Genomic DNA, 55,117 nt, shown 5'->3' on the forward strand with positions numbered 1-55,117 from the left:
GGTATGCGTCACCGAAGGTGGCCCAGATCAGTCAATCGCGCGCTTGCCGGCGCGGCCCACCGATTTGATATCCTCGCCCACGCCCTCGACAGTGTTGCAGGCAGTTGTGCCGGTCAGCGTCAGCGCGGCAAGGGCAGCGGCGATCAGGGTCTTGCGAAACATGGTCGGGTTTCCTTTCGAAGGCTTCGATACATCAACGCACAAGCATGAAAAATTATTCCTGACTCGCCGCTGAAGCGACACGGTTGGCCTTGGCCAGCTGCCGCTCGCGCCAGGCAATCAGCAGCCCTGCGCCAATGATCAGCGGCGCGCCGAGCCACAGGCTGGCAGGCGCAGCGCGGTCGAAGACGGTGTAGCCGTAGAAACTCGCCCACAGCAGCGCGGTGTAATCCATCAGCAGGATCACCGCTGCCGAGCCGAACCGCAGCGAGGTGGTCAGCAGCATCTGTGCCGCCGCTCCGACAAGGCCCATGCCGAGGATCAGCGACCATGTCAGCGGATCGTGCGCCGCTGCAACAAAGGGCAGGGCAAGCGCGGCCACCGGCGTGGTGAGTGCGGCGAACCAGAAGACGATGCTCCACGGGTTTTCGGTGGTGTTGAGATCCTGGATCTGGAAGCTGATCAGTGCGACCATGAAGGGCGCGACGAGGCCCACGAAAACGCCTGCGGGCGTCACGCCGTCGTGAAATCCGCCAAAGGGCTGCATCACGACGATCACGCCTGCAAATCCCATCGCCACTGCGCCCCAGCGATAGGGCCCGATACGCTCGCGCAGCAGCACCATGGCGATCAGCACGGCAAAGACCGGTGCGGTAAAACCCAGCGTGGTTGCTTCGGCCAGCGGCAGCAGCAGCACCGCGCCATAGGTGAACAGCATCCCCAAAAGGCCGGTTGCAGCGCGGCGGGCATGGGCGGGCAGGCGCTGCGTTTTCAGCATCGCCAGCCTGCCGGTCAGCATCAGCCCCGCGCCGAGCAGGGCCATGGTGATGAGTTGTCGCCAGAAAATCAGTTCGACGAGGTGCGCGCCGCGTTCTCCCGCCAGTTTGACCAGCATGCCCATGGTGGCGAGCGCAAAAGCGGCCAGCAGCCGGACAAACAGCGCGAGCAACGGGCGGGGGCGGGCGATCGAGCCATCCATCGCTGCCGGACTTGGCCCAGCGCCGGGGATTGCGCAAGCGCGCCAGAGCCCCATATGCGCGCGGTATGGACGCTATCACCCAATTCGAACTGCTGAGCGATGCGGCGCGGCTTGCGCTGGTGGGCGGGTTGTTCTGGGTGTTTGCCGGCTTTGCGGGACTGATGGAACGGCGCCGGACAAGGCAGCGCGATATCGGGCGGCTGGAACAGGTCGGCTGGGTGCCGTGGATGGGCCTGTTCATGCTCGCCGCAATCATCGGCGGCGGGTGCCTCGCGATGGGATTGCCCGCTGTTATCGGGAAAATGTAGCGGGCACTTCGATCTTGCCCAAACGGCGCCTTTGGCGCCGCAAGGCCGACCGGCCGCCGGCCGGTTAGGCCGAACCGCCTGCCACAAAGGCAGGCCACAAAAACGAACCCGTAGGGTTCGCAAGCGCGACCGCGCGCCGGCCGGTTAGGCCGAAGCTATCGGCCCGGAGGGGTCGATAGCGCCTGCCTCGTCAGAGGCAGGCCTCAAGATACGCCTGATCGAACCCGAATTGCCGCGCCTTCTCCAGCGTGTAGGGGCGCAGGCCCGACGAGCGGAATTCGCCGAGGATTTTCCCGTCCTCGCTCTCGTCGAGATATTCGAACTTGAACAGCTCCTGCGTCACGATCACGTCGCCTTCCATCCCGATCACCTCGGTGATGTTGGTGGTGCGGCGCGAACCGTCGCGCAGACGTTTGACCTGCACGATCAGGTCGACCGATTCGGCGATCTGGCGGCTGATGGCTTCCTTCGGGATCTTGATGTCGCCCATCAGGATCATGTTTTCCATACGGCCAAGGCATTCGCGCGGGCTGTTGGCGTGGAGCGTACACATCGAACCATCGTGACCGGTGTTCATCGCCGCGAGGAGATCGAAACACTCCGCGCCGCGAATTTCGCCCAGGATGATGCGGTCCGGGCGCATACGCAGGGCGTTCTTCACAAGGTCGCCGATGGTGATTGCGCCTTGCCCTTCAAGGTTCGGCGGGCGGGTTTCGAGCGGCAGCCAGTGTGGCTGCTGCAGGCGAAGTTCCGCCGCGTCTTCGATGGTCAGCACGCGCTCGCCCGGGTCGATCATCTTCGACAGGGCATTGAGCATCGTCGTCTTACCGGAGCCGGTACCGCCCGAGATGACGATGTTCATCCGGCACGCGCCCGCAATCTTCAGCGCGGTTGCCATCTTGTCCGACATCGACCCGAAGTCGCGCAGCATGTCGATGGTGATCGGCTTTTCGGAAAACTTACGAATCGAGATCGCAGTGCCGCGCAGCGAAAGCGGCGGCACGATCACGTTCACACGGCTGCCGTCTTTCAGGCGGGCGTCGGCCAGCGGCGTGGTCTGGTCGACGCGGCGGCCGACCTGGTTGACGATGCGCTGGGCGATCTGGAACAGGTGCTGTTCATCGCGGAAGCGGATCGGGGCGAGTTGCAGCTTGCCCTTCTTTTCGATGTAGGTCTGGTCCGGCCCGTTGACCATGATGTCGGACACGTCCGGATCGTTGAGCAGTTCTTCCAGCGGACCGAAGCCGAGCAGTTCGTCGATCAGCACCTTTTCCAGCGCGAATTGCTCGCGCCGGTTGAGCGTGACCTTCAGCTCGGCCAGCACTTCCATGATGATCGGGCGGAATTCTTCGGAGAGCTCTTCCTTGGAAAGCGTCGCCGCCGCTTCGGGATCGACACGTTCGAGCAGGCGCGGGAGCACCTGTTCCTTGATCTTGTGGACGCTGGCTTCAAACCCGCCGACTTCGGAATTGGCTTCGCTGATTGCCGCCATGCGTTCGTTGAGGCGGTCCATCGCCTCTGCGGTCGAGGTTGGGCGGCTGGGTGCGGGCGAGGGGACAGCTGCTGCCGGGCGGGCAGAACCGCCTTCGCCGGGGAGCGGCGGAAACTGTTCGCCCCCGCGCATTGCCGGTGCGCCCGCGCCCTTCATCGGACGGGCCACACCAAAGGCAGGACGTGCACCGGGCTTCACCCCGCCAACGTTACCTTTTTTGCCAAATGCGCTCATTCCCGGCCCCCGAGCCTCTCATCAACTGTGCGTCACTCGCCCCGATCATGCGAACGTGGCGTCTCGAAAAATGGTGAATAGGCAGGAAAGGTTGTTTTTTCCTAAATCTCTCGCCGCGCCCGGATCGCGATGCAGAGCGGTGCTTGCAATGCAGCCTGCGGGGTCGCAAAGGGCCGCGCCATGAACGATCACCACCGCAGCGGGCTGGGCTTGGCGCTGGCCGGTTTTGCCTGCCTTTCGGTGGGGGATGCTGTCGTCAAATCGATGGCGGGCGCGTGGCCGGCCATCGCGGTGGCGGCGCTGCGCTTCAGCATCGGTGCGGCGGCATTGTCGTTGCTGTTGCTGCGCAGCGAAGGGCCGCGGGCGTTCGTCCCCTCGCACCCGTGGTTGCAGCTGGCGCGGGGCATCTGCCTGGCGGTGGCATCGGTCAGCTTCTTTTCGGCGATCTATCTGATGCCGCTGGCCGAAGCGATGGCGATCGGCTTCCTGTCGCCGGTGCTCACCCAGCTGCTTGCCGGGCCGCTGCTGGGGGAGACGGTGCACCGCCGCGTGTGGCTGGCATCGCTGGCGGCATTTGCGGGCGTGCTGATCGTGCTGCGCCCCAATCTGGCGGAACTGGGGCTGGCAGCGCTGCTACCGCTCAATTCGGCGCTGTTCATGGCCTTGCTGATGATCACCAACCGCGCGAGCGCAGGGCAGGGCAGCGCGCTGTCGATGCAGGTGTTCGTGGCAGTGGTTTGCGCCCCGGTCCTGATCGCGGGCGCGGTTGCGGCAAAGCTGTCGGGGGTGGCCGCGCTCGATTTCGGCTGGCCGGAATGGCACGTGGCGGCCCGCTGCGCGATCGTTGCAGTCACCGCCAGCACGGCGCACTGGCTGGTCTATGTCGGCGCGGCGCGTGCCGGTGCTGCGGCGGTGGCGCCCGCGTCCTATGTCCAGATGCTGACAGCGATTGCGCTCGGCTGGTGGTGGTTCGGTGACCGGCCGGATGCGATGACGCTGACCGGTGCGGCCCTGATCGTCGGGGCGGGGCTATATCTGTGGCAGGCGGGGAAATCTCGCGCCCAGGCCTGAGGCAGGGTTTGTTGTTAAGGCGCTTGCGGTTAGAGCTTCAGGCAAATTCCACGAAGGACAAGCAGTCATGTGCGGCATTATCGGGATCGTAGGCCACAACAGCGTTGCCGAACGGCTGGTCGATGGCCTCAGGCGGATGGAGTATCGCGGCTATGACAGCGCCGGGATCTGCACCCTGCACGAAGGCGCTCTGGTGCGCCGCCGGGCCGAAGGGCGGCTCGCCAATCTGGTGACCGTGCTGGCGGGCGATCCTGCCCCCGGCAACGTCGGCATCGCGCATACCCGCTGGGCGACCCACGGCGCGCCGACTGCGGCCAATGCCCACCCCCATGCCACGGGTGAAGTGGCGATCGTGCACAATGGCATCATCGAAAACTTCAAGGAACTGCGCGCCGAACTCGCCGCCAGGGGCCGGGTGTTCGAAAGCGAGACCGATAGCGAGGTGGTCGCCCACCTGGTCTCCGCAGAAGTCGAAGCCGGTGCCGATCCGGTCGAGGCGGTGCGCGAGGTGCTGCCGCGCCTGCGCGGGGCCTTTGCGCTCGCCATCGCGTTTCGCCAGCATCCCGATCTCCTGATCGGCGCAAGGCTCGGCTCGCCGCTGGTGCTGGGTTATGGCCCCGAAGGGGCCGAGGCCGAAATGTATCTCGGTTCGGACGCGCTGGCGCTCGCTCCGCTGACGCAGCGCATCACCTATCTCGAAGAAGGCGACTGGGTGGTGATCCGGCGCGATTCGGCACAGATCTATGATGCCGCAAACACCCCCGTCACCCGCGAAATCCGCGCATCGGGCGCTTCGGCGGCGGCGGTGGAGAAGGGCAATTACCGCCACTTCATGCAGAAGGAAATCTACGAACAGCCCACCGTGGTGGCGCAGACGCTCGGTTCCTATCTGCGCCGGTCGGACAATTCGGTGGCGCTGCCGCAGATTGACTTCGACCTGTCGAGCGTGCGCCGCCTGACCATCGTCGCCTGCGGCACCAGCTTCTATGCCGGGATGGTGGCGAAATACTGGTTCGAGCAATTCGCCCGCGTGCCGGTCGACATCGATGTCGCCTCGGAATTCCGCTATCGTCAGCCGGTGCTGGAGGAAGGCGGCCTTGCGCTGTTCATCTCCCAGAGCGGGGAGACCGCCGATACTCTGGCCGCGCTGCGCCATTGCAAGGCCAATGGCCAGACCATCGCAGTGGTGGTCAACGTGCCGACCAGCACCATGGCGCGCGAGGCCGATCTGCTGTTGCCAACCCATGCAGGGCCGGAAATCGGCGTCGCCTCGACCAAGGCCTTCACCTGCCAGCTGGCCGTTCTGGCGGCGCTGGCGGCGCATATGGCGGTGAAGAAGGGCCGCCTGTCCCGTGCCGAGGAGGCCGAGATTGTCCGCCATCTGCTGGAAACGCCCGCAGCGCTCAACGCTGCGCTCGCCCATGACGACAGCATCGCCGCCATGGCCCACCTGATCGCACCGGCCCGTGACGTGCTGTATCTGGGGCGCGGGCAGGATTATCCGCTGGCGCTGGAAGGGGCGCTGAAACTGAAGGAAATCAGCTATATCCACGCCGAAGGCTATGCTGCTGGCGAGATGAAGCACGGCCCCATCGCGCTGATCGACGACAAGGTGCCGGTGGTGGTGATCGCACCTTCCGGGCCGCTGTTCGAAAAGACCGTCTCGAATATGGAAGAAGTGCGCGCCCGCGGCGGGCAGGTGGTGCTGATTTCCGATGCCAAAGGCCTTGCTGAAGCGGGCGAGGGCTGCATCGCCACCATCGAAATGCCGGTTGTCCACCCGCTGATCGCGCCGCTGGTCTATGCCATCCCTGTGCAATTGCTGGCTTATCACGTCGCAGTGGTGAAGGGCACGGATGTCGACCAGCCGCGCAATCTCGCCAAGTCGGTGACGGTGGAATAGCAGCGCAAAAGCCTGCGCGCCGGTTAACCAGTAACCGTCGCACTTTTCTGCCGCGCTTTACCGGGCCCTAACTATTGGACGTTAACAGCGTCGGGGTGAGTTACCAGCCAGCATCCCTCTCCGCAGAAGTTCCGGTCGATCTGCCGATCTCGGACGTGCTCGGCCTGTCGCGCAATCCTGCCTTCGATCCGCTGCGTCTGCGCGGAGAGGAATATTCGGAGCTTGTACGGGCGAGCCGTAACCGGCTGTTTGCCAACGCCATCGTCATGGCCTTCGTTGCGGTGGTGTTCGCGCCGCTGATCGGCCTGGCACCGGTTGGTCTGTGGGCGGTCGTGCTCGCCTTCGTGCTCTACAAATCGCGGGACATTGATCTGAAAGTGGCCGATCCGGCGACTCGCGGCGAACGGGCGACGCTGGAGCGCTGGCAGAACATCAATGCGGTTGCCTCGTCGTCGTGCTGGGTCGCTGCACTGATGGCTTTCCCCTATCTCGGCGGAGGAGCCGAGCAGTTCACCTTGCTGCTCGTGCTGCTTGTGCTGATGATGTCGTCCACATTCGTCTTTTCCACCTCGCCGCTGGGGGTGCTGATTTACAATGCGATCCTCGGCCTGGGAGCGATGGCATGCCTCGCGCTGGAGGGGAAATGGCTGGCTGCGGGTGGAGTGTCGCTCTTCACCATCGCTAGCATCGCCGGCACGATCCAGGTGCGCTCCACTTACCTGAAGGTGCGGATTGCCGAAGCTGCCGTGCTGGAAAAGGAAGAGGTCGTCTCGCTGCTGCTGCGCGAGTTCGAGGAGAACGAGGCGGACTGGCTGTGGGAAGTCGATCCCGGCCGCCGCCTGCGTGCGGTATCGCCGCGTTTCGCCTTTGCATTGGGACGGGCACAGGCGGCGATCGAAGGGCGTCCGCTGCTGGAAATGATTGCCGGGGCCAACTGGGAAAGCGGGCAGTTTCCGCCGAGCCTGCATGACCTTGCCGAGCGGCTCAAGAACCGCGAGAATTTCTCCAACCTGCTGGTGCAGGTCTCGATTCTGGGAGAGGAGCGCTGGTGGGAGCTTTCGGGCACCCCGATGCGTGATGAACAGGGCCGTTTTTCCGGTTTCCGCGGTGTCGGTTCGGACGTGACCGAACAGCGCAAATCGTCCGAGAAGATCGCCTATCTCGCCCGCTACGATACGCTCACCCAGCTGCCCAACCGCCTGCAACTGACCGAGGCTTTGGGTGAATCGCTGCGCTATGCCCAGCAATGGCGCACGCGCTGCGCGTTGCTGATGGTCGATCTCGACCGCTTCAAGTCGGTCAACGATTCGCTCGGCCACCTCACCGGCGACAAGCTGCTGGCGCAGGTTTCGGCGCGGTTGCAGTCGCTGATGGGCGAAAACCAGATGGTCGGGCGTCTCGGGGGCGACGAATTCGCCATCGTGATGCGCGATATCAGCTCGGCCGCGATGATCCGCGATCTGGCGCGGCGCGTGATCGATCGCCTGTCGGAACCTTATCAGGTCGATCACCACACCCTTTATGTCGGCGCCAGCGTCGGATCGGCCGAAGGGCCACGTGACGGGCACAGCGTCGAAGAACTGATGCGCAACGCCGACCTTGCGCTCTACCGCGCCAAGGATCTGGGCGGCGGCGAACATTGCCGGTTCGAGCCCGTGCTGCACGCCTCGGCAGAGGAGCGTCGCAAGCTCGAAGTGGCGCTGCGCAAGGCGCTGGGCCGTGACGAGATGCTTCTGCACTACCAGCCCGTGGTCGATGCCCGCAGCGAAAGCGTGGTCAGCTTCGAGGCGCTGGTGCGCTGGAACAGCACGGAGCACGGCTTTGTCAGCCCCGGCAAGTTCATCCCGCTGGCAGAAGATACCCGCCTGATCGTGCCGATTGGCAAGTGGGTGATGCGCAAGGCCTGCGAAGAAGCGCGCAACTGGCCCGATCACGTCAAGATCAACGTCAATGTCTCGCCCGAACAGCTGCTGGAGCCCGGCTTCCATGACGATGTGGTCGAAGCGCTGGCGAGCAGCGGCCTCAGGCCCGAACGGCTCGAGGTGGAAGTGACCGAGAGCATCTTCCTGCGCGATGCGACCGTGGCCCGCAACGCGCTGGAAAAGGTGATGGCGCTGGGCTGTTCGGTGGCTCTCGACGACTTCGGCACGGGTTATTCGTCACTCGGCTACCTGCGCAAGCTGCGGTTCTCGACGATCAAGGTCGATCGCTCCTTCGTGCAGGGGGCAGCGCAGGGGAGCGCCGAAAGCCTCGCGATCATCAATGCGGTGGTGGCGATGGCCACAAGCCTCGACATGACGACGACGGCAGAAGGCGTCGAGACCGCCGAGGAAGCCGAACTGATCCGCAACCTCGGTTGTGACAAGATTCAGGGTTATTACTTCGGTCGGCCCATGGGTGCAGACGAAGCCCGCAAGCTGTTTGCGATAGCGCGCCAGCTGCGCGCCTGATCAGGCCCGCTGTCAGGCAGTGGCAAAAGCGGCGAGGATGCTTTCGAACAGGCGGCGACCGTCAGAACCGCCCAGAGCGGCAACCGCAGCCGGTTCGATCGCCCGTTCGGGGTGCGGCATCATGCCGAGCACGCGGCCATTGTCGCTAAGCACGCCCGCGATGTCGCGCGCCGATCCGTTGACGGCTTCGGTGTAACGGAACGCCACGCGGCCTTCGCCTTCCAGTCGGTCAAGCGTGTCGGCATCGGCGTAGTAATTGCCATCGTGATGCGCGACCGGAATGCGGATCGCCTCGCCCGCCGAATAGCCAGTGGTGAACAGCGAAGCCGTGTTTTCAACCGTCAGGCCGACAGTGCGGCAGATGAAGCGTTGGCCGGCATTGCGCAGCAGTGCGCCGGGCAGCAGGCGCGCTTCGGTCAGCACCTGAAAGCCGTTGCACACGCCCAGCACCGGCACGCCGCGTGCCGCAGCTGCCACGACGGCGCGCATGATCGGGCTGGTCGCTGCCATCGCCCCGGAACGCAGGTAATCGCCATAGGAAAAGCCGCCCGGCAGCGCGATCAGATCAAGCCGTTCGGGCAGATCGGCATCGCCGTGCCAAACGCGCAAGGCAGGGGTGCCCGAAACCGCCTCGAGCGCCACCGCCATGTCACGGTCGCAGTTGGAGCCGGGGAAGGTGACAACAGCGGCGCGGAAGCCCATCACTTGGCTCCTTCGGGCTCGCCCGGGCCCTCGATGGTGAAGCTTTCGATCACGGTGTTGGCCAGCAGCTTTTCGCACATCGCGGTCAGAGTGGCATGATCGGTGCCGTCTGCCACATCGAGTTCGATCAGGCGGCCCACCCGCACATCTTCGACCCCGGAAAAGCCCATGCCCTCCAGAGCATGATGCACCGCACGACCCTGCGGATCGAGCACGCCGGGCTTCAGTCGGACGAGAACACGAACTTGCATGGGTCATGGCTCCAGTTTGGCCGCGAGCGGGGCGGGGCGGGGGTCGTGGCGCCGCTATAGCGCGCCAGCGCCAGCGCGCAATCGCGCTGATGCGGCTTCTGCACCGGCGGTGCGCATGGCCGGATTGTCATGTGCCGGTCAAAGACGGGCCATATTGTAACCTTCGTGCAACAATGGTCCCAAGATTGCCTCCGGAGAAGCACCTTCGCGCCATATTTCGGTCCCTGCGACCTCGCGCGAATCGCGCAAAACTGCCAGCGGCGCGATCACCCCCTCTCCATCCTTCCCATCAAGGAGGTCGTTCGATGTCTCACCGCTTTACTGCCATTCGCGCCGCATGGGCCGCTTCGACCGTGCTGGCCGCTGCCATCGGCTTTGCCGCACCTGCCGCCGCGCAGGAGGCGGGCGCCTCGGAAACCGAGGGCCAGCTTGCCACCATCATCGTGACCGCCAACCGCCGCGAGGAAAACCTTCAGGACGTTGCGGTTTCGGCTGACATCCTCGACTCCGAGCGCGTGGGCGCGATTTTCAGCGCGGCGGGCGATATCACCGCGCTGGCCGGCACCGCGCCCGGCCTCAACGTCGAAAGCTCGAACGGCCGCGTCGCGCCGCGTTTCTACATTCGCGGGCTGGGCAATACCGATTTCGATCTCGCCGCCTCGCAGCCGGTCTCGGTCATCCTCGATGACGTCGTGATGGAGAGCGTCACGCTCAAGAGCTTCCCGATCTTCGATGTCGAGCGCGTCGAAGTGCTGCGCGGGCCGCAGGGGACGCTGTTCGGCCGCAACACGCCGGCCGGGATCGTCAAGATCGATTCGATCAAGCCGAGCCACGACACCAGCGTTGCCGCCGCGCTTTCGTTCGGCAGCCTCGACACCATGTCGCTGAACGGCGCGGTGGGCGGATCGATCGTGCAGGATGTGCTGGCCTTCCGCGTTTCGGCGCAGATGCAATCGCGCGGCGACTGGATCGACAACGGCTTCACCAACCGCGACAACGTTCTGGGCAGCTTCACCGATTTCGCTGCCCGCGGGCAGTTGCTGTTCACGCCGGGTGACCGCGCGAGCGTGCTGGCGGCGGTCAATTTCCGCGACCTCGATGGTTCGTCGACCTTCTTCCGTGCCAACATCCTTGGCCCGGGCAACAACAACCTCAACGCCAATTATGACCGCAATACCGTGTTCTACGATGCGGGCGGCGGCAACCGGGCCAACTACCGGCAGTTCGGCGCGACCCTGACTGCGGCCTATGAATTCGACGGCGCAACGCTGACGTCGATCACCAGCCACTGGACCAGCGAAGGTTCCAGCCGCGGCGATATCGATGGCGGCTTCGGCGCGGTGTTCCTGCCGGGTGGCGGCGGGCCGGGCCTGATCCCGTTCCCGTCGGACACGCAGGACTCGATCGATCTCGAACAGACCACGCAGGAAATCCGCCTTGCCTCGAACGGCGACGGACCGCTCGGCTGGCAGGTTGGCGGGTTCTACTTCGAAAGCGATTTCGATGTCACGACCGTCGGCTTCACCTTCCCGCCGCCGGTGACTGTCAACCACACCAACGAGGCGTGGGCGCTGTTCGGCCAGTTGTCCTACCAGCTGACCGAAAGCCTGCGGGTGACCGGCGGCCTGCGTTATACCGATGACCAGAAGGCGTTCTTCGTCCGCTCGGGCGCGGCGCCCCAGCCGGTGAGCGTCGGCGATGACCAGTTCGACTGGGACATCAGCCTGTTTGCCGATGTGTCGGACGATGCCAGCGTCTATGCCAAGGTGGCCAATTCGTTCCGCGCGCCGACCATCCAGGGCCGCGATGTTGCCTTCTTCAACCCGCCTTCGGTGGCCCAGTCGGAAAACATCACCTCCTACGAAGTCGGCTTCAAGAGCGAGCTGGCCGATCGCCGCGTCCGTCTGAACGGTGCGGTCTATTACTACACCGTCGAAGACCCGCAGTTCACCGCTGTGGGCGGCGCGGGCAACCTCGTGCAGCTGATCAACGCCAACAAGGGCGAGGCATGGGGCGTCGAATTCGACGGTGCGTTCCAGATTTCGCCGGAGTTTCTGGTGACGCTGGGCGTGGCCTACAACAACACCGAAATCCAGGATTCCAACCTGGCGGTGGGCATCTGCGCGCAGTGCACCGTGACCGATCCGACCCGCGTGATCGGCGGCAGCACCCGTGCGCTGATCGACGGCAATCCCTTCCCCAACGCGCCCGAATGGAGCGGCGATTTCACCGCCCGTTACGCCATCCCGGTGGGCAACAGCGGCGAATTCTTCATCTTCACCGACTGGACCTATCTGGGTGAAACCAACTTCCTGCTGTATGAAAGCCGCGAATTCAACGCGGGCAGCCGGATCGAGGGTGGCCTGAAGATCGGCTATTCGGGCGACAACGGCCAGTGGGAAGTGGCGGCCTTTGCCCGCAACATCACCGATGAGGACAACGTGCTCGGCGTGGTGGACTTCAACAACAACACCGCTTTCGTGAACGATCCGCGCGTCATCGGCGCGATGCTGAGCGTCAAGTACTGAGCCGGTTGCAAGGCTAAGGGAGGGCCTTCCTTGCGGGGAAGGAACACCAGACGGGGAAAGCCGGCAGGGGGCGACCTGCCGGCTTTTTCTTTGTCCGATCTTACTTGGCGGCAGGCTCGACCAGTAATTCGACCGCGCCATCGGGGGTGAGCCACTTCAGCGCGGTCTGGTGCAGGTCTTCGGGCGAGATGGCCCGCAGCAGGCCGGGCGCTGCGTGCCAGCGCTCCAGCCGGTCAGGCTCGCTCTGGGCGCGGGCCGCAAGGTTGATCCAGCCGCCCAGATCCTTGAGCGCGTTGTCATATTCCTCCAGCAGCGGGCGCCGCGCACGCTCGACCATGTCGGCAGACAGCGGCGCGGCGCGCAGTTCGGCGAGCAGTTCGGCCACAGCGGCCCGGGTCGCGGCGACTTCGGCCAGATCGACCGAGGCAGTGAGGCTGAAGGTGCCATAACCGCGATAGGTGCGGCTGTTGCCCGCGCCTGCCGACGGCGAATAGGCCTGCCCCAGCTCCTCGCGCAGCTTGTCGGTCAGGGCGATCCGCATGACCCGCGCCAGCAGGCCGAGCCGCAGGGTTTCGGCATGATCGCTGTCGTCGGTGGTGGGCCAGATCCACTGCACCAGTGCCTGATCGGCCTCGCCCTTGTGGGTCAGGGTGCGCGGGCCGCGAGCGGCGGTAAAGTTCCGGTTGCGGGCGTCCTCGCGCAGGTTGAATTCGGGCTCGCGCGCGGGCAGCGCGCCCAGCGTGGCGGCGACCGCGGCAATCGCCTCGGCCTCGTCGAAATCGCCAGCCAGCGCCAGTTCGATCGCACCCTTCGCCAGCCGGTCGCCGATTGCGGTTTTCAGTCCGGCATAGTCGAGCGCGAGAAAGGCTTCCTTCGGTTGCAGGCTGAAGCGCGGGTCATTGTCCGACAGGATGCCGCCCAGCGCCGTGCTGAGCGCGCGGCCCGGTGTCGCATCGAGCGTGGCGAAGTAATCCTCGATCCCCTTGCGGAACCGCTCCTCGCCCTCGCGCCGGTATCCCGGATCGGTCAGCAGCGCGGTCATGGCCTGCAATTGCAGCAGCAGATCGCGCGGGGTGGTGGTGCCTGACGAGGCAAAGGTTTCCGCCCCGCTCCCCAGCGCAATTCCCACGCTGCGCCCGGCCAGCACGCTGGCGAGTTCATCCTGACTGTGCTTGCCCAGCCCGCCCAGCGCGAGCGAATCCGTCAGCGCGACCCGCAGCGGTGCCTCGGCGGTGTTCATCAGATTGCCCCCGTCAATCGCGAGGCTGAAGGCAATGCGGTCTTCGCGCACCGGGGTCTTCTTGAGAGTCAGCCGCACCCCGTTGGCAAAGCGGATCATCCGCAGGCCGAGCCGGGGTTCGATGCTGTCGGACACCACGCTGCCGGGCGTGCCGAAGTCGGTATAGCCGAAAGCCAGCGGGCCGTTATCGGCAGGGGCTGCGATGGGCAGGGCCATGCCTTCCAGAAAGGCAGTGCGCAGCGCGGTCTCGGCGCCTTCGGGTGCGGTGCGCCCGGTAAAGCGGATCAGGGGATCTTCCAGCGGCGCGGCATCGCTGCGGACTGCCTGCCAGATCGCTTCGGGCGTCATGTCGGCGAGCTGCCGCTCGAACTCGGCCAGTTGCCATTCGGGTGTCACCGGCACCCGTTCATCGCTGACCAGTGCCAGCGCCGCGCCCACGAAGGCCGAATGGCTTGCCGTATCCTTGGCTTTCACCGCGTTTTCCAGTGCGGTGCGGCGGTTGGCGAGCTGTTCATCGACCTCGGCCCGGGTGAAGCCGAAGGCGAGCGCCTGATTGACTTCGCGCGTGGCGGCAAGCACGCCTTTCTTCCATTCGCCATCGGCGGTGTTGACCGTGAGACTGGTGATCTGCGCGTCTTCGAACAGATCGCCCGAACCGAAGCTGGCACCGCGAAATGGTGCGCCTTCGCCGCGGGCCAGGCGGGCCAGGCGGCGGTTGATGATCGCGTAGCCGAGGCTGCGCTGGGCGGCGGCCTTGCGATTGGCGATCGTGTCAGGCTCGTCCCGCCAGGGGGCAAGGCGGCTGATGGTGACGCTTTCGGACAGGGCAGGGTCGATGTGGATATCGGTCAACCCCTTGGCGGCAAGGTCGATCGGGCCGGTGACCGGTTTTGCCGGAGCGGGGGCGGCCTGCCAGCTGGCAAAGCGTTCGCGGATTGCGGCTTCCACCACCTCGACCGAATAGTCCCCGATCACCACCAGCACTGTGTTCGATGGCGTATAGGTGCGGCTGTAAAGCGCCCTGATCTGCTCGGCGCTCGCGCTTCCGAGCACTTCGGGGGTGCCGATTGGCAAGCGCTTGCCATAACGCGCCTGCGGGGCGAGAAATGCGACGTTGTCCTCGAAATTGCGCTGCTGGAAGCCGGCCCGGTCGCGCCGTTCGGCAAGGATCACGCCGCGTTCGCGCTCGACCGCGTCCTGCGCGATGGTGAGCTCGCTCGCGGTTTCGCGCATCAGCATCAGCGCGGTGCCCAGCAGCGCTTCATCGTTGCGCGGCAGGTTGAGCATGTAGGTGATCGCATCGAAGCCTGTCGAAGCATTGGTATCGGCACCGAAAGCCAGCCCTTCGCGTTCGAGCAGCTTGATCATTTCGCCTTCGGGGATGCCCTTGGACCCGTTGAAGGCCATGTGTTCAAGGAAGTGCGAAAGCCCGCGTTCGCTGTCGGTCTCCTCCAGCGACCCCGAATCGATCCGCATCCGCACTAGGGCGGTGCCTTCGGGCGTGGCGTTGCGGCGGATGATGTAGCGCATCCCGTTGTCGAGTTGCCCGAAAGTGTAGCCGGGATCGACGGGCACATCGCTTTGCTCGAACGCCCAGACCGGCGCTGGCGCTTCGGTGGCCGCGACCGCAACAGGTGCATCCTGCACGGCCAGCGCGGTGGTAAAGGCAAGCGGCGAAAGCGCCAGCATCAGGCTGGCGGTCAGCAGGGAGGTGCGCATCAGATTGAAAGGTCTTTCGGCAAAAGGGGCATTGCCGGAAAGACTAGAGCCTGGAACGCGGCTGTCAGCCTGTTTTTCGTGGCTTACTTTTTCAGCGGGGGCGTGCTGCGCAGGCGCGAGCGGGCGTGGGAGAGGTCGAATACCTCGCCCGGGCCATTATCCTCGCCGTTCAGCAGGCCGAGACGGCGCGCGACTTCGCGGTAAGCCTCTTCCTCGCCACCCAGATCGCGGCGGAAGCGGTCCTTGTCGAGCTTTTCGCCGGTGGCCATGTCCCACAAGCGGCAGCCATCGGGGCTGATTTCGTCGGCCAGGATCACGCGGCTGTAATCGCCATCGTACAGCCGCCCGAATTCCAGCTTGAAGTCCACCAGGCGGATGTCGATTGCCGCGAACATCCCGCACATGAAATCATTGATGCGGATCGCCATCGAGGAAATGTCGTGCATCTCCTCGTTCGAGGCCCAGTTGAAGCAGGCGATGTGTTCTTCGGCCACCAGCGGATCGCCGAGCGCATCGTCCTTGTAGTAGTATTCGATTAGCGTGTGCGGCAGCGGCTCGCCTTCCTCGATGCCGAGGCGCTTGCTGATTGACCCTGCGGCGACATTGCGCACCACCACTTCGAGCGGGATGATATCGACCTGCCGGATCAGCTGCTCGCGCATGTTGAGGCGGCGGATGAAGTGCGTCGGGATGCCGATATGGGCGAGGCGGGTGAACACATGCTCGCTGATGCGATTGTTGATCACGCCCTTGCCGTTGATCGTGCCCTTCTTTTCCGCGTTGAAGGCGGTCGCATCATCCTTGAAATACTGGATCAGCGTGCCGGGTTCGGGACCCTCGTAAAGGATCTTGGCCTTGCCTTCGTAGAGTTTGGTGCGGCGGGACATTGGCAGTTTCCCTCTGGGCGTTTGGCCCTTTTCAGCGAATGGTGCCCGAGGGCGGATTTGAACCACCGACACGCGGATTTTCAATCCGCTGCTCTACCCCTGAGCTACTCGGGCATTCGCTGCGAGCGACGGGATTGAGCCATTCGGCTGCCCCGGCGAGCAAATGAGAGCGGCCCTATGGCGAAGGCTTGCAGGGTTGGCAAGGGGGTTTCGTGTCACGATCGCAGGATTATTGCGCAATCCTCAATCCTGATTGCGCCAGTCCTCTTGCGCCAGTTCTTCCGGATCGGCGGGCGGGCCGGGGACGGCGTAGGAATCGGAAAACCACCGCGCCAGATCGCGGTCCCGGCAACGCTCGGAACAGAACGGTGCATGATCGGGCTGGCGCGGCTTGCGGCAGATCGGACAGGGTTTGGAAGCAGGCTGGGTCATGCTGCCATCAACTGGGCATGGGCGGCCTCGATGGCAAGCCCGGGATCGGTGTCCACCCGCACTTCGCGGCCCGTGCGGCGCGCGAGTTCAGCGAGCCAGGGCTCCTTCAGCCTGGCTTTGAGCGCCGGATGGACTGTCAGCAGCAGCACCCGTCCTGTGCCATCGGCCAGCTCCCCGCGCCGCAGCGCCATGCGCGCCGCCATGCCGAGGCGGTGGTGCGCGAATCGGTGCAGCAGCGACGGGCCTTCAAGGCGCGCCACCAGCTGCACGAATCCGAAGCCGTTCATCGCGGTGCGTTCGTGCCGCCAATCGGCCAGTGCCGCACCCAGCGCTTCGTCCACTGCGCGGCGATCGGCCTTTTCGGACAGGGTCGGGAAATCGATGCCGATATTGCCGCCCAGATCGAACCACGCCAGCGCCTGCGCAATCGCGGGAACCGCAGCCAGCGCCACCTCGCGCGGGCTGCCCGCACCGTCGATATCGATCACGGTCATGGCCGGAGTGACGCTGACGAGAATTTCTCCGCCTGCAAAATCGATGCTGGCGGAAGAGGCTGCGTGCCACACCTCCTCCCACAAGCCCGCAGGAAAGCGGCGGACGATCCTGCCACCGTCAATCGGCGAGGGCGGCGCGCTTCCCTCTGCCACCCGCGCCTGCGCCCGTTTCAGCCGCCCGCGTTCGGCCAGCGGTGCACGGGTAATGACGATTTCGAGCATTTGCCCCTCGGTCACGCCCGCAGGCAGATGATCGACCAGAGCCTCGGTGCCATTGTCGAGCAAGGCAACCCCGCGCCGCTTGCCTGCCAGCTTGGTGGCGAGTCTGGCCGCACAGCGCGTACCGGCACGCAATTCGCCCGGCCATTCGATCCTCGCCGCACGGACCTGATCGCCTTCGACCAGCAGGGCGCGGGTTTCCCCGATGCCCTGTTCGATCAGCCATTCAGGCAAGGCTGAACCCCGCCGCCTTCAGTAGCGCCCGCGTTTCATAGAGCGGAAGGCCCATGACGCCCGAATGGCTGCCTCTGATCCACGCGACCAGGCCCTCGGCAGCGCCCTGAATCGCATAACCGCCCGCCTTGCCCTGCCACTCGCCCCCCGCAAGGTAATCGGCAATTTCCTGCGCGGACAGGCGCTTGAAGCACACCACGGTCTCTGACAGCCGCTCGCGCAGCGTGCCGTCGGCTGCGCGCAGCACGACGCTGGAGAGCACCTGATGCCGCCGTCCGCTCATCAGTTCGAGACAGGCGCGGGCCTCGCTTTCGGTTTCGGTCTTGGGCAGGATGCGCCGGCCGACCGCCACCACCGTATCGCCCGCCAGCACGAAGCCGGGCGCATCAACCGCCAGCGCCTTTTCGCGACCCATGCGCAGGGCATAGGCGCGGGGCAGTTCGCCCTTCAGCGGGCGTTCGTCGATATCGGCCGGCGTAACTGCATCAGGCACAAGACCAAGCCGCCCCAGCAGCTCGCGCCGCCGGGGGGATGCCGAAGCAAGGGTTAGGTGATGCGCGCCCATCAGGGCAGCGGATTATTGCGGGCCGGGGCCGCCGCGACCCGGCATGAAGCGGTAGGTGATGCGCGCCTTGGTCAGATCATAGGGCGTGAGTTCGCACAGCACCTCGTCGCCAACCAGCACGCGGATGCGGTTCTTGCGCATCTTGCCCGCGGTGTGGCCCAGCACTTCATGGCCGTTTTCAAGCTCCACCCGGAACATCGCATTGGGCAGCAACTCAACCACGCGCCCGCGCATTTCGAGGAGTTCTTCCTTGGCCATGAAATTCCTTTGTTTCTTTTGCGGCGCACAATACGCCCGTCGATACGGGGCTGCGCTTTAGCGATACGGGAACCAAAAGGGAAGGCTCGTGCTTTAGGGGGCGCACAGACTTTGTTCAGGCTGGGTGATGCAGCGCCGAAACGGCGCCGGCTGCAATCCGGATGACCGGTCGGGGACCGGCAACAAGCCGCCCCGCTTTTGATTTGATGTAAAGGGACACCATGAACCTCTCGCCGCTCTCCCGCGCTGTGCTGCGCGCCGGCACCTGCGCTGCAAGCCTTGCGGTGGCCATGCCGCTGATGGCCAACAGCATCACTACCCAGCCGCAGCCCGCTGCCGTCCCGCAGCCCGATGACGCGGACGAACCCGAAACCGCCAGCGGCACCGCGGTTTCGGCTGGCGAGATCATCGTCAGCGGCAAGCGGCTGAAGGGCCAGCTGGTGGTGGATCAGGCCCCGCTGCTCCAGCTTGATGAAGGCGCGATCGCGGCCGAAGGCGTCACTTCGATCACCGATCTGATCGCGCAGATCAGCGCCCAGACCGGTTCGGCCCGCGGACGCGGCGGCGGTCAGCCGGTTATCCTGCTGAACGGCATCCGCATCGGTTCTTTCCGCGAATTCGCCAATTATCCGCCCGAGGCGCTGGCGCGGGTCGAGGTGTTTCCCGAAGAAGTGGCCCAGCGTTTCGGCTTTCCGCCTGATCGGCGCGTGATCAACCTGATCCTCAAGGACAATTACTCCAACCGCCAGGCCGAGCTCGAATTCGAAACCCCGTCGCGCGGGGGATTCGTGCGCACCGAACAGGATTTCGGCCTTCTGAAGATCGCCGATGGCGGGCGCTTCAATCTCAATCTCGAACTGAGCGACAGCACCCTGCTGACCGAGGACGAGCGCAACATCATCCAGACGCCGGGTTCGGTCTCGAGTGTGCCGGGCGATCCGGAACAGGCCGCCTTCCGCAGTCTGCGGGCCGATACCTTCGGGTTCGATGGCAACCTTTCGTGGGCCAAGGCGATCATCGACAGCGGCACCTCGCTCAGCGCCAACCTCAACTATGCGCGTAATGAAAGCCGCAGCCTTGACGGTCTCAACACCGTGGTGCTGCGCGATGATCCGGCCGCGGCCGGACTGGTTCGCACCTTCGGGGCGGAAACCCCGCTGGCGCGCCGTTCGTCGACCGATACGATTTCGACCGCAGGCTCGATCACGCGCCCGGTCAATGCCTTCCGCCTGACCAGCACTTTCGATGGTGCGCTGAGCGAGACCGAGACCGAGATCGATCGCCGGTTCAACACTGCTGCCCTGCAAGCGGCTGCACTGGCGGGCACTCTGGCTGTCGATGGCCCGCTGCCGACCGATGCCGCTGCCGGGTTCGATGTGGCCCGCAGCCGCACGCTTACCGGCCAGTCGCTCACCACGCTCGAAGGTCCGCTGGGAGAGCTTCCCGCGGGCGAGCTGCTGGCGACTTTTGACGTCGGGATCGACTGGCGCCGGATCGAAAGCGCCGACACCCGTTCGTTGCAAGAGGCCACGCTGACCCGCCGCACGCTGTCGACCGGTGCGAACCTGGTGGTGCCGATCACCAGTCGCCGCGCCGGTGTGGCCGATGCGCTGGGCACGTTCACGCTCAACCTTCAGGCGGGGGTCGAGGACCTCAGTGACTTCGGCGTGCTGGGAGACTGGAACGCGGGCCTCAACTGGTCGCCGTTCGACGGGCTTGATCTTTCGGCGACCTATATCTGGCGCGAGGTGGCACCGGGGCTGGGAGCGCTCGGCAACCCCACCATCGTAAACTTCAACGTGCCGGTGTTCGATTTCAGCCGTGGCGAGACGGTGCTGGCCGATGTCACCACCGGCGGAAACCCGGCGCTTCCGGCGGAAACCCAGCGCGACTGGAAGTTCGCCGCCAACTGGCAGCTGCCGTTCTGGGAAAACTCGCGCGTCACGGTCGAATACATCCGCAACCGTTCGGATGATGTAGTGAGCGCCTTCCCGCAGATCACTCCCGAGATCGAGGCTGCGTTTCCGGGCCGTGTGACGCGCAACGCCGATGGGCGGCTGATCGCGCTTGACCGGCGCTCGGTCAGCTTTGCAGAGACGCGGTCGAACCGGATCCAGTTCATCTTCTCGACCAATGGCAGCATCGGCGCACCGGCAGGTGGTCCCGGCGGCTTCGGCGGCCCGGGCGGCGGCGGACGCGGCGGGGCTGGCGGGCCCCCGGCTGGTGCAGGCGCAACGGCTGCGGCGCAGCCTGCACCGCCTACGACGGGCCCTGCTCCTGCGGCTCAGGCTCCGGCCGGCGCGGGCGGGATGCGCTTTGGCGGCGGCGGTGCCCCCAGTGCCGAACAGCGCGAGCAGTTCATGGCGTTCCGCACCCGGCTGTGCGCCGATGACGGGCTGGCCTTCCTCCAGAAGCTGATCGCCGCCATTGATAGCGGCGCGGATATCTCGGCCGAGTTCCCCGGCATTGATGCTGCGCGTCTCGCACCGATGCTGGCGCGGGTGCGCGCGGCGGATGGCAGTGTCGATCCGGCCCAGCTGGAACAGTTCCGCACCCGTATCTGCAGCTTTGATCCGGCCATGATGGGCGGCGGGCAGGGCGGCGGTGCGCCCGGCCAGCGCGGACCCGGACAGGGGGCGCTCGCCACCAACCCGCAGATTGCCGCCTTCCGCGAGCGCGCTTGCGGCCCTGATGGCACGGCAGCGATTGCCGAACTGGTCGGCAAGATCGATCGGGGAGAGGACGTCTCTGCCGAGCTTCCCGGCGTCGATCCCGCATTCATCAAGATGGCGCTCGACCGGTCGCGCGCTCCCGATGGCACGATCCCGCCGGCTGCACTGGAACAGTTCAAGCAGCGCTTCTGCGCAGCTGCCCCGCAGCAGGCGGGGGCGGGTGCGCCTGCGGGCGGCGGTGCTCCGGCAGGGGGCGGCGCTCCGGCGTTCAACCCGCTCGCGGGCGGGCGCAACATGCAGGGCTTCCGTTACTTCTTCAACCTGACCCACGCGATCGAGCTGGACAATGAAATCCTGATCGCCCCTGGCCTTGCCCCGCTTGACCAGCTTGACGGTCAGGCGACCGGCGCCTTCGGCCTGCCGCGCCATTCCAGCCGGCTGGAAGCGGGCCTGTTCGGCAAGGGCGTGGGTTTCCGCCTGTCGGGGATCTACACCGGCAAGACCCGTCTTGATGGTTCGGGCCTGCCCGGCAGCACCGATCTGTTCTTTGACGATATCGTGACCTTCAACCTGCGCATCTTCACCAATCTGGGTGAAATCACCGGCAAGAACGAAGGCTTCCTGAAGGACACGCGGGTCAGCTTGCGCGCCGACAACCTGTTCGATGCCCAGCGCCGGGTGCGTGACAATGCGGGCAACACGCCGATCAACTACCAGCCCTTCGTGATCGACCCAGTTGGGCTGTATCTGGGGATCGACCTCAGAAAGCTGTTCTAGGGCCGAGCGGCAGCCAGCGCCTCTGCGCAGGCAAAGCCGCTCGCCCAGGCCCACTGGAAGTTATAGCCGCCGAGCCAGCCGGTCACGTCCACCGCCTCGCCGATGGCATAGAGGCCGGGCACCTTGCCCGCCTCCATCGTGCGGCTGGAAAGTTCGACAGTGGCAATGCCGCCTGCGGTGACTTCGGCCTTGGCATAGCCTTCGGTGCCGTTGGGGCTGAAACGCCAGTCGGCGAGCCGTGCCTGTGCGGCGCGCAGGTCCTTGTCGGACAGGTTGCCGAGTTCCCGCTCAAGCCCCAACCGGTCGGCCAGAGCATCGGCCAGCCGTGCGGGCAGGGCTTCGCGCAGGATCGTGCGAAGGTGCGTGCGCGGGCGGTCGCGCTTGGCCGCCAGCAACCAGTCGCTCGCTGCATCCGGCAGGAAGGTCACACCCACCGGCTCTCCGTGCCGCCAATAGGACGAGACTTGCAGGATCGCCGGGCCGGACAGCCCCTTGTGGGTGAACAGGGCGGCCTCGGCAAATTGCGCTTTCCCGGCCCGCGCAAGCACCGGCGCGGCGACGCCTGACAACTCGCGGAACAGCGCATCCTCGCCCCCCAGCGTCAGCGGGACGAGCGCGGGGCGTGGCTCGACCACTTTCAGCCCGAACTGCCGCGCCAGCCGGAATGCGAAATCGCTTGCGCCCATCTTGGGGATCGAAGGCCCGCCGGTGGCGATCACCAGCGCGGGGGCTTGCCACTGGCGGCCATCGGCGGCGGTGACGGTGAAATGGCCATCTTCGCCCCGCGCAACATCGGCGATCTCGACCCCGCAGCTCAGCGTCACGCGATCGGCGGGGCATTCGTCCAGCAACATCGCCACGATCTGTTTGGCCGAACCATCGCAGAACAGCTGCCCCAGCGTCTTTTCGTGCCACGCGATGCCGTGCCTTTCGACCAGCGCGATGAAATCGGCGGGAGTGTAACGGGCCAGCGCGCTCTTGGCGAAATGGGGGTTGGCGGAGAGGTAGTTCGCCGGCCCCGCGCCAAGGTTGGTGAAATTGCAGCGCCCGCCGCCGGAGATCAGGATTTTCTTGCCCGGGCCTTCCGCCTTTTCCAGCAAGGCCACCCTGAGGCCGCGCTGGCCTGCCTGCCCGGCGCAGAACAATCCGGCCGCGCCCGCGCCGAGAATAATGACATCATGCTGATCCATTGAGGCGCGGATAGGCGCACATGCGGGAATTGCCAATCGCGCCCTTCCGTCCCTATCTGGCGGGCATGGCCAAAACCCCTGCCGGCACCCCCCACGACCCCCGCGGTGCGGAGCGTTTCAACGAGGAGCGCGCCGCCTATACGGTCGCGAGCGCGCAGCCCGATCTCGAAGGCGGGGTGCAGGCGATCCGCGAGACAGTGAAGGTGCTGAAGCCCGTCCCCGGCGTCTACCGGATGCTCGATGCCCGCGGCGAGGTGCTCTATGTCGGCAAGGCACGCAGCCTCAAGGCGCGGGTGGCGAACTACACCCAGATCGCGCAGCTTTCGGGCCGGCTCCAGCGCATGGTCAGCCAGACCCGCAGCATGGAGATCATCACCACCAATTCCGAGGCGGAGGCGTTGCTTCTGGAAGCGCAGCTTATCAAGCGCTTCCGCCCCCCGTTCAATGTGCTGCTGCGCGACGACAAGAGCTTCCCCTTCATCCTGCTGCGCGCCGATCACGCCTTCCCGCGCATCCAGAAGCACCGCGGCGCGCGGCGGGCCAAGGGCAATTACTACGGGCCGTTCGCCAGTGCGGGCAGCGTCAACACCACGCTGAACGCGCTGCAAAAGCTGTTCCTGCTGCGATCCTGCACCGACAGCTTCTTCAACAACCGCGACCGGCCGTGCCTGCTCTACCAGATCAAGCGGTGTTCGGCCCCCTGCGTGGGGCGGATCGACGAGCCGGGCTATGACGCGCTGGTGCGGCAGGCGAAGGACTTCCTGTCGGGCAAGTCGGGCGCGGTGCAGGCGGACTTGGAGCGGCAGATGGCCGAGGCGGCGGAAAATCTCGATTTCGAGACGGCGGCGATGTTGCGGGACCGGCTGCGGGCAGCGACCTTCATTCAAGGCTCGCAGGCGATCAATGCGCAGGGGCTGGGCGATGCCGATGTCTTCGCGCTGGCATCCAGCAAGGGGCAGATGAGCGTCCAGTCCTTCTTTATCCGCGGCGGGCAGAACTGGGGCCACCGCGCGCTCTTCCCGCGCCACACGGCGGATGTGGACGAGGCGCAGGTGCTCGCCGATGTGATGCTGCAATTCTACGAGGAAGTGCCCCCGCCGCCGACGATCCTGGTTGATCGTGAACTGCCCGAGACCGAGCTGATCGAGGCCGCGTTGTCCGAACTCGCCGGCCGAAAGGTGCGGCTCTCGGTCCCCGAACGCGGCGACCGGCGCAAGCTGATGGCGCAGGCGCAGCGTAACGCCGTGGAGGCGCTCGAACGGCGGCTGGCCGAGACCGGCACCAAGGCGCGGCTCAACCGCGAACTGGCCGAGTTTCTCGAACTCGAAAGCCCGCCGCAGCGGATCGAGGTTTATGACAACAGCCACATCCAGGGCACCAAGGCCGTGGGCGCGATGGTGGTCGCCGGGCCGGAGGGCTTCGAGAAGGGCCAGTATCGCAAATTCAACATCCGCGAGGCCCAGACCAATGATGACTTCGCGATGATGCGCGAGGTGATGGCCCGGCGGTTCCGCAACTTCGCGGAAGGGGAGGAGAACCCTGAGATGAAGGAGGGCGGACATGAAACCACGCTCCCCGACCTGATCCTGATCGACGGCGGCAAAGGCCAGCTTTCCAGCGTCATGGCGGTGCTGGAGGAGATCGGCATTGCCGACGAGGTGGCGGTGATCGGCATTGCCAAGGGACCACATCACGGGCGCGAGGGGAGGGAGGTGTTCCACTTTCCCGACGGGCGCGAGAAGATGCTCCCGGCGGGTTCGCCGCTCTTGTTCCACTTGCAGAACCTGCGCGACGAAGTGCACCGCTATGTCATCGGCGCACACCGGGCCAAGCGGTCGAAGGCGATCACGGCAAGCCCGCTCGATGAAATCCCCGGCATCGGTCCGGCCCGCAAGCGCGCGCTGCTGCTGCATTTCGGAACGGCCAGCAAGGTGCGCGCCGCCGCATTGGAAGACCTGCAACGCGCCCCCGGCGTCAGCGCGACCGTGGCGCGCAAGGTCTATGACTTCTACCACGCGGGCGGCTAGACTGGCGCCATGATCCTGCCCGATGCTTCCATCACCGTTGAACGCCTTGGCCGCGAGGGCGAGCCGCTGGTGATCATCGACAATTTCACCGGCCAGCCCGAACGCCTGCGGGCGATGGGGATGGCGGCGCAATATCACCCTGCGGGCGTCGACTATCCGGGCATCCGCGCGCTCGCCGATCCGTCCTACCTCGATCTGCGGCGCGAATTGATGATGCAGGTGATGGCGCGGGTTTTCGGCCTGACTCGCGGGGTGCATTGCGAGATCGCCGCTTTTTCGATCGTCACCCTGCCGCCGGAACAGCTGTCTGATCGCCAGCGCATCCCGCATCACGACCATTCGGATGCAGGGCGGGTGGCGATCATGCATTATCTCGGCGGACCGGAGACCGGCGGCACGGCTTTCTACCGCCATCGTCGCACGGGTTTCGAGGCGATTACGCCTGCCCGCGAAGCCGCCTTTGCCGCCGCGCTGGCCGAGGACGAACGCGAATACGGCCCGCCGCCGCCGGGCTACCCGATGGGCGACAGTGCGGCCTATGAACAGATCGGCGCGGTCGAGGCGCGGCCTGACCGGCTGGCGCTGTATCGCGGGCGGCAGCTGCATTCGGGCATTATCCCCGATCCCGCCGCGCTTTCGAGCGATCCGGGCGCAGGGCGTTTGACCATCAACATGTTCCTGTTCGGAAGCTGATGCTCCTGCGGAGGCAGGTTTACGATTTCTAACCCGCCAGCGGTTACAAGGGCGGGGTGAGCCAGTTTGCCTTTTCCCTTGTCGCCATTTTCGGGGTGCCAGCAGCGGTTCTGGCGCTGATTGTTCTTGCGTACCGCCTGACCCCGAAAGCAGTGTGGTACAGCCGCCCGGTGCAGGCGCTGTCGGTGCTTGCTTTCCTGTCGTGCATTGGCCTGCCGGTCGCGATCATTCAGATCGACAGTCAGGGTGACTATTTCGAGGACGAGACCACTCTGGTCAGCGAGGCCTTCGCCTTGCCTGCGGGCGTTGCGGTTGACCGGCAGGGCGACAAGACGCTGCGGCTCGGCGATTGCTGGCGCAACGCGGTCAATTGGCGATCCGAAGTGGCTTTCCCCGATGCTGCCGCGTTTGACCGGTGGTATGCGGGCGCGGCCTACAAGCAAGCGATGGTCCGCCAGATCGCCGGCTATTTCGGCCAAACGCCCGAACAGGTAAGCGTGGCGCCGGGCGCGCTCGATCTGGCGGAGCGCGATCCGCAGTATCAACTCTCCGACGAGCGCGGGTCTTACCAGCGCAACACCCGTATTCTGGAATTCTATCAGCCGTTCGTCTGCACCGCGATCGAGCGTGCGGCGGATGGCAGCATTGCCTTGCGTCGCTGCGATCCGATCGCCGAAGGCGGAGATGCAGGCAATGCCGGTCAGGTGATCGTGAACCCCGATCCCGGAAAACGCATGCTTGAGGGCCGCATCTACTATGCACAAGGCCCCGCCACCTGCACCAACCCGCTGCGCCGGGCGGTAAACGGAATGCTGGGCCTGCCGCATCCCGAAGGCGGCGAACCCAATACCCGGATGGGCAGCGTTCTGCCGGTCTGGTAAAACGGCTGCGGCGACGGATAATCGCCGCCGCAGCCATAGCGCTTACTGCCCGTCGAGCGCCTTGCTCACCAGCACGTTCACCGAAACGCGGCGGTTCTGGGCGCGGCCTGCGGGCGTGGTGTTGTCGGCCGCCGGATCCGCGGTTGCCATGCCGGTGGGCGTCAGCATGCGATAGGGCTTCCACTTGCACACCTGTTGCAGGTGGTTGACCACGGCGGCGGCGCGCTTTTCCGACAAGGCCTGATTGACCTCTTGCGAGCCGGTTGAATCGGTGTAGCCGAGCACCAGCATCAGCGAATTGTCGTTGGCATTGGCCTGCTGTGCTGCGGCGCAAAGCTCGGCCCGCGCACCGGGCGAAAGCACCGCCTTGCCGCTGTCGAAATAGACGTTGGTGGTGCTTTTCAGGTTGTACTTGTCGATATCGCCAAGCCGTCCGCGCAGGGCTTCGGTGGCGGCAGCGTTCTGCTTGATCGCGGCGCCTTGCTCGGCGAACTGCTGCGAGGTGCCGCCGCGGATCATCGCCGCGATCTGGCGATCATCGCTGGTGAAGCGCACTTCGCTGGCGACGAGGCCGTCACCATATTGCGCGGTCTTGATGATGACCGGCAGGCCGGTGATCAGCGCGCTCTGGTCGAAGGTCTTGTTGCCGATGCCGAGAAACCCGCCCCGTGTGCGGATTTCGGTTTCGGGATGCAGGGTGACGACAGTGGTGGAGCCATCATCGGCGGTCACCTGCATCCGCTGGCCCTGCCGTGCGGAAATGATGCCGGTGACCTTCGGCCCGGCGTTCATTTCCACCATCGGCGGCAGATTGCCGTAGACCGTAGTCAGCACTTCGCCGCGTTCGGCAGTGTTCATCGTCTGGGCGGGCAGCGCAGTGGCAGCCGCAGCGCCCAGCAGGGCGGCCAGCGCCGCATGGCGCGAGGTTCGGAAAATGTTGGTCACAGTGGTTTGCTCCTGTGGTGCGGGCCGGCGATCCCGGATAGTTGGCCCTTGTTGGCGTTATGCGCGAGGCGGTGGTTGTTGGGCAACACCTTGCTCGCAGATGAACGCATGGGCCCCGGATGCCACAGGAGCGGGCAACCGGGGCAGGGGATGCGATGAGTCGAGCCGCCGCGCACCACGCGGCGACCGGTTTTACTGGCCGGTCTGGCTCGCAATCCAGCGGTCGATCTTCTGTTCGAGGATCTCCAGCGGCAGGCCGCCGGTATTGAGAACCTGATCGTGGAACGCCTTGATGTCGAACCGCTTGCCCAGCCTGGTCTGCGCCCGCTGGCGCAGTTCCTGGATCTTGAGTGCACCGATCTTGTAAGCCAGCGCCTGCCCCGGAATGGCGATATAGCGATCGACCTCGGCCACCACTTCGGTGCGGGTCATGCCCGAATTGTTCATCATGAAGTCGATCGCCTGATCGCGGGTCCAGCCCTTGGCGTGGATGCCGGTATCGACCACCAGCCGCATGGCGCGCAGCTGTTCGTCCTGCAACGTGCCGTAGCGGTTCCACGGGTCCTTGTAGAAGCCCATCTCGTTGCCCAGCGTCTCGGCATAAAGCGCCCAGCCTTCGACAAAGGCGGTCGTCCCGCCATAGCGCATGAAGGCCGGCAGGGCTTCGTTCTCCTGCGCAAGGCTGATCTGGAAGTGGTGCCCCGGCGCGCCTTCGTGGAGGTAGAGCGTGACATTGCCCGGCGTCAGGCGGCTCGGCAGGTCATAGGCATTGAAGTAGAACACGCCCGGACGCGAACCATCGGGCGAGCCCGACTGGTAGGAGCCGCCCGCCTCGAACTGTTCGGTCGAAGGGTCGTAGGGGCGGATTTCCAGCGGGGACTTGGGCAGCACCGAAAAATAGTCGCCGATCTTGGCGTCGACCTCGCGCCCGATCCGGTAATAATCCTGCGTCAGCCCCTCGCGCGTCTTGGGCTGGAACTTGGGATCGGTGCGGACATAATCGAAGAACTGGTTGAGCGTGCCCTTGAAGCGCACTTCCTTCTTCAGCTTTTCCAGCTCTGACTTGATCCGGGCCACTTCCGACAGGCCAAGCTGGTGGATCGTTTCGGCATCGAGCGGCAGCGTGGTCGATTCCTCGACCAGCATGGCATAAAGCTGCGCGCCGCCCTTCATCTGCGACAGGCCGATGCTGGTGCGCGAGGCGGGCAGATATTCGTCGCGCAGGAAATCGCGCAGCGCGGCGTTGGCGGCGTAGAGTTCCTTGGTCTTGGCCTCGTAAGCGGCAGTCAGGCGCGCCTGATCTTCGGGCGCAATGCCTTCGGGGAAGGACTTTACCGGCGCCATGAACTGCGAATCCGCGAGCGGTGTGGCCAGCTGGGTATCGAGCTGGGTCACCATGATCTCGGTGGTGAGGCGGGTTTCGACCACGCCGCTCGCCATGCCTTCGCGGAACTTGCCGATCGCCCGCTCGACGAAATCGAGATAGTCGTCATGGCGCTTCAGGTTGTCTTCGTAGTGGGCAAGCGTCTTGAACGGCGCGACCCCGGTGCCGCTGGCGAATTGCGGGTAAAAGGTGTGCAGCCCGAAGAAGTGGTTGATCGGTCGCACTTCGGTCAGCGCGCGGATCTCGTCGCTGGCACCCTTCAGCGATTGCTCCTCGGTGTATTTGAACACGTCGTAGGCGAGGCTGTCGGTGGGCGAGAGCTTCGACCGGTCGATTTGAGCCAGCAGGGCGAGGTTCAGCTGCGTATCGGTGCGCGCCGCGAGGAACGCGGAGTCGGTGAGAAAATCGCCGAGCCGGTCAGCCCCCTCGTCCTCGCCGCGAAACAGGCGATTGAGGGGATTGAGCGCCAGTTCGCGTGCGTCGGCATCGTCGAACAGCGCGAACAGTTTGTCATGTTCGGTCTGCGCGGGGCTGGCTGCTGCGGCAGGTTCTGCGGCGGTCTGGGCCAGTGCGGGGGGCGCGGCAAGCAGCAGCGCGGTCGAGGCGGCGAGGGCGAGGCGAAGAGACATGACATGTGGCTCCCGGAAAAGGGGATCAGGATGGTCCGCCCGCTACGCCCGCACCGGCCGCATCGCAACAGCGCAGGCGACGAGCGTTGCTGGCCCGTCGACCGGTGTCGTGACGCTGCGCTGTCAGGCCGCGGCAAATCGCGCTGCGTGGAAGGCGGCATCCTTGCGCAGCTGATCGTGTTCGACCCAGACCGAATGCGTCCCCGAACAGATCTTGTGCGGCAGGGCGAGGCGGCAGATCGGGCCTTTGGTAATGTCCGATGCATCAACGATCGCGCATTCGGATGTGCCGGTGTTTTCGTCGATCAGGAAAGTGATCAGATAGCCGTCATCCTCCGCGAGCCCTTGTTCGCCTACCGCTTCGCTGCTTGAGGCGGGCTTGCGCGGAATCATCGGACTTTCGCTTGCGTAGACCCCTTCAGGCAGGCGGTAGACCTGCTCTTGCCCCGTCTCGGTATCATGTCGGACGTATCCATTGAACAGAAACCAGCCGGGCCGCGTGGTTGTCGACCAGACGTAGCGGCTCTTGTGCATCGCGTAGCGCGGGTTGATCATCCCGAATTCGACGATCTTGTCGGACAATCGCTCCTCGCGGGTCTCGCCGGTTTTCAGGTTGAACCGCCAGCGGTGCAGGCGGCTTTGGAAAGAGTGTTCGTCAACATAGGCCATCATGTGGCTGTAACGGCCCATTTCTTCCAGCGGATCGGGCATGGGCTTGGCCTGATGATAGCCTTCGAGGATCACCTCGTCGCCTTCCTCCCAAGCGTTTGTCCAGTGCAGCACGTAGGTCGGCTCTGCCTCGAACCAGCGGATGTCCTGCGGCTGGCCATGACGCGGGATCAGGGCAAAGCGCGTCGGCACGCCGGGGTGCAGCCGTGCGGCATGAATGTTGCTGCCCAGCAGTTCCCTGTCCCAGAACAGCGGCATATCGTTGAGGATCGACCAGTTCGGCGTGATCGCCATGTCGTGCGGCAGGCGCGGGCCGGGCAGGAGAACGGGCACATAATGCACGAGGCTGCCGGTGCGGTCGACCACGCCGTAATGCATGAAGGGGGCGTGCTTCGAATAGTTGAAGAACATCATCTCGCCGGTCCCCTCGTCCACCTTGGGGTGCGCCGAGATGCCATCGAGTGGCACCCACGGCGCCTTGCCGCGGCTGCCAAGCGTGACAGGATCAAGCATCCACGCCTCGCCGCACTGGTACAGCGTCGCATAGGCGGTGCCCGCATGGACGATGATATCGGTGCTGCCGGTGTCCTTCAGTCCTCCGTGTGCGCCGAACCCGGGGCGCTTGGATGTGCCCCACGGATCCATCAATCCGCCCCAAAGCGATTGGCCCGCGATCTGCTCGGCCTCGAAGCAGTGGGTGCGCACGAAGCGGTTGCGGTAGCTCGCCTTGCCGCCCGAGATATTGACCTGATGGATCATCGCATCGCCGTCGAAAGGATGGTGGCGGCCCAGCGGCTGGTGCACCTGGTTTTCGGTGTTGCGCAGGTAGATGCCGTCGATGTCGGCAGGGATTTCGCCCGCGATCACCGGCAGTTCGGGAACATCGACCTCTTCGTGCAAGGGCGTCCATGGCCCTGTCAGATAGGGGTGGTTCGACGGCTCCAGCGTTGTTTTCACTGGCGGATGGCGCGTGATCTGCATTCGGTTCCCTCCCGGATTGCAAGACTAGCGATGGCAGGCGCGCTGGCAAGCTGGTAAGATCGGGCAGGGTGCGACGCAAATTTGATCCCGATCAAGGCAAGCCGCACCCGACGGGTCGATATGTCGTGTCATCAACGGGAGACCTGCCATGAAATCGATTCTGCTGCACATCGACCACGACAGTGCGATGAAGGCGCGACTGCAGGTGGCGCTGGATATTGCGCGGGCGACCAACGGCCACATTACCTGTCTGCAGGCGATCAGCTACGAAGTCTTTGCGCCGGGCGATTTCTACGGCTCGGCGATTGCGGCCGCGATGCCGGTCATCAAAGAAAACGCCGAAAAGCTGCGCGCCGATACCGAAGCGGTGCTCGAACATGAAGGTGTGCCGTGGGACTGGCGGTTCACCTATGGCATTACCCCGCACCGGCTGCTCGAACATTCACCGCTCGCCGATGTGGTGATCGTTGGACCGGTGCAGGCGGGCGAGGGCGGGCATGGCCCTTCGGCGCTGGTCGGTGATCTCGTGCTGAAGGCGCGCTCGCCGGTGCTGGTCGTGCCGGAAGACTGCAAAAGCCTTGATGTCAGCGCGCCGATGGTGGTGGCGTGGAACGGGTCCGCCGAAGCCGCGCACGCGCTGCGCGCGGCGGTGCCGCTGCTGGCCTGTTCGTGCAAGGTGACGCTGGTGAGCGTAGCCGAGCCCGCCGACAAGCAACGCTTCGACTTCCCTTCGACCGATGGCGCGAAGTATCTCAGCCGCCACGGGATCGAATGCGAGATGGTCGAAATTCCGCAAGGGCAGGCGAAAATCGCCGACACGCTGTTCTCCGCCGCCCAGCTGCGCGAGGCATCGCTGATGGTGATGGGAGCATACGGCCATTCGCGGCTCGCCGAAATGCTGATGGGCGGGGTGACACGGCGGACGCTGAGTGAACCGCAGATGCCGATCCTTCTTGCCCATTAACTCCGTCATTGCGAGCCGAAGGGGCGGCAATCCATTGGCTGAGGTTGCGCCCAGCGCAGCCATCAGTTCATGGATTGCTTCGCTTCGCTTGCAAGGACGAAGGGCTTACTTCACCCTCTTCCGCATCATGCCTTCCTGCGCGACGCTCGCCACAAGCTCGCCGGCGCGGTTGAAGATACGCCCCCGGTTGAAGCCGCGCCCGCCGCCGCTCCAGGGGGCATCGGTGGCGTAGAGCAGCCATTCGTCGGCGCGCGCATCCCGGTGGAACCACAGGGCATGATCGAGGCTCGCGCCGACCAGTTCACCCCGCATCCACGAAAGGCCATGCGGCAGCGCGCTGGTGCCGAGCAGCGTGTAGTCGCTGGCATAGGTAATGATGGCGCGGTGCAGTTCGGGCGTGTCATCCGCGCCGGTTATGGGGGCGCAGACCCGGAACCAGCTGTGCGCGCGCGGTTCGCGCGGCTCGCTGCTCATCCAGTGGAGCGCATCGCAGGTGCGCATTTCGATCGGGCGCGGACGCAGCATCATGCGGCGCTGCTGGTCGCTCAAACGGTCACCCCACGCTGCGGCGATGTCGCGGCGCTGTTCCATGTCGCTGCGCAGATCATCCGGGGCGGGCACATCGGGCATGGGAGAATCGACGTGCTCCAGACCCTGTTCGGGCTGTTGGAAACTGGCCGTGAGATTGAGGATCGGCGAGGATGTGCCGTCCTCGTTTTCCTGGCTGGCCACCACCCGGCGGTTGGCAAAGCTGCGCCCGTCGAAATCGCGTTCGATCCGGTATTCGATCGGCGCGCCTTCCCGCCCGCCGCGCAGGAAATAGGCGTGGAGCGAATGGGCGCACTTGCCATCGGTGACGCTCGCCTGCGCCGCCTGCAAGGCCTGCGCGAGAACCTGTCCGCCGAACACCCGCCCGATCCCATCTTTCTGCGGCGGACCGGCATAGATGTCGGAGGCACGCTTTTCGACAGTCAGCAGGCGGACAAGGCCTGCGACGAGTTCTTCGGGTGTGGGCGCATCAGTCATGGCACAGGGCCATGCTTCGCGCTCAGGTGCGCGTCAATCCCAGCTTGCGCATGATGCGGAAGGCATAGGCCTTGGCATAGTTCTGCTGCGGAAAGCGGCCGGGTGCGGCGGGCCGGAAGCCCTTCTCGCGCAGGATCGCATTCATGATCCGCGCATCGCTTTCGCGGTAGCTCCATTCGCTGCGCCAGGTGATCGACAGCGACACCGACGGCGCGGGGCCGTTCTTCACGAAATGCGGCGCCATGACGGGCACAAACAGCGCCTCGCCGGGCGAAAGCGGAAATTCGGTGCCGTGGGCGAGCATGGCATCATCCCACTTCAATTCGCGCGGACCGCCCGAATGGTAAGTCTCGTGCGCTTCATCGGGCACAAAGCGGGTATCGCCCGCCGGGAACTGGGTCATCACCTTGCTGCCGCGGATCTGGAGCAGGATATTGTGCTCCGGATCGAAGTGATAGGGCGTGACCGAATTCGGCGAGGACACGAAGATGAAGCCCTGCGGGGTCAGCATCGCGCCGGTCGCGGCCTCGATTTCGGGACGGATTTCGTCGAGCAGGCCCATCAGCAGATCGCGGTAGGCCGGGACCTGTTCGATGTTCTTGAGCACCGCCCAGCTTTCCGCTTCGGCCACCTTGCGGATGGTTTCGGCAATGGTCATGCCGTTGGAACCCGGCTTGCCATCCACGCCGATCGGCAGATCGCCGCGGTTGTATTCGACCGAGGTGATCGGGAGCTTTTCGGCCAGCCCTGCGAGCGCCTCGATCTCCAGCAGCGGGTGGCTGGTCAGGCTGTGGCGCAGAATGTGGGGCTGTTCGGGGTAATGCGCGGCAAAGCGGCGGCGGGCCGCTTCGTCGAACACGGTTGCGGGCATGGCATCGGCAAAGCGGGCGGGTGCGTTCATGGCTGGCTCGTCGGTTGGGATTTGCGGGGACGGGTTTCGTAAGCCTTCAGCAGGCGGAACAGGCTGCGCCGCGCCGGTCCGCCGATGGCGATGTTCCGGCTGACCACGCGGCGTTGTCCACGCCACAGGCGTTCAATCATCGGGTGGCCTTCGACTGCGCAGCTATCGGCCCACTTGATCTCGGGGCGTTCCAGCAGCGCGAGGTTTTCCAGCTGCAACAGCATGCCGGGCGAAAACCGACCGTAATCCTCGTCAAAGGCGGTCTTGAAGCTGTAGGCGCCGGGCGGAGTGATGAAATTCGCCAGCATGGCGATCGCCCGCCCGTCCAGCCGGAGCGCGAGCCGTTCGAGCCGGCCTGCCGCTGCGGCCCCTGCCAGCGCTTCGGTGAACAGCGTGGCGGTATCGGGCGCGCTGGCGAGAGCAGAGCCTTCGGCCCCCTTCCACCCTGCGGCTTCGAGCGCGAGGAACTCCTGCGTCCATCCGGCCAGACCCTCGCCGTCCTCGACCCGTTCGAACGCCAGCGCACCTTCTTCGGCCAGCCGGTTGTGCTGGCGGCGCAGTTCCTTGCGCTTCTTGGCGCTCATGGAGGCTTCGAGATAGGCTGCGGCGGAGGTGTCTGCGCACAGGAAAGCGCGGTTTTCCTCGGCCACCACGTAATGCACCCGGCCAGACGCGGCCAGCACCCGCTCCAGCGCCGCATTGGCCGGGCCTTCGGCGGGCAGTTTGGGCAGGTGCAGGAACAGCGCGCGGCGCGGCATCCGGTCGAAATGCGCAAGCAACGCCCGCCAGAAGGCGTCCTCGTGTCCGGCAGCAATCAGCGGCACGCCGCAGAAGGCATTGGCGTGAAGCCAGCCGGTCGCATGGGTAACGAAGTGGCTGTAGTATTCCGCACTGCGCACGATCGGCACCAGCCCGGCGAGCCTGCCGCCGGTAAACCACGCCTTGATGACCACGCGGTGCTCCGCGCCCCATTGCCGCAGCGAGGGGAGCAGAAACCATGGCTCGTAGAAGGGATTGGGCTCGCAGGCTGCGGCGGCCAGTTGCTCCCATGCGGTGATGAAGGTCGGGCTTTCGACTTCGGCGAGGGTCAGCAGGCGCATCTGGCCATTGGCAGCGCGCTGCGTATCTGCCGCGCTGGTGCGAAAGCTTTTCGCACTGGCCATGTCCATCGTCGTTAACCCCGTCTTGCTACGCCAATCCGTGCGTTCCGGAAGGCTGATGCCACAGCCGGATTAAGAAAGCCTCAGCGCAACAAGGCGCTGTCCGATGCAGGGACAGGCGCACGGGCAAAAATAAACCCCGCCGGAATTGCTACCGGCGGGGTGGAGTCTTCGCGGCCCTACCGCTTCGCTACTTGAGGGCCATGATCGGCTTTACGCCGCACCTGCCGCCAGTGCTGCAAGCAGCAGCAGCGCGACGATATTGGTGATCTTGATCATCGGGTTGACCGCCGGGCCAGCCGTGTCCTTGTAGGGATCGCCGACCGTGTCGCCCGTCACCGCGGCCTTGTGGGCTTCCGAGCCTTTGCCGCCGTGGTTGCCATCTTCGATGTACTTCTTGGCGTTGTCCCACGCGCCGCCGCCCGAGGTCATCGAGAGCGCGACGAACAACCCGCCCACGATCACGCCCAGCAGCAAGGCGCCCAGCGCGGCGAAGCCGTTGGCCTGCCCTGCCACCGCGGTGATCACGAAGTAGACCACGATCGGCGCCAGCACCGGCAGCAGCGAGGGGACGATCATCTCCTTGATCGCTGCCTTGGTGACGAGATCGACCGTGCGGGCATAGTCCGGCTTGGTTTCGTAGGTCATGATGCCCGGGTTCTTGGCGAACTGGTCACGCACGTCGGTGACGACTTCGCCCGCCGCACGGCCCACCGCCGTCATGCCCATCGCGCCGAACAGGTACGGCAGCAGAGCGCCGAGCAGCAGCCCGACGATCACGTAGGGGTTTTCAAGGCTGAAATCGACCGTCACACCCTCGAACAGCTCGCGCAGGTCAGCGGTGTAGGTGGCGAACAGCACGAGTGCCGCAAGACCCGCCGAACCGATGGCATAGCCCTTGGTCACGGCCTTGGTGGTGTTGCCCACGGCATCGAGCGCATCGGTCTTTTCGCGGACGCTATCATCCAGCCCCGCCATTTCGGCGATGCCGCCGGCATTGTCGGTGACCGGGCCATAGGCGTCGAGCGCCACGACCATCCCTGCCAGTGCCAGCATCGAAGTGGCCGCATAGGCGATCCCCATCAGTCCTGCGAGCTGGTAGGCGATGATGATGCCCGCGCAGATCACCAGCGTCGGCAGCGCGGTCGCTTCCATGCTGATGGCCAGACCCTGGATCACGTTGGTGCCGTGGCCGGTTTCCGAAGCCTTGGCGATCGAGCGCACCGGGCGGTAGTTGGTGCCGGTGTAATACTCGGTGATCCAGATGATCAGCCCGGTGATGACCAGGCCCAGGAAGCCGCAGTAGAATAGGGTGCGGCCGTTAAAATCCTGGCCGGCAATGGCGGTTTCCATGTCGCCCAGCGCAAAGCCGGTCGCCCACCAGATTGCCGGAACCGACAGCACGGCGGTGACAAGGAAGCCCTTGTACATTGCGCCCATGATGTTGTTCGACCCGCCCAGTCGCACGAAGTACGTGCCGATGATCGAGGTGACGATGCACACGCCGCCGATGAGCAGCGGAAGCGCCATCAGGGCGGCGAGGTTCTCGGCACCCTTCAGCAGCAGCGCGGTCAGCACCATGGTGGCGCCGACGGTGACCACATAGGTCTCGAACAGGTCGGCCGCCATGCCGGCGCAGTCGCCCACGTTGTCGCCGACGTTATCGGCGATCACGGCGGGGTTGCGCGGGTCATCTTCGGGAATGCCGGCCTCGACCTTGCCGACGAGGTCCGCGCCGACGTCAGCCGCCTTGGTGAAGATCCCGCCGCCCAGACGGGCGAAGATCGACACCAGCGAGGCGCCCAGTGCCAGCGCCGACAGGCCGATCACCACCGGACGGCTATCCGCGGCAAGGCCGGCGGGGCCGGTCAGATACCAGAAGAACACCGCAATCGCGAGCAGCGCGAGACCTGCCACCAGCATGCCGGTGATCGCGCCCGCGCGGAAGGCGAGTGTCAGGCCCTGTTGCAGGCCCGCCTGGGCTGCCGCTGCGGTGCGCACGTTCGAGCGCACCGACACGTTCATGCCGATAAAGCCCGCAACGCCCGAAAGCACGGCGCCGATCACGAAGCCGACCGCCGGAATCGCACCCAGCGTTGCCGCGACGATCACCGCCACGATCACGCCGACCATGGCAATCGCAGTGTACTGACGCTTGAGATAAGCTTGCGCGCCTTCCTGAATGGCGGCGGCGATTTCCTGCATCTTGGCATTGCCGGCATCCGCGCCGAGCACCTGCCTGCTGGTGATGAAGCCATAGACGATGGCAAGCACCCCCAGCCCAATCGATATGAGCAATAAATCCACGAGTAATCCCCTCTCGTTTTTATGTTGCAACCCTTGCGGGGAGCATGCGCCTCTTTTGATCCCTCGGGCGCAGGGGGCATAGTCATACGGAGTCGCAAAGGGCTGGCAAGCCTGCTTGCCCCGGCACAGCCCGGTTTTGCGCGGGTTTCAGCAGTTTTGGTAAGGGGCAGGCGCGGCCTAGCCGTGCCGGTAGCCGAGATTGGCCGGGCTGGTCAGGGGTGTTGCCCCGTAAAGCAGGGGTGCAGAGCCGCTTTCCCGCACAGTGCCGATCCGGCTGGCGGCAACCGGCAGCACCGTGTCCGGGGCAGCGGTGAACAGCAGTTCGTAATCATCGCCCCAGCGGACGCAGTCGTCGCGGCGGTCCCTGTCGGCAACAGGAATCGCATCGGGATCGAGCGCGAAGGTCATGCGGTTGAGGCTCGCCATCCGCCAGCAATCGAGCAGCAGCCCGTCGGAGATATCCATCATCGCGCTGACCAGCGGGGCAAGTGCCCGCCCTTCGGCAAGGCGCGGCAGCGGCCGGTCAAAGGCAGCGCGGTGTTCGGCCACACCCTCGAACCCGAGCAGCGCGCAGCCGATGGTTCCGGTGACATAGATCGCATCGCCCGCCTTCGCTCCTGCGCGGGCGGGGACGGGATGATGGGTGGCACGCCCGATCGCGGTCATGGCATAGGTGCTCGCGCCGGTCGCCGCGACCGTATCGCCGCCCAGCAGCGGCACATCATAGGCCTCCAGCGCCTCGCGCAGGCCTTTGAGGAAGCGGGCATCGTCGCGCCCCAGCGCATGGCCCAGCAGCACCCCGACCGGCTCTGCGCCTTTGGAGGCAAGGTCCGAAAGGTTGGTCGTCACCAGCTTCCATGCCACATCGGCCATATCGGCATCGGGGCGGAAATGGGTGTCTTCGGCCATCATCTCGTGATTGATGACCAGCGTTTCGCCGCCGATGGTGATCAACGCGCAATCATCGTCGAGATTGCGGGCGCCGGTATGCAGCGGCAGACGGCGCAAGGCGGCGATGAATTCGGGTTCGTTCATGGCCATGAACGCTGTGTTACCCTGCGCGCACATCCTTGGCCACGGCATCGAGAATGCCGTTCACGAATTTTGCCTGCCCGTCGTCAAAGAACGCCTTGGCGACTTCGACATATTCGTTGATCGCGACGGCCGGCGGCACATCGGCGCGGGCCAGCAGTTCGTAGGTGCCTGCGCGCAGCACCTGCAACATCGCCTTGTCGAGCCGCGTCAGGCTCCACCCTGCAGCCAGCTTTCCGGACAGCACCGTGTCGATCTCGTCGCGCCGGGCATCCACGCCGCGCACCACATCGTCGAAAAACGGCACTTCGGCATCGGCATATTCGGCATCGTCGAAATCATCATCGTCGATGGTGCGGCCCAGGCGGTGCTGGTGGAATTCGTCGAGCAGGCGGGCAAGCGCGGTGCCCTCCATATGCTGCTGGTAGAGCGCCTGCACGGCGGCGAGCCGCGCTGCGGAGCGGGCTTTGGAACGGGCGGGCTGGTTCATTTGATCCTCAGTTCCACGGACTTGGCGTGGGCAGGCAGCCCCTCGGCATGGGCGAGGGTTGCGGCGGCGGGGCCGATTGCGGCGAAGGAGGCTGCATCGAGCCCCAGAAAGCTGGTGCGCTTCATGAAATCGAGCACCGAAAGCCCGCTGGAAAAGCGTGCGCGGCGCCCGGTGGGCAGCACGTGATTGGGGCCGGCGACATAATCGCCCACGGCCTCGGGTGTCATCCGGCCAAGGAAGATGCTGCCCGCATGGCGGATGGCACGCATCAGCGGCTCGGGATCGTCGACCGCCAGCTCGACATGCTCGGCGGCTAGCCGGTTGGCGAGGGCGGGGGCTTCGGCCAGCAGATCGTTGACGACGATGATCACGCCGTGCGCGTCCCAGCTGGCGCGGGCGGTCTTGCCGGTCGCGAGCCGGGTGATCTGCAAGTCGACACAATCCTCAACCTGCCGCGCAAACCCGGCGTCGTCGGTGATCAGGATCGATTGCGAGGTCGGGTCATGTTCGGCCTGCGACAGCAGGTCGGCAGCGATCCAGTCGGGATCGTTCTTTCCATCGGCGATGACGAGGATTTCCGAAGGCCCGGCGACCATGTCGATGCCGACCACGCCGTAAAGCTGGCGCTTGGCTTCCGCCACCCAGGCATTGCCGGGGCCGGTGATGACATCGACCGGGCGGATGCGATCGGTGCCATAGGCCAGCGCGCCCACCGCCTGCGCGCCGCCGACGCGCCAGATCTCGTCCACACCCGCGATATGTGCGGCAGCCAGCACCATCGGGTTCGACTGACCCTTGGGCGTCGGGGTGACGACCACCAGCCGTTCGACACCTGCGACCCGCGCCGGGATGGCATTCATCAGCAGCGATGAAGGGTAGGCCGCCCGCCCGCCGGGAACATAGAGCCCCGCGGCATCCACCGCCCGCCAGATCGCGCCCAGCCGAACGCCGGCAGCATCGGTGTAATCGCGATCCTGCGGCAGCTGCGCTTCGTGATAGGCACGGATGCGGGCAGCGGCGAGTTCCAGCGCATCGCGCAGATCGGGCGCAAGTTCGCGGTAGGCCTGCTCGCACCGTTCGCGCGAAATCGACCAGTCGGCCTCGTCAGTCAGCGCATAGCCATCGAAGCGCTGCGTATATTCCACCAGCGCCGCATCGCCGCGCAGCTTCACCGTCTGGAGAATATCGGCGACCTGGCCCGCGACATCGCTGTCGGATTCGCGACGGGCATCGACGATCCGGTCGAACTTGTGCGGGAAATCGGGATCGAGCGTAGAGAGGATCGGGGTCATGCGGCCTGTGCCTCGCTGCGGCTTTCGGCATCGCGCCGGAACGCGGCGACCAGCGCGGCAACCCGCGGGTCGGTTTTCAGCGCGGTGCGGTTGACGATCAGGCGCGCGGAAATCTCGATGATCACATCGGTTTCGACAAGGCCGTTTTCCTTCAGCGTCTTGCCAGTCGAGACCAGATCGACGATCTGGCGCGCCAGACCCAGCGAAGGGGCGAGCTCCATCGCGCCGTTCAGCTTGACGCATTCGGCCTGCACCCCGGCGGCCTCGAAATGGCGGCGGGTGAGATTGGGGTACTTGGTCGCCACACGCAGATGGCTGGCGCTGCCCGCCTGATCCGCGTCGCTTGCCAGCCGGGCGACGGACAGGCGGCACAGCCCGATGCCGAGATCGACCGGCGCATAGAGATCGGCGTAGTCGAATTCCTCGATCACATCCGATCCGACAATCCCGATCTGCGCTGCTCCGTGCGCGACAAAAGTCGCCACATCAAAGGCGCGCACGCGGATCAGGCGCATGTCCGGGCGGTTGGTGCCGAAGGACAGGGCGCGGCTCTTGGGATCGTGGAACTCGGCGTCGGGTTCCACCCCGGCACGCGCCATCACCGGCAGCGCTTCATCGAGAATGCGCCCCTTGGGGACAGCGAAGGTCAGCTGTCCGGGATTGTTTGGATTGCCAATGCTGGTCATGATCGCCCGCGCACTTAAGGGCGGACGGGCGAAAGGGCAATGGCAATGGCGACGGCGGATCAGGGAATCATGGCGCTGGAAGACTTTGCCGCAGCGCTCGACTGGCAGGCCCGTCATGCCGAGGAAAACGGAGCGCCTGCGACTGCACGGGTGATCCGGGCGCTGGCGTGCGTGCGTGCCAGCGACACGGCGACCGGGCGGCGGATTGCAGGCTGGCCGGGCCTGACGCTCAAGGATGCGATGCCGCTCAGGATCGCGGGCGGGTTTCACCACCTGCTGCTGACCGGCGCGGACGAACGATTGGCGGCGGTCTATTCGGGCGCGATGACCGATCAGGCCGAGGTGGACGCTTTGGTGTTGGACCTCACGCATCGCTTCGATGCGCGGCTGCTGCCATGGCTCGACGGGCCGCCGCAGACCAACGAGGCAGGCCGTGCGGCGAGCATCATGGCAGGACTCCTGTGGCTGGCGCAGCGGGTGCAGGTGCCGCGGTTCGATCTGTTCGAGCTGGGCGCAAGCGCCGGGGTCAACACCATGATCGACCGCTATTTCTTCCGGCTGGGTGAGGCCGAAGTGGGGCCGCCGCATTCGCCCATGCGGATTGTGCCCGAATGGCGCGGTGCATCGCCTCCCGCGCCGCCTGCCGGGTTCGCGATCACGGGGGTGAAGGGCTGCGACATTGCACCGATCAACCTCGCCGATCCGGAGGCGGCGCTGCGCCTGAAAGCCTATGTCTGGCCCGATGCGGGCGAGCGGCTGGCACGGATCGACGCGGCGATTGCGCTGGCGGGCGATCAGCCGCCCGATCTGGTCGCCGCCGATGCGGGGGACTTTGCCGCCGCGATGCTTGCCCGCCCGCCGCAGTCAGGGACGGCGCGGGTGATGTTCCATTCGATCATGTGGCAATACATGCCCGCCGCCACGCAAGCGCGGATCACCGCAGCGTTCGAGGCAAAGGGTGCCGAAGCGACCCCCGAGACCCCGCTCGGCTGGATCGCTCTGGAGACCGACCCTGCGACCTTCCGCCACGAATTGCGCGTGCGCCTGTGGGACGGCGCCAGCCACCACGGCGAGGAGCACCTGCTGTCCCACGCCCATCCGCATGGGGCATGGGTTGAGTGGCTCGCCGGTTAGTCTGCCAGAAATGCCTCCATCGCCGCGTTCACCGCCTCCGGCGCTTCCCACGGCACGAAATGCCCGCAATCCGGCACCTGCACGATGGTGAGCGGATCGATGATATCCTCCAGCCCTTCAAGGTTTTCGGGCGGCAGGGCGAGATCGTCCAGCGCCCAGATCACCAGCGTCGGGATGGTCAGCTTCGGCAGGGCAGGGGGCGTCCAGCCTTCAGGGATCGCGAAGGGCGCGTCCATCGTCGGCACGTCGATCGGGCTGGCGCGGTAGTAGTTGAGCATCCCGAAGGCCGCATCGCGGTTCTGCCAGTCGAGCAGCAGAGCGTCGCGCTCTTCAGGTTCCATCTTGCTCGGGCGGTCCCACTTCACTTCCTTCAGCAGCAGGCCGGTGAGCCCGTGCTCCTTGACCAGCGGGTCATTGGCAGGATCGCGGAAGCCGCGGATGTACTGGCTCGCCTCGCGCTGGACCGGGTTGGTGTAGAGCAGTTTCTGGAAGATCACCGGATGGGGCGCATTGGCAATCACCGCGCGGGTGACTCTCGCATGTTGCCCGCCAATCGCGACACCCCAGGCAATCGCGCCGCCCCAGTCGTGGCCGACGATGGTGAACTGCGCGATCCCCAGCGCGTCGGCCAGCAGGAACACATCGCCGATCAGCTTGTCGGGAGTATAGGCGCTCACCTCCTGCGGCTTCGACGAGGCGCGATAGCCGCGCTGGTCGGGCGCGATGCAGCGGAACCGGTCGCTGAAATGCGCGATCTGGTGCCGCCATGTGCGGTGGCTTTCGGGAAAGCCGTGGAGGAAGATCAGCACCGGCGCATCGACCGGTCCTTCATCGACGATGTTGAGATGGATGCCGTTCGGCAGCGCCACGCGCTTCAGATCGAACCCGCTCATTCGGCCGCCTCCAGCTTTTCCATATAGCCCTTCGCGACCAGGCCCGCGATCTGATCGAACAGCGCATCGGGCGTACGGCGCAATTCGCCCATCGCCAGCTCGCTGCCTTCGGCGACGATGATCTCGCGGGTCCCCGCCGCCATGCCGTCGAGCATTGCCTTTGCCGCGACATCGGCGGGAATGCCGTTGTCGATCGCCGGATCGGACTTGCCGCGCGCCTCCCCGGCGGCAGTCAGCGCATTGCGCGAGACATTGGTGGCGACCGATCCGGGAAAGATGGTGTGGACGCTGACCCCGCTCTGCGACAATTCGCCCCGCAAGGCATCGGCATAGCCCGCCAGACCGAACTTGGCCGCGCAATAGGCGGTGCGCATCGGCACCCCGACCTTGCCTGCGATCGAGGAAATGAACCCCAGCGCGCCGGAGCCACGCCCGGCCATATGGCCGATCAGGCCTTGGGCAAAGGCGATCTGCGCGGTGAGATCGACGTCGATGATGTCGCGATAGACCTGCATTGCGGTCGTCAGTGCGCGGCTGCGCTGCGAGATGCCGGCATTGGCAAAGGCGATGTCGACGCCGCCCTTCCACGCGATGGCCTTGGCGGTCGCGTCGGCGAGCGCGGCTTCATCGCGAACGTCAAAGGGCAGCAACAGGCTCCCACCGCAATCCGCTGCAACCTCGGCCAGTCGCGCTTCGTCCCGCCCTGACAGCACCACATGTGCGCCGCGTGCCGCCAGTTCCCGCGCCAGCGCCGCGCCGATTCCCGATGATGCACCGGTGATCCACGCCACCTTGCCAGCAAAATCCATCATTCTCTCCCGAAGCTGTTTTCAGGGATAGCTGACGGTCTTGGGCTTTTCGGGCAAGGGGATAAATTCGTCCTCGTCGCCGGGGACGGCGGGAAAGCGGCCCTGCTGCCAGTCTTCCTTGGCCTGATTGATCCGTTCGCGGTCCGAACTGACGAAGTTCCAGAACACGTGGCGCGGGGTGGTAAAGGCCTCGCCGCCCAGCAGCATGACCCGCCCGCCGGTTGCGCTGGAAAGCCGCATCGCCTTGCCCGGTGCGAGCACCGCAAGCTGGTAGCGTTCCAGCACCACGCCATCGACCTCGGCCGCGCCGTCAACCAGCATCACCGCGCGCTCGTCAGCCCCGGCATCCAGAGGGATTGCGCCGCCCGGCTCCAGCACGATGTCGGCATAGATCGTTTCGGCATAGGTCGTCGTCGGCGCACGGCTGCCCCACAGGCTGCCCATGATCACCCATGCTTTCGCGCCCTTGTCTGCCACCACCGGCAGATCGGTTACCGCCTCGAAAGCAGGGTCGATCTCCTCGCGCCCGTCGGGCAGCGCCAGCCAGGTCTGCATCCCGAACATGCCGGGGTTGGTCGCAAGCTCGCCCTTGGGGCTGCGTTCGGAATGGACGATCCCGCGCCCTGCGGTCATCAGATTGACCTGACCCGGGCGGATCGTGGCGAAGGTGCCAAGGCTGTCACGGTGGTCGATCGCGCCATCGAACAGCCATGTCACGGTCGCCAGATTGATGTGCGGGTGCGGGCGCACGCCCATCCCGTCGCCGGTCAGATCGGCGGGGCCGAACTGGTCCACGAAGATGAACGGGCCGACCATGGTGCGCGCCTTCGAAGGCAGCACCCGGCGCACGGTGAAATCGCCCAGATCGTGGCTGACGGGGGTGATAGTCTGGGTGATCATCTGCGCGTGCCCTGTTCGATCATGGCGTTGATGGTCACAGGAAAGACCGCTTCGGGCCAGTTGGCAAGCTCCGCCCGGGTGAACCAGCGGTGCTGCGTCATCAGCTGTTGCTCCAGCGCGGTGTGCCGAGAGGTGTCGATCCGCGCGTCTGCCACATGGACGATGAAAAAGCGTTCGTCGGCCTGCACCGGCTCGCCCTCGACGGTGACGAATTCGGGGGTCAGGCGGGCGATTTCAGGGCCGGGATCGGCGGTAATGCCGGTCTCCTCGAGCAATTCGCGCCGGGCGGCATCGGCGAATGTCTCGCCGGGCTCGCACTCGCCGCCTGCCGTGACCCAGAACGGATCGCGCCCCGGCACATCATAGCGAAACATCAGCGCCCGTCCTTCGGGGTCAAGCACGATGATCCGCGCCGCCCGCCGCAGGCGCAGTGCGGAATTAAGCACTGTCCGGCACGCCCGCCTTGATCGCCACCGCGTGCACCCGCTGGCCGACAATGTCACCCAGCGCCGCGATCACCGCACGCTGGCGGGCGAGGCGGTTCATTGCGATGAAAGCGGCTGCGTCGATCTCGATGGTGAAATGCGATTCGCCCGATCCGTCGTCGCCCATGTGGCCATGGTGTTTCGCGCTGTCGTTGATGATCGCGAGGCGGGTGGGGGCGAAGGCCGCAGTCAGAAGCTCATGCATTTCCTCGGCAACGGACATCGGGTCTTTCCTTCTTTGCAAGCAGGGGCGCGCAGATCAGGCTTGGAACTTGGGAGCCGGATCGCCATTCTCAAGAGCTATGCCTTCACCACGATTCCATGGCCGCGTCGAGAGCACGGGGCGCGAATGCGAAGCGCCCGGCTGCCGCGAGCCGGGCGAGTTCCGTGCGCCCGGCCGCCGTCCGCACGGGTTCGACGGGCCGGGCGAATGGCGCTGGTTCTGCCTGCAACATGTGCGCGAATTCAACGCCGGGTATGACTGGTTCGAGGGCATGAGCGCCGAGGAGATCATCGCCGCGCACTCCCCGCTGGCAGGCTGGCAGAGCGAAACCCGCGCCTTTCGCCCTGATGCGGGCATTGATGGCGTGCCGCGCTGGGCCGATTATGCCGATCCGCTCGATGCCATTTCGGCCCGCGCCCGCGGCATCCGCAGCCGCGCCGAACGCGAGGCGCGCACCGCCATGGGCGGACGTTTCAGCCGCGAGGAAGCGCAGGCGCTGGAGACGATGGGGCTCGGCTCCGACACCGACCGCACGCGGCTGCGGCGGCGCTATTCCGAACTGGTGCGGCGCTACCATCCCGACCGCAACGGCGGCGACCGGCGGCACGAGGCGCGGCTGACCGCGGTGGTCGATGCCTACCAGCTGCTCAGGAAAAGCGCCGCCTTGGCGTAAAGCCCTCCGCCCCTGACCTGATCCGGGGCCCAGCTTTCTTGACGCCGTTCGGTCAGAAAAAGCGCCGCTGGGCCCCGGGTCAAGCCCGGGGCGGGGCAGGGGCCTAGCCCTGCGCGCCCTTGATGATCGCGGCGTCGATGGCGTTGGCCTCGGCATAGGCGGGGCGCTGGGTGATCCGGTCGACATAGGCGCGGAAAGCCGGGCGCTCGGGGATCGAGCCGAAACGCAGGCCCCAGACGAACTGGCTGCCCACGTAGGTATCGGCCATGGTGAAGCGGCTTCCGGCAATGAAATCATGCTTTGATAGCCACCCGTCCAGCGCATCGAGCACCATGTCGAGGCTGCCGAAGCCTGCCATGCCCTGCTTGCCTTCGGGCACTTCCCAGCCCATCGCCCTTCCGACCACCGCCTGTTCCAGCGGCCCGGCGCCGAAGAACAGCCAGCGGAAATAGGCGGCTTTCTCGTGGCTTTCTGGCAGCAGGCCTTTGGCGGGGTGGGTTTCGGCGAGGTAGTGGTTGATCGCCGCACATTCGGTGACGACGTGATCCTGGCCTTGCGAGTGGTGCACCAGCGCGGGCACCTTGTTCATCGGGTTGATGTCCTTGAAGGTCGCTGGCCGCGTTGCCCAGTCGAACACCACCTGATCGTAATCGGCGCCGGCCTCGTGCAGCGCCCAGCGCGATATCTGCCCGCGGCTCATGGCGACGGTGTAGAAGGTGAATTCTGCCATGGATCGTCTCTCCCCCGTGGTTCCTATTTGCGCGCCGGTGCCTGCCGGAACGCCCAGCGCAGGGTGCGGCCCATGCCCCATGTCGCGGCGCGGGCGGGCAGGGCGGTCAGCACCGGGCGTTGCAGATGCAGCATGGTGCGGGCCCAATCGGGCAGCATCGCCACGGCATCGGCGGTGATCATGGTCTGCACGCTGCGCGGCGTGCCTTTGGGGCGCTGGCTCAGCACCAGCTGCGCCACCTCGCGGGCCTCCGGCGAAGTGCGAAGATCGTGGCGCAAGGCGCGGAAAATCCTGTCCGCCTCGGCGCGGGTTTCCGGCACCGGATCTGCGCCGAGCATCCGTGCAATCACCGCGAACTGGCGGTAGTATTCATCCTGCTCCGCGCCCGGCATATCGGGCCGGACATGGCGCAGATATCCGGCGAGAAAACTCTGCGCCTCGGTCACGTGGACCCATGCCAGCGTGCGCGGATTGGTTGCCTGGTAGGGCGTGCCATCGGGCAGGGTGCCGCCGACCTTCGCGTGGATACGGTTCACCCGCCCGATCGCTTTTGCCGCCTCGTCGCGGTGGGCGAAGGTCGTCACCGCGATGAAGCGCGCCGTGCGTTGCAGGCGGCCGTGCATGTCCTCGCGGAAATTGGAATGGTCGAGCACGCCCTGCAGCGCTTCCGGATGGAGCATCTGGAGCAGCAGTGCGCGCACGCCGCCGGTCATCATCCCGACAATATCGGCGTGCACCTGCCGGATCGGGCTGTCCCGCTCGAACAGCGCCTCGTCCGAAGGCGGGGTAGGTTGCTGGCCTTTGGACTGGTCGTGAAACACCCCGCGCACTTGCGATACCAGCCTGAGGCGCAGCGATTCGACCGGATCGGGCATGACAGCCGGTATAGGGGCGAACGCGGCGGGAGGGAAACGCGCTCGTCAAATTGCGAGGCATTTGCCCCAAACCACTGCTTGCAGGGGCGCGCCATGATGTTTAACCGTCCCGCCGCAATGACCTCTTCGATCCCTTCCGGCGCCAGCGCCATGCCCACCCAGCCCGACACCACCATCGATGTGCGCGAAACCTTCGGCATCGATGTCGACTGGCAGGTTCCCGCCTTCTCGGTGAAGGACGAGCACGTGCCTGAAACCGATGGCGCCTATGTGTTCGATCCGGACACCACGCTGGCGATCCTTGCAGGCTTTGCCCACAACCGCCGCGTGATGGTGCAGGGCTATCACGGCACGGGCAAATCGACCCACATCGAACAGGTCGCCGCCCGCCTCAACTGGCCCTCGATCCGCGTGAACCTTGATGCACACATCAGCCGTATCGATCTGGTCGGGCGCGATGCGATCGTGCTGAAGGACGGTTTGCAGGTCACCGAGTTCAAGGAAGGCATCCTGCCCTGGGCCTTGCAACACCCCGTCGCACTGACCTTTGACGAATATGACGCAGGCCGTCCGGACGTGATGTTCGTGATCCAGCGCATTCTCGAATTCGATGGCCGCCTGACCCTGCTTGACCAGAACCGCGTGATCACGCCCAACCCGTGGTTCCGCCTGTTCGCGACCACCAACACCGTCGGCCTTGGCGACACCAGCGGGCTGTATCACGGCACGCAGGCGATCAATCAGGCGCAGATGGACCGCTGGAACATCGTCGTCGCGCTGAACTACCTCGCGCCGCACGTCGAGCAGCAGATCGTCAAGTCCAAGACCCCGCAGGCCGATGACAAGCTGATTGCCGACATGGTCAAGGTGGCCGAACTGACCCGTCAGGGCTTCATCAACGGCGACATCTCGACCGTGATGAGCCCGCGCACGGTGATCACCTGGGCACAGAACGCCGCGATCTTCGGTTCGGTCGGCTTCGCCTTCCGCCTCTCCTTCCTCAACAAGTGCGACGAGGCGGAGCGCACGCTGGTGGCAGAGTATTACCAGCGCGTGTTCGGCGAAGACCTGCCCGAAGGCGCGGCGAAGAAGCGTTAACCAAGCCGCTTGCTCCCCAGTGTCATAGGCTGATAACACAGCCCCGACATGGCGTTGTTCGACCGATTCTGGAAAGCTTCCCGCTCGCGTGCCGACGAGGGTGCCGGCACGCCCGCAGGTTTCTACCCGCTCTACGAATCGATGCGGCCCGTCGATCCTGACGAGGACGATGTCCCGCGCCCGCGCCCATCGGGCAAACCCGATTTTGCCGCGTGGGACGCCAAACTGGCCGGGATCGACGATGCTGTCGCCATCGAGGAGCGCCGCCGCCTGCGCTGGTGGCAGCGCGATTACTGGCGCGAACGTTCGAAGCTCTGGTGGACGGGGCGCGGGATCATGGCGGGCCTTGCTCTGTTCGTGGTGCTGATCGGCTGGCTGACCTTCACTGCGCCGCTTTCCAAAAGCCTGGAACCCATTGCCCCGCCGCAGGTCACGCTGCTGGCGAGTGACGGCACCCCGATTGCGCGCAGCGGCGCGGTGGTGGAAGCCCCGGTCAAGGTCGCCGATCTGCCGCCGCACGTGGTGCAGGCCTTCATCGCGATCGAGGACCGGCGGTTCTATTCGCATTGGGGGATCGACCCGCGCGGCATCGCCCGGGCGGTGTGGACCGGATATGGCGGGGGATCGACGATCACCCAGCAGCTTGCCAAGTTCACCTTCCTCACGCCCGAACAAAGCCTCAGCCGCAAGGCACGCGAGGCGCTGATCGCGTTCTGGCTGGAAAGCTGGCTGACCAAGGATGAAATCCTCGAACGCTACCTGTCGAACGCCTATTTCGGCGACAACCAATACGGCCTGCGCGCCGCGTCCTTGCACTATTTCTACCGCCAGCCCGAAAAGCTGCGGCCCGAACAGGCGGCGATGCTGGCGGGGTTGTTGCAGGCACCTTCGCGCTATGCGCCCACGAAGCATTACGACAAGGCGCAGGCGCGCATGGAACTGGTCATCAAGTCGATGGTCGAGGAAGGCTATCTGACCGAGGCCGAGGCCAAGGCGCTGCCCGATCCGCGCATCGATGTGCGCACGCGGGACGATAACCTGCCGACCGGCACCTATTTCGCCGACTGGGCGCTGCCGCTCGCCCGCGAGGGGATGGAGGCGAGCTATTCGAAGCAGGTGCTAACCACCACGCTCGATGCGCGGCTGCAATCGCTGGCAAACCGTGTGGTGACGCGCGCTCCGCTCGGCGGCGCGCAGGTCGCGCTGGTCGCCATGCGCCGCAACGGCGAGGTGGTGGCGATGGTGGGCGGGCGCGATTATGGCAAATCGCCCTTCAACCGCGTGACGCAGGCCCGCCGCCAGCCGGGATCGACCTTCAAGACCTTCGTCTACATCGCCGCGCTTGAAGCCGGGTGGGAGCCGGACGATACCATCCCCAACACCGAAATCACGCAAGGCAGCTATCGCCCCAAGAATGCGCGCGGGGCCTATTCCGACCAGATCACGCTGGAAAATGCCTTTGCCCAATCAAGCAATGTCGCCGCGGTGCGCCTGTTGCAGGCGGTGGGTAGCGACAAGGTGATCCGCACCGCCCGTTCGCTCGGCATCACTGCCGACATGGCAGAGGGCGACCCCAGCCTTGCGCTCGGCACTTCGGCGATGACGCTGATGGAACTGACCGCTGCCTATGCGGGGATCGCTGCGAACGAATACCCGGTCGAACCCCACGCCTTCCCGCGCGGCGAGCAGAGCTGGTGGGACTGGCTGACCACCCGCAAGGACAGCCTGTCACGCGGCACGCACGAGGATATCGAGACGATGCTGCGCGCCGCGATCAACCGCGGCACCGGGCGCAATGCGGTGCTGCCCATCGCCAATTACGGCAAGACCGGCACCACGCAGGATTACCGCGACGCGCTGTTCGTGGGCTATGCCGGCGATCTGGTGGTGGGCGTGTGGATCGGCAATGACGACAACACCCCGATGAAGAACGTCACCGGCGGCAGCACGCCCGCGCGCATCTGGCGCGATTTCATGCGCGGGGCGCTCAAGATCGAAGCCGCGCCGCGGCCCAAACCCAGCGACACGCCCGATCCCGAAGGCCCGATCCAGCAGCTTGATATCGAGGGCGGAGAAATCCCGCTTGGGCAGGATGGCGCCACGCTCAGCATCGAAAGCAATGGCGTGACCATCAGGCAGGAAGGCGTGCCAGTCGAGGTGCGCGTGGGCGAGGGCGGACTGGTCGTCCAGCCTGCACCAGCCCCGACCGCGACCCCGCCGCCCTAGCTGGTCAAAAACCGTTCGGGCTGAGCTTGTCGAAGCCCTGCCCTTTCTTCAGCTGCCAGCAATCAAGAAGAACTGTCCTTCGACAGGCTCAGGACGAACGGAAACCACTCTAAACCATCAGGATATTCATCACCGCGGTCGCAATCGGGCGCGATCGGTCATTCTGCCAGGCTTCCACCGTGACATTGGCATTGCGCCGCCCCAGCCGCGTGATTCGGCCGATGGCGAAGCTCGCCTGCGATTTGCCCGCGGCGAGATATTGCACGGTGATGTTGATCGGCTTCAGCTGCGGATCGCGCCCGGCGGCCAGCAGCGCGGTGCGCAGCGCGGCATAGCCGGCATTTTCGAGCAGTCCTGCGGTCGCCCCGCCGTGGAAGTGCTGCGGGCGGCCTTCGACCGTCGGCCCGAAACCGACCGACAGCACCGGCATCCCGTCTTCCTCGCCGACAATGCCGATGCCGAGCGAGCGGGCATAGGCGGGCAGTTCCAGCGGATCAGTCATCGCCGCCACCCCGCAGGGCCGGGTTTTCCTGCCGCGGATCGGCCCCGATGGTCATGAACACGCCCGCGACATGGGCCACCGGATCGTCCGGGTCGTCATCATAGGCGATGCCGCGCACAAAGGCGGCCGAGCGTGTGCGGCGGTAACATTCGACGCGGCCCCTCACGCTCGCCCGTTCGCGCGCCGGGCGCTGGTAATCGACCCTGAGATCCAGCGTCGCGACCGGATTGAAGCTGCCCGCCGTCTGCCAGATCGCCATCCCGCTCGCCATGTCCATCAGGCTGATGATCGGACCGGAGGCGAGCACCGGGCGGCTGGCGTCGCCCAGCAGGTCCTCGCGCCAGGGCAATTCCAGTTCGACCCAGTTGTCGCCTTGATCGGTGAATTTGAGGCCAAGCCAGCCGGTGTGGCCATGGCGGAAGAACCAGCGCGATGCCTCGCGCGCGTCGAACCGTGCAGGGGGGGTGTTCATGGCTGCTGTGCATAGGAGCGCGGGGGCGCGGGTTACAATCATTTAATTTCGCGGGAGCGCGGTGCTCGGTCACTTTGGCCAAAGCGGCCTGCGAGGGGCAGGGCGCGAACAAGCGAAGGGGAGCAAAGCGATGAAATTTCCCAAAATCAGCCTCGACCAGATACCCGGACTGGAAACCGCGCAGGCGCTGTTCGGATCGGTGATGCAGGCCGGCAACGGGCCGGATGACCGGATCGTGGAGATTATGGTCTATCTCTACGAGATCATCCCGCCGCCGCCCCCGCCGCCGGTGTTCTGAGCCACGGGGCGAGGGCAGGCCATGCTGGTCGATCCCGCCATCGCGATGCTGCGGAGCGCGCCTGCTCCGCAGCACCGCACCGAAGCCGCGCTGGCGGCGTGGCGCAGCCTGCCGGAAGTTGAGGCTGCCCGCGGCGAACTGGCGCGTTACGATGCCGGCGAGCCGCTTGAGGCTCTGCCAGCCCTGGCGCGCCTGATTGCCGGTCATGATGCGGCAAGCGCGCTGGCGAGCGGGTTCATCACCGTATTGTGCGATGCGCTGCGGGCCGAGCCGCTCGCCCATGTGCCGCTGGGCCACGCGACGAGCCCCGGCTTTGCGCGCTTGCGGCTCGCAGCATCGGGGCGCGCTGCGCTGACGCTGGCAGCCTATGCGAAGCGGCCGTGCGAGCAGCCGGTTTCGGCCCTGTTCGAAGACGGCGTGGCACACGAAATCATCATTGCAGGCGCGGGGCTTGCGCTGGTCCACCGGCGGGAACAGGGCCGGTTGGCGACGCGGGAGGCCCGACTTGCCCCCGGCACCCGCCTGCACCGCAAAGGGCGGGAGGATGCGCGCCAGATCGTCGCTGTCACCCGCCCGCTGCTGGTGCTGCAACTCACCCGCGAGGCGGCGCAGCCCGCGCCATCGCAGGAAATCGCGCTCGCCGATGGCCGCCTCATCAAGACGATCAGCGGCTGCAAGCACACCAGCCAGCAGATCATGGCGCTGGCAGTGCTCGGCGCGCTGGAACATGAGGCGGCAGTGCCTGCCATGGCGGCGCTGGCCCGCGACCGGTCGAAGGCGGCCGACCTGCGCTGGGAAGCGCTGCGTCAGTGCATCGCGATGGACGCGGCGAAAGGTCTGGCGGTGCTGGCGGCGTTCGCGCGCGACGCCGGTGATCCGCTACAGGCCCCGGCCGGTGCGCTTCAACGCCAGCTTGCCGCCGCTCACCCCGGTCTTGATGCCCTTTTGCCGGAGCCTGCCTGATGCCGCTGGTGATCGACAATCCCTCTGATGAAGCCTGCTCGCTGCCCGAATGCATCGAGGCATTGGGCGATCTCGGCTTCGATGCCGATGATCCCGCCAGCACGGCGGCAGCGGCAGGCTGGCTGCGGCGGCTGGCGAACAACCGCAGCTTTCTGGGCGATCTGCTGGTTGACCGGCTGACAGGGCGGGGCGGGGAGGAGATTGCCAGCGGCTACGGCCCGCAGGCCATCGTGCTCAGCCGCCCGCGGGACAATCGCCCGAATGCCGCCTTCCTGCGCGCCGCGATCTGGCCCTCGCCGCGCGATCACGTGTTCCAGGCCAGCGGCGCAGGCAGCTTCGTCTATGGTGCGGCGCATGACCACAATTTCGATTTTCTCACCGTGGGATACTGCGGGCCGGGCTATGCCAGCGACTATTACGAGTGTGATTATGAGCGCCTGGCGGGCTTTCCGGGGGAGGATGCCCGGCTGCGCTTCGTCGGGCGTTCGACGCTCACTCCCGGCAAGTTGATGCTTTATCGCCGCCATGTCGATGTGCACAGCCAGCTGCCGCCTGAAAGCCTGTCGGTCTCGGTCAATGTCATGCGGCTCGATCCGGCGCAGGGGTGGTTCGACCAGTATGGCTTCGATCTGGAAAGCGGCACGGTGGCGCGCTGGCTCAACCCGCTGGCGGTCGAGGCGTTTCTGCGGGTCGCGGTCGCGAGCGGGGCGGAAAGCGCGCTGGATTATGCCGAATGGGTCGGCACGCGCCACCCGAGCGACCGGATGCGGCTGGCCAGTTTCGAGGCGCGGGCGCAGATGTGTGATGCTGCCGATGCCGACGCCTTGTGGCGGGCTGGCGAGTTGTCGGGGAGCCGGATGGTGGCAGGCGCGGCGCGGGCGCGGCGGGCGCTGTTGACGGGCTAAAGCACCCCGCCTGCGAGCCGGTCGATCGCGCCTTGCAGGATCACCGCGGCGGCATGGCTATCAATCGCGGCGGCGCGTTTGGCGCGGCTCATGTCCTGCCCGATCATCGCCGCTTCGGCGGCTTGTGTGGACCAGCGTTCGTCCCACAGCAGGATCGGCAGCGCGAAGGCTTCGGCCATGTTGCGGGCATAGGCGCGGGAGGCCTGCGCACGCGGGCCTTCGCTGCCGTCCATGTTGCGCGGCAGGCCCAGCACGATGCCGCGCACCGATCGTGTCCTGATCAGCTCGGCCAGCGTTTCGCGATCCCGGCCCCACTTGCCGCGGCTGATGGTGGTGCCGTTGGTGGCAAAGCGCCAGCCGGCATCGCAGGTCGACGTGCCGATGGTCTTGGTGCCGAGATCGAGGCCGAGCAGCGTGCCCCCATCCCCCACCGCATCGCCAAAGGCGCGGGCGTCTTCGAAGATCACTCCGCCGCCGCCCATGCATCGGCCCGGCGGATCACATCGGCGCGGGTGTTGGCCCAGAACAGCGGCAGATCATAGACATGGTAATTGTTGCCCGGCAGCACATAGCTGCCCATTTCCGGCGGAGGGCCGATCAGCAGCAGCCCGCGCTTGTCGCAGCGCGCGGGGACAAGGCCCGGCACCAGTTCGCCCTTTTCCATGCTGTCTTCGGGCACCAGCGTGCCGAGATTGGCGCTGGCGGGCGCACTGCCGCCATACATGCCGGTCAGCGGATTGGTGCACAGGATCGCGCTATTGCCTGGCCGGTCGCCATCGAGCGCGGTCGAGGCGGCGTAATAGCCGAGGATGCTCGACGGATCGGCCGGTTCGGCAAAGCTCGACCAGCTCATGATGCAGCCCGCCTGATCCGCACCGGCGCAGGCGGGGAAGCCGATGACGGGCAGATCGTGCTCCATGCTCACCGGCCAGCCGACGATATAGGCCGCCACCATCCGTCGGGCGACGGGCGATCCGCGCACTTCCTCGGCCAGCAGGCGCTTCAGATGCAGCGCGCCCTGCGAATGGCCTGCGAGCACCACCGGCATGTCGGGCGCGATCGAGGAGAGGAAATAGCGGTAGGCCTCCAGCACATCGGCA

General features: G+C 65.7%; 51 protein-coding genes and 1 tRNA gene (1 of these 52 cut by a window edge). 17 read left to right on the plus strand and 35 right to left on the minus strand.

Annotated features, from left to right (window positions below; translation table 11 throughout):
- Positions 1 to 27: 27 nt before the first annotated feature.
- Both ACU0AG_RS12140 and ACU0AG_RS12145 read right to left on the minus strand, forming a co-directional pair.
- Positions 28 to 162 (minus strand): entericidin A/B family lipoprotein, encoded by a 135-nt coding sequence (locus ACU0AG_RS12140; RefSeq protein WP_482782544.1) that lies wholly within the window; start codon positions 160 to 162, stop codon positions 28 to 30.
- A 52-nt stretch (positions 163 to 214) separates the two neighbouring features.
- Complete coding sequence (locus tag ACU0AG_RS12145; protein ID WP_482782545.1) at positions 215 to 1,138, minus strand: DMT family transporter; 924 nt, start codon at positions 1,136 to 1,138, stop codon at positions 215 to 217.
- A 65-nt stretch (positions 1,139 to 1,203) separates the two neighbouring features.
- Here ACU0AG_RS12145 and ACU0AG_RS12150 point away from each other — a divergent pair, with 65 nt between their 5' ends.
- Positions 1,204 to 1,446, plus strand: coding sequence for a hypothetical protein (locus ACU0AG_RS12150; RefSeq protein ID WP_482782546.1), 243 nt, complete (start codon positions 1,204 to 1,206; stop codon positions 1,444 to 1,446).
- Positions 1,447 to 1,636: 190 nt separating this feature from the next.
- Here ACU0AG_RS12150 and ACU0AG_RS12155 read toward each other — a convergent pair whose 3' ends face one another.
- The gene (locus tag ACU0AG_RS12155) at positions 1,637 to 3,172 is read right to left on the minus strand and encodes a TadA family conjugal transfer-associated ATPase (protein WP_482782547.1); all 1,536 of its coding nucleotides are present in this window, start codon (positions 3,170 to 3,172) and stop codon (positions 1,637 to 1,639) included.
- 180 nt (positions 3,173 to 3,352) lie between these two features.
- Here ACU0AG_RS12155 and ACU0AG_RS12160 point away from each other — a divergent pair, with 180 nt between their 5' ends.
- From ACU0AG_RS12160 to ACU0AG_RS12170, 3 genes are all read left to right on the plus strand, one after another.
- Positions 3,353 to 4,243, plus strand: coding sequence for a DMT family transporter (locus ACU0AG_RS12160; protein WP_482782548.1), 891 nt, complete (start codon positions 3,353 to 3,355; stop codon positions 4,241 to 4,243).
- A gap of 67 nt (positions 4,244 to 4,310) precedes the next feature.
- Positions 4,311 to 6,146 carry a glutamine--fructose-6-phosphate transaminase (isomerizing) gene (glmS, locus tag ACU0AG_RS12165; RefSeq protein WP_482782549.1) on the plus strand — a complete coding sequence of 612 codons (1,836 nt, stop codon included), beginning with the start codon at positions 4,311 to 4,313 and terminating at the stop codon, positions 6,144 to 6,146.
- 95 nt (positions 6,147 to 6,241) lie between these two features.
- Positions 6,242 to 8,596, plus strand: a complete 2,355-nt coding sequence (locus tag ACU0AG_RS12170; RefSeq protein WP_482782550.1) for a putative bifunctional diguanylate cyclase/phosphodiesterase — start codon at positions 6,242 to 6,244, stop codon at positions 8,594 to 8,596.
- Positions 8,597 to 8,608: 12 nt separating this feature from the next.
- On the opposite strand, the gene purQ is transcribed toward ACU0AG_RS12170, so the two are convergent.
- Both purQ and purS read right to left on the minus strand, forming a co-directional pair.
- On the minus strand, positions 8,609 to 9,298 hold the full coding sequence (purQ, locus tag ACU0AG_RS12175; protein ID WP_482782551.1) for a phosphoribosylformylglycinamidine synthase subunit PurQ: 690 nt from the start codon (positions 9,296 to 9,298) through the stop codon (positions 8,609 to 8,611).
- Positions 9,298 to 9,549, minus strand: coding sequence for a phosphoribosylformylglycinamidine synthase subunit PurS (gene purS, locus ACU0AG_RS12180; RefSeq protein ID WP_482782552.1), 252 nt, complete (start codon positions 9,547 to 9,549; stop codon positions 9,298 to 9,300). The genes purQ and purS overlap by 1 nt, the downstream gene beginning before the upstream one ends.
- Before the next feature lie 305 nt (positions 9,550 to 9,854).
- Between purS and ACU0AG_RS12185 the strand changes: the two genes are divergently transcribed.
- Positions 9,855 to 12,077, plus strand: coding sequence for a TonB-dependent receptor (locus ACU0AG_RS12185; RefSeq protein WP_482782553.1), 2,223 nt, complete (start codon positions 9,855 to 9,857; stop codon positions 12,075 to 12,077).
- Positions 12,078 to 12,177: 100 nt separating this feature from the next.
- On the opposite strand, the gene ACU0AG_RS12190 is transcribed toward ACU0AG_RS12185, so the two are convergent.
- The 7 genes from ACU0AG_RS12190 to infA all read right to left on the minus strand — a co-directional run bounded on the left by ACU0AG_RS12190 (position 12,178) and on the right by infA (position 18,125).
- Positions 12,178 to 15,036 (minus strand): M16 family metallopeptidase, encoded by a 2,859-nt coding sequence (locus ACU0AG_RS12190; RefSeq protein ID WP_482782554.1) that lies wholly within the window; start codon positions 15,034 to 15,036, stop codon positions 12,178 to 12,180.
- Positions 15,037 to 15,119: 83 nt separating this feature from the next.
- The gene (gene purC / locus ACU0AG_RS12195; protein ID WP_482782555.1) at positions 15,120 to 15,923 is read right to left on the minus strand and encodes a phosphoribosylaminoimidazolesuccinocarboxamide synthase; all 804 of its coding nucleotides are present in this window, start codon (positions 15,921 to 15,923) and stop codon (positions 15,120 to 15,122) included.
- Positions 15,924 to 15,962: 39 nt separating this feature from the next.
- Positions 15,963 to 16,037 (minus strand) — tRNA-Phe (locus ACU0AG_RS12200).
- A gap of 129 nt (positions 16,038 to 16,166) precedes the next feature.
- A complete protein-coding gene (locus tag ACU0AG_RS12205; RefSeq protein ID WP_482782556.1) occupies positions 16,167 to 16,355 on the minus strand; it encodes a DNA gyrase inhibitor YacG in 189 nt (62 codons plus the stop codon).
- Positions 16,352 to 17,302 (minus strand): ribonuclease E/G, encoded by a 951-nt coding sequence (locus tag ACU0AG_RS12210; protein ID WP_482782557.1) that lies wholly within the window; start codon positions 17,300 to 17,302, stop codon positions 16,352 to 16,354. Before ACU0AG_RS12210 ends, ACU0AG_RS12205 begins: the two co-directional genes overlap by 4 nt.
- The gene (locus ACU0AG_RS12215; protein WP_482782558.1) at positions 17,295 to 17,867 is read right to left on the minus strand and encodes a Maf family protein; all 573 of its coding nucleotides are present in this window, start codon (positions 17,865 to 17,867) and stop codon (positions 17,295 to 17,297) included. Before ACU0AG_RS12215 ends, ACU0AG_RS12210 begins: the two co-directional genes overlap by 8 nt.
- 12 nt (positions 17,868 to 17,879) lie before the next feature.
- The gene (gene infA, locus ACU0AG_RS12220; protein WP_007163491.1) at positions 17,880 to 18,125 is read right to left on the minus strand and encodes a translation initiation factor IF-1; all 246 of its coding nucleotides are present in this window, start codon (positions 18,123 to 18,125) and stop codon (positions 17,880 to 17,882) included.
- A gap of 221 nt (positions 18,126 to 18,346) precedes the next feature.
- On the opposite strand from infA, the gene ACU0AG_RS12225 reads away from it, so the two are divergent.
- The gene (locus ACU0AG_RS12225) at positions 18,347 to 21,574 is read left to right on the plus strand and encodes a TonB-dependent receptor (protein ID WP_482782559.1); all 3,228 of its coding nucleotides are present in this window, start codon (positions 18,347 to 18,349) and stop codon (positions 21,572 to 21,574) included.
- Here the strand turns inward: ACU0AG_RS12225 and ACU0AG_RS12230 are convergent.
- The gene (locus ACU0AG_RS12230) at positions 21,571 to 22,764 is read right to left on the minus strand and encodes a BaiN/RdsA family NAD(P)/FAD-dependent oxidoreductase (RefSeq protein WP_482782560.1); all 1,194 of its coding nucleotides are present in this window, start codon (positions 22,762 to 22,764) and stop codon (positions 21,571 to 21,573) included. The genes ACU0AG_RS12225 and ACU0AG_RS12230 overlap by 4 nt on opposite strands.
- A 65-nt stretch (positions 22,765 to 22,829) precedes the next feature.
- On the opposite strand from ACU0AG_RS12230, the gene uvrC reads away from it, so the two are divergent.
- Genes uvrC through ACU0AG_RS12245 form a run of 3 tightly spaced genes read left to right on the plus strand, consistent with a single transcriptional unit; the run spans position 22,830 to position 26,365 of the window.
- The gene (gene uvrC, locus ACU0AG_RS12235) at positions 22,830 to 24,791 is read left to right on the plus strand and encodes an excinuclease ABC subunit UvrC (protein ID WP_482782561.1); all 1,962 of its coding nucleotides are present in this window, start codon (positions 22,830 to 22,832) and stop codon (positions 24,789 to 24,791) included.
- Between the two features lie 9 nt (positions 24,792 to 24,800).
- Positions 24,801 to 25,484: a DUF6445 family protein gene (locus tag ACU0AG_RS12240; protein WP_482782562.1), complete on the plus strand. Its 684-nt coding sequence runs from the start codon at positions 24,801 to 24,803 to the stop codon at positions 25,482 to 25,484.
- A gap of 56 nt (positions 25,485 to 25,540) precedes the next feature.
- Positions 25,541 to 26,365 (plus strand): hypothetical protein, encoded by an 825-nt coding sequence (locus tag ACU0AG_RS12245; protein WP_482782563.1) that lies wholly within the window; start codon positions 25,541 to 25,543, stop codon positions 26,363 to 26,365.
- Between the two features lie 42 nt (positions 26,366 to 26,407).
- Here the strand turns inward: ACU0AG_RS12245 and ACU0AG_RS12250 are convergent, their stop codons facing one another.
- From ACU0AG_RS12250 to ACU0AG_RS12260, 3 genes are all read right to left on the minus strand, one after another.
- Positions 26,408 to 27,310 carry an OmpA family protein gene (locus tag ACU0AG_RS12250; RefSeq protein ID WP_482782564.1) on the minus strand — a complete coding sequence of 301 codons (903 nt, stop codon included), beginning with the start codon at positions 27,308 to 27,310 and terminating at the stop codon, positions 26,408 to 26,410.
- 192 nt (positions 27,311 to 27,502) lie between these two features.
- Positions 27,503 to 29,323 carry a DUF885 domain-containing protein gene (locus ACU0AG_RS12255; RefSeq protein ID WP_482782565.1) on the minus strand — a complete coding sequence of 607 codons (1,821 nt, stop codon included), beginning with the start codon at positions 29,321 to 29,323 and terminating at the stop codon, positions 27,503 to 27,505.
- Positions 29,324 to 29,446: 123 nt separating this feature from the next.
- Entirely contained in the window at positions 29,447 to 30,973 is a 1,527-nt protein-coding gene (locus tag ACU0AG_RS12260) for a carotenoid oxygenase family protein (protein ID WP_482782566.1), read from the minus strand.
- 148 nt (positions 30,974 to 31,121) lie between these two features.
- Here ACU0AG_RS12260 and ACU0AG_RS12265 point away from each other — a divergent pair, with 148 nt between their 5' ends.
- Positions 31,122 to 31,937: a universal stress protein gene (locus ACU0AG_RS12265; protein WP_482782567.1), complete on the plus strand. Its 816-nt coding sequence runs from the start codon at positions 31,122 to 31,124 to the stop codon at positions 31,935 to 31,937.
- 105 nt (positions 31,938 to 32,042) lie between these two features.
- Here the strand turns inward: ACU0AG_RS12265 and ACU0AG_RS12270 are convergent, their stop codons facing one another.
- The 8 genes from ACU0AG_RS12270 to hisG form a co-directional block, all read right to left on the minus strand.
- Positions 32,043 to 32,963 carry an acyl-CoA thioesterase gene (locus ACU0AG_RS12270; protein WP_482782568.1) on the minus strand — a complete coding sequence of 307 codons (921 nt, stop codon included), beginning with the start codon at positions 32,961 to 32,963 and terminating at the stop codon, positions 32,043 to 32,045.
- 22 nt (positions 32,964 to 32,985) lie between these two features.
- On the minus strand, positions 32,986 to 33,864 hold the full coding sequence (locus ACU0AG_RS12275; RefSeq protein ID WP_482782569.1) for a cupin-like domain-containing protein: 879 nt from the start codon (positions 33,862 to 33,864) through the stop codon (positions 32,986 to 32,988).
- Entirely contained in the window at positions 33,861 to 35,033 is a 1,173-nt protein-coding gene (locus ACU0AG_RS12280) for a GNAT family N-acetyltransferase (protein WP_482782570.1), read from the minus strand. Before ACU0AG_RS12280 ends, ACU0AG_RS12275 begins: the two co-directional genes overlap by 4 nt.
- A gap of 204 nt (positions 35,034 to 35,237) precedes the next feature.
- Positions 35,238 to 37,322, minus strand: a complete 2,085-nt coding sequence (locus ACU0AG_RS12285) for a sodium-translocating pyrophosphatase (RefSeq protein ID WP_482782571.1) — start codon at positions 37,320 to 37,322, stop codon at positions 35,238 to 35,240.
- Between the two features lie 186 nt (positions 37,323 to 37,508).
- Complete coding sequence (gene thiL, locus ACU0AG_RS12290; RefSeq protein ID WP_482782650.1) at positions 37,509 to 38,366, minus strand: thiamine-phosphate kinase; 858 nt, start codon at positions 38,364 to 38,366, stop codon at positions 37,509 to 37,511.
- A 16-nt stretch (positions 38,367 to 38,382) separates the two neighbouring features.
- Complete coding sequence (nusB, locus tag ACU0AG_RS12295; RefSeq protein ID WP_482782572.1) at positions 38,383 to 38,853, minus strand: transcription antitermination factor NusB; 471 nt, start codon at positions 38,851 to 38,853, stop codon at positions 38,383 to 38,385.
- A complete protein-coding gene (gene hisD, locus ACU0AG_RS12300) occupies positions 38,850 to 40,145 on the minus strand; it encodes a histidinol dehydrogenase (protein WP_482782573.1) in 1,296 nt (431 codons plus the stop codon). The genes nusB and hisD overlap by 4 nt, the downstream gene beginning before the upstream one ends.
- Positions 40,142 to 40,831, minus strand: coding sequence for an ATP phosphoribosyltransferase (hisG, locus tag ACU0AG_RS12305; protein ID WP_482782574.1), 690 nt, complete (start codon positions 40,829 to 40,831; stop codon positions 40,142 to 40,144). The genes hisD and hisG overlap by 4 nt, the downstream gene beginning before the upstream one ends.
- 45 nt (positions 40,832 to 40,876) lie before the next feature.
- Between hisG and ACU0AG_RS12310 the strand changes: the two genes are divergently transcribed.
- A complete protein-coding gene (locus ACU0AG_RS12310; protein WP_482782575.1) occupies positions 40,877 to 41,965 on the plus strand; it encodes a DUF2332 domain-containing protein in 1,089 nt (362 codons plus the stop codon).
- Here ACU0AG_RS12310 and ACU0AG_RS12315 read toward each other — a convergent pair.
- The 5 genes from ACU0AG_RS12315 to ACU0AG_RS12335 are packed head-to-tail and all read right to left on the minus strand — an operon-like array spanning position 41,962 to position 45,257.
- Positions 41,962 to 42,858 (minus strand): alpha/beta fold hydrolase, encoded by an 897-nt coding sequence (locus ACU0AG_RS12315; protein WP_482782576.1) that lies wholly within the window; start codon positions 42,856 to 42,858, stop codon positions 41,962 to 41,964. The genes ACU0AG_RS12310 and ACU0AG_RS12315 overlap by 4 nt on opposite strands.
- Complete coding sequence (locus ACU0AG_RS12320; protein ID WP_482782577.1) at positions 42,855 to 43,667, minus strand: SDR family NAD(P)-dependent oxidoreductase; 813 nt, start codon at positions 43,665 to 43,667, stop codon at positions 42,855 to 42,857. The genes ACU0AG_RS12315 and ACU0AG_RS12320 overlap by 4 nt, the downstream gene beginning before the upstream one ends.
- 21 nt (positions 43,668 to 43,688) lie before the next feature.
- Positions 43,689 to 44,567 (minus strand): pirin family protein, encoded by an 879-nt coding sequence (locus ACU0AG_RS12325; RefSeq protein ID WP_482782578.1) that lies wholly within the window; start codon positions 44,565 to 44,567, stop codon positions 43,689 to 43,691.
- A complete protein-coding gene (locus tag ACU0AG_RS12330; protein WP_482782579.1) occupies positions 44,564 to 45,013 on the minus strand; it encodes an NUDIX hydrolase in 450 nt (149 codons plus the stop codon). Before ACU0AG_RS12330 ends, ACU0AG_RS12325 begins: the two co-directional genes overlap by 4 nt.
- Positions 45,006 to 45,257: a BolA family protein gene (locus ACU0AG_RS12335; protein ID WP_482782580.1), complete on the minus strand. Its 252-nt coding sequence runs from the start codon at positions 45,255 to 45,257 to the stop codon at positions 45,006 to 45,008. The genes ACU0AG_RS12330 and ACU0AG_RS12335 overlap by 8 nt, the downstream gene beginning before the upstream one ends.
- Positions 45,258 to 45,354: 97 nt before the next feature.
- On the opposite strand from ACU0AG_RS12335, the gene ACU0AG_RS12340 reads away from it, so the two are divergent.
- Complete coding sequence (locus ACU0AG_RS12340) at positions 45,355 to 45,948, plus strand: J domain-containing protein (RefSeq protein ID WP_482782581.1); 594 nt, start codon at positions 45,355 to 45,357, stop codon at positions 45,946 to 45,948.
- A 103-nt stretch (positions 45,949 to 46,051) separates the two neighbouring features.
- Here ACU0AG_RS12340 and ACU0AG_RS12345 read toward each other — a convergent pair whose 3' ends face one another.
- Together ACU0AG_RS12345 and ACU0AG_RS12350 are read right to left on the minus strand one after the other, a co-directional pair.
- Positions 46,052 to 46,678, minus strand: coding sequence for a glutathione S-transferase family protein (locus tag ACU0AG_RS12345; protein WP_482782582.1), 627 nt, complete (start codon positions 46,676 to 46,678; stop codon positions 46,052 to 46,054).
- Positions 46,679 to 46,701: 23 nt separating this feature from the next.
- Positions 46,702 to 47,553 (minus strand): oxygenase MpaB family protein, encoded by an 852-nt coding sequence (locus tag ACU0AG_RS12350; protein WP_482782583.1) that lies wholly within the window; start codon positions 47,551 to 47,553, stop codon positions 46,702 to 46,704.
- Between the two features lie 117 nt (positions 47,554 to 47,670).
- Between ACU0AG_RS12350 and cobS the strand changes: the two genes are divergently transcribed.
- Positions 47,671 to 48,651 carry a cobaltochelatase subunit CobS gene (gene cobS / locus ACU0AG_RS12355; RefSeq protein ID WP_482782584.1) on the plus strand — a complete coding sequence of 327 codons (981 nt, stop codon included), beginning with the start codon at positions 47,671 to 47,673 and terminating at the stop codon, positions 48,649 to 48,651.
- A gap of 48 nt (positions 48,652 to 48,699) precedes the next feature.
- Entirely contained in the window at positions 48,700 to 50,877 is a 2,178-nt protein-coding gene (locus ACU0AG_RS12360; RefSeq protein WP_482782585.1) for a transglycosylase domain-containing protein, read from the plus strand.
- 109 nt (positions 50,878 to 50,986) lie between these two features.
- Here ACU0AG_RS12360 and ACU0AG_RS12365 read toward each other — a convergent pair whose 3' ends face one another.
- A complete protein-coding gene (locus ACU0AG_RS12365) occupies positions 50,987 to 51,379 on the minus strand; it encodes a PaaI family thioesterase (RefSeq protein ID WP_482782586.1) in 393 nt (130 codons plus the stop codon).
- Entirely contained in the window at positions 51,372 to 51,851 is a 480-nt protein-coding gene (locus ACU0AG_RS12370; protein WP_482782587.1) for a PaaI family thioesterase, read from the minus strand. The genes ACU0AG_RS12365 and ACU0AG_RS12370 overlap by 8 nt, the downstream gene beginning before the upstream one ends.
- A gap of 130 nt (positions 51,852 to 51,981) precedes the next feature.
- Between ACU0AG_RS12370 and ACU0AG_RS12375 the strand changes: the two genes are divergently transcribed.
- Genes ACU0AG_RS12375 through ACU0AG_RS12385 form a run of 3 tightly spaced genes read left to right on the plus strand, consistent with a single transcriptional unit; the run spans position 51,982 to position 54,017 of the window.
- Positions 51,982 to 52,149 (plus strand): hypothetical protein, encoded by a 168-nt coding sequence (locus ACU0AG_RS12375; RefSeq protein ID WP_482782588.1) that lies wholly within the window; start codon positions 51,982 to 51,984, stop codon positions 52,147 to 52,149.
- A 21-nt stretch (positions 52,150 to 52,170) separates the two neighbouring features.
- Positions 52,171 to 53,112: a hypothetical protein gene (locus ACU0AG_RS12380; RefSeq protein WP_482782589.1), complete on the plus strand. Its 942-nt coding sequence runs from the start codon at positions 52,171 to 52,173 to the stop codon at positions 53,110 to 53,112.
- Positions 53,112 to 54,017 (plus strand): transposase, encoded by a 906-nt coding sequence (locus tag ACU0AG_RS12385; RefSeq protein WP_482782590.1) that lies wholly within the window; start codon positions 53,112 to 53,114, stop codon positions 54,015 to 54,017. Before ACU0AG_RS12380 ends, ACU0AG_RS12385 begins: the two co-directional genes overlap by 1 nt.
- Here ACU0AG_RS12385 and ruvX read toward each other — a convergent pair.
- Positions 54,014 to 54,499 carry a Holliday junction resolvase RuvX gene (gene ruvX, locus ACU0AG_RS12390; protein WP_482782591.1) on the minus strand — a complete coding sequence of 162 codons (486 nt, stop codon included), beginning with the start codon at positions 54,497 to 54,499 and terminating at the stop codon, positions 54,014 to 54,016. The genes ACU0AG_RS12385 and ruvX overlap by 4 nt on opposite strands.
- Positions 54,481 to 55,117: the 3' portion of a DUF3089 domain-containing protein gene (locus ACU0AG_RS12395; protein WP_482782592.1), read on the minus strand. The gene runs 509 nt beyond the window's last position; only the last 637 of its 1,146 coding nucleotides appear in the window; its start codon lies off the right edge, out of view — the gene reads right to left on this strand; the stop codon is at positions 54,481 to 54,483. The genes ruvX and ACU0AG_RS12395 overlap by 19 nt, the downstream gene beginning before the upstream one ends.

The sequence above is a fragment of the Erythrobacter sp. RANMB8 genome (assembly GCF_056848235.1).

Excerpts from the sequence above, each read along its gene's own strand:
- ACU0AG_RS12140 (WP_482782544.1), bottom strand. The coding sequence starts at position 162 with ATGTTTCGCAAGACCCTGATCGCCGCTGCCCTTGCCGCGCTGACGCTG.
- ACU0AG_RS12145 (WP_482782545.1), bottom strand. The coding sequence starts at position 1,138 with ATGGATGGCTCGATCGCCCGCCCCCGCCCGTTGCTCGCGCTGTTTGTC.
- ACU0AG_RS12150 (WP_482782546.1), top strand. The coding sequence starts at position 1,204 with ATGGACGCTATCACCCAATTCGAACTGCTGAGCGATGCGGCGCGGCTT.
- ACU0AG_RS12155 (WP_482782547.1), bottom strand. The coding sequence starts at position 3,172 with ATGAGCGCATTTGGCAAAAAAGGTAACGTTGGCGGGGTGAAGCCCGGT.
- ACU0AG_RS12160 (WP_482782548.1), top strand. The coding sequence starts at position 3,353 with ATGAACGATCACCACCGCAGCGGGCTGGGCTTGGCGCTGGCCGGTTTT.
- glmS (WP_482782549.1), top strand. The coding sequence starts at position 4,311 with ATGTGCGGCATTATCGGGATCGTAGGCCACAACAGCGTTGCCGAACGG.
- purQ (WP_482782551.1), bottom strand. The coding sequence starts at position 9,298 with ATGGGCTTCCGCGCCGCTGTTGTCACCTTCCCCGGCTCCAACTGCGAC.
- purS (WP_482782552.1), bottom strand. The coding sequence starts at position 9,549 with ATGCAAGTTCGTGTTCTCGTCCGACTGAAGCCCGGCGTGCTCGATCCG.
- ACU0AG_RS12185 (WP_482782553.1), top strand. The coding sequence starts at position 9,855 with ATGTCTCACCGCTTTACTGCCATTCGCGCCGCATGGGCCGCTTCGACC.
- ACU0AG_RS12190 (WP_482782554.1), bottom strand. The coding sequence starts at position 15,036 with ATGCGCACCTCCCTGCTGACCGCCAGCCTGATGCTGGCGCTTTCGCCG.
- purC (WP_482782555.1), bottom strand. The coding sequence starts at position 15,923 with ATGTCCCGCCGCACCAAACTCTACGAAGGCAAGGCCAAGATCCTTTAC.
- ACU0AG_RS12205 (WP_482782556.1), bottom strand. The coding sequence starts at position 16,355 with ATGACCCAGCCTGCTTCCAAACCCTGTCCGATCTGCCGCAAGCCGCGC.
- ACU0AG_RS12215 (WP_482782558.1), bottom strand. The coding sequence starts at position 17,867 with ATGGGCGCGCATCACCTAACCCTTGCTTCGGCATCCCCCCGGCGGCGC.
- infA (WP_007163491.1), bottom strand. The coding sequence starts at position 18,125 with ATGGCCAAGGAAGAACTCCTCGAAATGCGCGGGCGCGTGGTTGAGTTG.
- ACU0AG_RS12225 (WP_482782559.1), top strand. The coding sequence starts at position 18,347 with ATGAACCTCTCGCCGCTCTCCCGCGCTGTGCTGCGCGCCGGCACCTGC.
- ACU0AG_RS12230 (WP_482782560.1), bottom strand. The coding sequence starts at position 22,764 with ATGGATCAGCATGATGTCATTATTCTCGGCGCGGGCGCGGCCGGATTG.
- uvrC (WP_482782561.1), top strand. The coding sequence starts at position 22,830 with ATGGCCAAAACCCCTGCCGGCACCCCCCACGACCCCCGCGGTGCGGAG.
- ACU0AG_RS12240 (WP_482782562.1), top strand. The coding sequence starts at position 24,801 with ATGATCCTGCCCGATGCTTCCATCACCGTTGAACGCCTTGGCCGCGAG.
- ACU0AG_RS12255 (WP_482782565.1), bottom strand. The coding sequence starts at position 29,323 with ATGTCTCTTCGCCTCGCCCTCGCCGCCTCGACCGCGCTGCTGCTTGCC.
- ACU0AG_RS12260 (WP_482782566.1), bottom strand. The coding sequence starts at position 30,973 with ATGCAGATCACGCGCCATCCGCCAGTGAAAACAACGCTGGAGCCGTCG.
- ACU0AG_RS12265 (WP_482782567.1), top strand. The coding sequence starts at position 31,122 with ATGAAATCGATTCTGCTGCACATCGACCACGACAGTGCGATGAAGGCG.
- ACU0AG_RS12270 (WP_482782568.1), bottom strand. The coding sequence starts at position 32,963 with ATGACTGATGCGCCCACACCCGAAGAACTCGTCGCAGGCCTTGTCCGC.
- ACU0AG_RS12275 (WP_482782569.1), bottom strand. The coding sequence starts at position 33,864 with ATGAACGCACCCGCCCGCTTTGCCGATGCCATGCCCGCAACCGTGTTC.
- ACU0AG_RS12280 (WP_482782570.1), bottom strand. The coding sequence starts at position 35,033 with ATGGACATGGCCAGTGCGAAAAGCTTTCGCACCAGCGCGGCAGATACG.
- thiL (WP_482782650.1), bottom strand. The coding sequence starts at position 38,366 with ATGAACGAACCCGAATTCATCGCCGCCTTGCGCCGTCTGCCGCTGCAT.
- nusB (WP_482782572.1), bottom strand. The coding sequence starts at position 38,853 with ATGAACCAGCCCGCCCGTTCCAAAGCCCGCTCCGCAGCGCGGCTCGCC.
- hisD (WP_482782573.1), bottom strand. The coding sequence starts at position 40,145 with ATGACCCCGATCCTCTCTACGCTCGATCCCGATTTCCCGCACAAGTTC.
- hisG (WP_482782574.1), bottom strand. The coding sequence starts at position 40,831 with ATGACCAGCATTGGCAATCCAAACAATCCCGGACAGCTGACCTTCGCT.
- ACU0AG_RS12310 (WP_482782575.1), top strand. The coding sequence starts at position 40,877 with ATGGCGACGGCGGATCAGGGAATCATGGCGCTGGAAGACTTTGCCGCA.
- ACU0AG_RS12315 (WP_482782576.1), bottom strand. The coding sequence starts at position 42,858 with ATGAGCGGGTTCGATCTGAAGCGCGTGGCGCTGCCGAACGGCATCCAT.
- ACU0AG_RS12320 (WP_482782577.1), bottom strand. The coding sequence starts at position 43,667 with ATGGATTTTGCTGGCAAGGTGGCGTGGATCACCGGTGCATCATCGGGA.
- ACU0AG_RS12325 (WP_482782578.1), bottom strand. The coding sequence starts at position 44,567 with ATGATCACCCAGACTATCACCCCCGTCAGCCACGATCTGGGCGATTTC.
- ACU0AG_RS12335 (WP_482782580.1), bottom strand. The coding sequence starts at position 45,257 with ATGCATGAGCTTCTGACTGCGGCCTTCGCCCCCACCCGCCTCGCGATC.
- ACU0AG_RS12340 (WP_482782581.1), top strand. The coding sequence starts at position 45,355 with ATGCCTTCACCACGATTCCATGGCCGCGTCGAGAGCACGGGGCGCGAA.
- ACU0AG_RS12345 (WP_482782582.1), bottom strand. The coding sequence starts at position 46,678 with ATGGCAGAATTCACCTTCTACACCGTCGCCATGAGCCGCGGGCAGATA.
- ACU0AG_RS12350 (WP_482782583.1), bottom strand. The coding sequence starts at position 47,553 with ATGCCCGATCCGGTCGAATCGCTGCGCCTCAGGCTGGTATCGCAAGTG.
- cobS (WP_482782584.1), top strand. The coding sequence starts at position 47,671 with ATGACCTCTTCGATCCCTTCCGGCGCCAGCGCCATGCCCACCCAGCCC.
- ACU0AG_RS12360 (WP_482782585.1), top strand. The coding sequence starts at position 48,700 with ATGGCGTTGTTCGACCGATTCTGGAAAGCTTCCCGCTCGCGTGCCGAC.
- ACU0AG_RS12365 (WP_482782586.1), bottom strand. The coding sequence starts at position 51,379 with ATGACTGATCCGCTGGAACTGCCCGCCTATGCCCGCTCGCTCGGCATC.
- ACU0AG_RS12370 (WP_482782587.1), bottom strand. The coding sequence starts at position 51,851 with ATGAACACCCCCCCTGCACGGTTCGACGCGCGCGAGGCATCGCGCTGG.
- ACU0AG_RS12375 (WP_482782588.1), top strand. The coding sequence starts at position 51,982 with ATGAAATTTCCCAAAATCAGCCTCGACCAGATACCCGGACTGGAAACC.
- ACU0AG_RS12380 (WP_482782589.1), top strand. The coding sequence starts at position 52,171 with ATGCTGGTCGATCCCGCCATCGCGATGCTGCGGAGCGCGCCTGCTCCG.
- ACU0AG_RS12385 (WP_482782590.1), top strand. The coding sequence starts at position 53,112 with ATGCCGCTGGTGATCGACAATCCCTCTGATGAAGCCTGCTCGCTGCCC.
- ruvX (WP_482782591.1), bottom strand. The coding sequence starts at position 54,499 with ATGGGCGGCGGCGGAGTGATCTTCGAAGACGCCCGCGCCTTTGGCGAT.